The sequence below is a fragment of the Deinococcus aquaedulcis genome (assembly GCF_019693445.1).
GTDB classification, from domain to species: Bacteria; Deinococcota; Deinococci; order Deinococcales; family Deinococcaceae; genus Deinococcus; species Deinococcus aquaedulcis.
In genome coordinates this window covers 1-55,382 of record NZ_JAHRBL010000008.1, presented here as the reverse complement: position 1 = coordinate 55,382, position 55,382 = coordinate 1, and the positions used below count along the sequence as shown (strand labels likewise).

54 protein-coding genes and 1 rRNA gene (1 of these 55 running past the window's edge) are annotated in these 55,382 nt (G+C 67.4%); 35 read left to right on the top strand and 20 right to left on the bottom strand.

From position 1 onward, the window contains the following. Window positions 1-377, bottom strand: the start of a protein-coding gene (locus tag KMW22_RS11080) for a tetratricopeptide repeat protein (protein WP_221090110.1). It extends 793 nt beyond the left edge of the window; the window shows 377 of its 1,170 coding nt (coding positions 1-377); it begins with the start codon at window positions 375-377; the stop codon falls past the left edge of the window. Window positions 378-519: 142 nt separating this feature from the next. Between KMW22_RS11080 and def the strand changes: the two genes are divergently transcribed. The 3 genes from def to KMW22_RS11065 are packed head-to-tail and all read left to right on the top strand — an operon-like array spanning window position 520 to window position 2,739. Further along, window positions 520-1,164 (top strand): peptide deformylase, encoded by a 645-nt coding sequence (def, locus tag KMW22_RS11075; RefSeq protein ID WP_328774665.1) that lies wholly within the window; start codon window positions 520-522, stop codon window positions 1,162-1,164. Continuing rightward, a complete protein-coding gene (fmt, locus tag KMW22_RS11070; RefSeq protein WP_221090109.1) occupies window positions 1,161-2,108 on the top strand; it encodes a methionyl-tRNA formyltransferase in 948 nt (315 codons plus the stop codon). The genes def and fmt overlap by 4 nt, the downstream gene beginning before the upstream one ends. 16 nt (window positions 2,109-2,124) lie before the next feature. After that, window positions 2,125-2,739, top strand: coding sequence for a hypothetical protein (locus KMW22_RS11065; protein WP_221090108.1), 615 nt, complete (start codon window positions 2,125-2,127; stop codon window positions 2,737-2,739). Between the two features lie 330 nt (window positions 2,740-3,069). Here KMW22_RS11065 and KMW22_RS11060 read toward each other — a convergent pair whose 3' ends face one another. Together KMW22_RS11060 and KMW22_RS11055 are read right to left on the bottom strand one after the other, a co-directional pair. Further along, on the bottom strand, window positions 3,070-3,729 hold the full coding sequence (locus KMW22_RS11060) for an endonuclease III domain-containing protein (RefSeq protein ID WP_221090193.1): 660 nt from the start codon (window positions 3,727-3,729) through the stop codon (window positions 3,070-3,072). Window positions 3,730-3,799: 70 nt separating this feature from the next. Beyond that, entirely contained in the window at window positions 3,800-3,988 is a 189-nt protein-coding gene (locus KMW22_RS11055) for a hypothetical protein (RefSeq protein WP_221090107.1), read from the bottom strand. 173 nt (window positions 3,989-4,161) lie between these two features. Between KMW22_RS11055 and KMW22_RS11050 the strand changes: the two genes are divergently transcribed. Further along, window positions 4,162-4,983 (top strand): phospholipase A2, encoded by an 822-nt coding sequence (locus tag KMW22_RS11050; RefSeq protein ID WP_221090106.1) that lies wholly within the window; start codon window positions 4,162-4,164, stop codon window positions 4,981-4,983. Between the two features lie 497 nt (window positions 4,984-5,480). Here the strand turns inward: KMW22_RS11050 and KMW22_RS11045 are convergent, their stop codons facing one another. After that, window positions 5,481-7,652, bottom strand: a complete 2,172-nt coding sequence (locus KMW22_RS11045; protein ID WP_221090105.1) for a hypothetical protein — start codon at window positions 7,650-7,652, stop codon at window positions 5,481-5,483. Between the two features lie 207 nt (window positions 7,653-7,859). Here KMW22_RS11045 and KMW22_RS11040 point away from each other — a divergent pair, with 207 nt between their 5' ends. The 3 genes from KMW22_RS11040 (at window position 7,860) to KMW22_RS11030 (ending at window position 11,426) form a co-directional block, all read left to right on the top strand. Then, entirely contained in the window at window positions 7,860-10,403 is a 2,544-nt protein-coding gene (locus KMW22_RS11040; RefSeq protein ID WP_221090104.1) for a hypothetical protein, read from the top strand. A gap of 82 nt (window positions 10,404-10,485) precedes the next feature. Beyond that, on the top strand, window positions 10,486-11,109 hold the full coding sequence (locus tag KMW22_RS11035) for a hypothetical protein (protein ID WP_221090103.1): 624 nt from the start codon (window positions 10,486-10,488) through the stop codon (window positions 11,107-11,109). Further along, a complete protein-coding gene (locus tag KMW22_RS11030; protein ID WP_221090102.1) occupies window positions 11,106-11,426 on the top strand; it encodes a hypothetical protein in 321 nt (106 codons plus the stop codon). Before KMW22_RS11035 ends, KMW22_RS11030 begins: the two co-directional genes overlap by 4 nt. A 112-nt stretch (window positions 11,427-11,538) precedes the next feature. Here the strand turns inward: KMW22_RS11030 and KMW22_RS11025 are convergent, their stop codons facing one another. After that, window positions 11,539-11,859 (bottom strand): hypothetical protein, encoded by a 321-nt coding sequence (locus tag KMW22_RS11025; protein WP_221090101.1) that lies wholly within the window; start codon window positions 11,857-11,859, stop codon window positions 11,539-11,541. A 96-nt stretch (window positions 11,860-11,955) separates the two neighbouring features. Continuing rightward, the gene (gene fumC, locus KMW22_RS11020) at window positions 11,956-13,350 is read right to left on the bottom strand and encodes a class II fumarate hydratase (protein ID WP_221090100.1); all 1,395 of its coding nucleotides are present in this window, start codon (window positions 13,348-13,350) and stop codon (window positions 11,956-11,958) included. A gap of 359 nt (window positions 13,351-13,709) precedes the next feature. On the opposite strand from fumC, the gene KMW22_RS11015 reads away from it, so the two are divergent. The 7 genes from KMW22_RS11015 (at window position 13,710) to KMW22_RS10985 (ending at window position 19,396) form a co-directional block, all read left to right on the top strand. Then, window positions 13,710-13,892: a hypothetical protein gene (locus KMW22_RS11015; RefSeq protein ID WP_221090099.1), complete on the top strand. Its 183-nt coding sequence runs from the start codon at window positions 13,710-13,712 to the stop codon at window positions 13,890-13,892. A 178-nt stretch (window positions 13,893-14,070) separates the two neighbouring features. Then, window positions 14,071-14,865 carry a thymidylate synthase gene (locus KMW22_RS11010; RefSeq protein ID WP_221090098.1) on the top strand — a complete coding sequence of 265 codons (795 nt, stop codon included), beginning with the start codon at window positions 14,071-14,073 and terminating at the stop codon, window positions 14,863-14,865. A 49-nt stretch (window positions 14,866-14,914) separates the two neighbouring features. Beyond that, window positions 14,915-15,742, top strand: coding sequence for an NUMOD3 domain-containing DNA-binding protein (locus KMW22_RS11005; RefSeq protein ID WP_221090097.1), 828 nt, complete (start codon window positions 14,915-14,917; stop codon window positions 15,740-15,742). Between the two features lie 149 nt (window positions 15,743-15,891). Further along, on the top strand, window positions 15,892-16,335 hold the full coding sequence (locus KMW22_RS11000; protein ID WP_221090096.1) for a deaminase: 444 nt from the start codon (window positions 15,892-15,894) through the stop codon (window positions 16,333-16,335). Beyond that, the gene (locus KMW22_RS10995) at window positions 16,325-16,846 is read left to right on the top strand and encodes a dihydrofolate reductase (protein ID WP_221090095.1); all 522 of its coding nucleotides are present in this window, start codon (window positions 16,325-16,327) and stop codon (window positions 16,844-16,846) included. Before KMW22_RS11000 ends, KMW22_RS10995 begins: the two co-directional genes overlap by 11 nt. A 28-nt stretch (window positions 16,847-16,874) precedes the next feature. Further along, window positions 16,875-17,876 (top strand): YpdA family putative bacillithiol disulfide reductase, encoded by a 1,002-nt coding sequence (locus KMW22_RS10990; protein WP_221090094.1) that lies wholly within the window; start codon window positions 16,875-16,877, stop codon window positions 17,874-17,876. A gap of 146 nt (window positions 17,877-18,022) precedes the next feature. Continuing rightward, entirely contained in the window at window positions 18,023-19,396 is a 1,374-nt protein-coding gene (locus tag KMW22_RS10985) for a VanW family protein (protein WP_221090093.1), read from the top strand. Between the two features lie 56 nt (window positions 19,397-19,452). Here KMW22_RS10985 and KMW22_RS10980 read toward each other — a convergent pair whose 3' ends face one another. The 5 genes from KMW22_RS10980 to mnmG form a co-directional block, all read right to left on the bottom strand. Beyond that, window positions 19,453-20,298: a ParB/RepB/Spo0J family partition protein gene (locus KMW22_RS10980; protein WP_221090092.1), complete on the bottom strand. Its 846-nt coding sequence runs from the start codon at window positions 20,296-20,298 to the stop codon at window positions 19,453-19,455. Beyond that, on the bottom strand, window positions 20,282-21,031 hold the full coding sequence (locus KMW22_RS10975; protein ID WP_221090091.1) for a ParA family protein: 750 nt from the start codon (window positions 21,029-21,031) through the stop codon (window positions 20,282-20,284). The genes KMW22_RS10980 and KMW22_RS10975 overlap by 17 nt, the downstream gene beginning before the upstream one ends. 37 nt (window positions 21,032-21,068) lie before the next feature. Beyond that, on the bottom strand, window positions 21,069-21,803 hold the full coding sequence (gene rsmG, locus KMW22_RS10970; protein WP_221090090.1) for a 16S rRNA (guanine(527)-N(7))-methyltransferase RsmG: 735 nt from the start codon (window positions 21,801-21,803) through the stop codon (window positions 21,069-21,071). After that, window positions 21,800-22,120 (bottom strand): hypothetical protein, encoded by a 321-nt coding sequence (locus KMW22_RS10965; protein WP_221090089.1) that lies wholly within the window; start codon window positions 22,118-22,120, stop codon window positions 21,800-21,802. Before KMW22_RS10965 ends, rsmG begins: the two co-directional genes overlap by 4 nt. A gap of 111 nt (window positions 22,121-22,231) precedes the next feature. Beyond that, window positions 22,232-24,037, bottom strand: coding sequence for a tRNA uridine-5-carboxymethylaminomethyl(34) synthesis enzyme MnmG (gene mnmG / locus KMW22_RS10960; protein WP_221090088.1), 1,806 nt, complete (start codon window positions 24,035-24,037; stop codon window positions 22,232-22,234). A 98-nt stretch (window positions 24,038-24,135) separates the two neighbouring features. Here mnmG and KMW22_RS10955 point away from each other — a divergent pair, with 98 nt between their 5' ends. The 14 genes from KMW22_RS10955 to pyk all read left to right on the top strand — a co-directional run bounded on the left by KMW22_RS10955 (window position 24,136) and on the right by pyk (window position 41,303). Then, on the top strand, window positions 24,136-25,737 hold the full coding sequence (locus KMW22_RS10955; protein WP_221090087.1) for an aminotransferase class V-fold PLP-dependent enzyme: 1,602 nt from the start codon (window positions 24,136-24,138) through the stop codon (window positions 25,735-25,737). A gap of 630 nt (window positions 25,738-26,367) precedes the next feature. Then, window positions 26,368-27,477 (top strand): thiamine pyrophosphate-dependent dehydrogenase E1 component subunit alpha, encoded by a 1,110-nt coding sequence (locus KMW22_RS10950; protein ID WP_221090086.1) that lies wholly within the window; start codon window positions 26,368-26,370, stop codon window positions 27,475-27,477. Next, entirely contained in the window at window positions 27,474-28,493 is a 1,020-nt protein-coding gene (locus KMW22_RS10945; protein ID WP_221090085.1) for an alpha-ketoacid dehydrogenase subunit beta, read from the top strand. The genes KMW22_RS10950 and KMW22_RS10945 overlap by 4 nt, the downstream gene beginning before the upstream one ends. Before the next feature lie 10 nt (window positions 28,494-28,503). Continuing rightward, window positions 28,504-28,737, top strand: a complete 234-nt coding sequence (locus KMW22_RS10940; RefSeq protein ID WP_221090084.1) for a hypothetical protein — start codon at window positions 28,504-28,506, stop codon at window positions 28,735-28,737. Between the two features lie 24 nt (window positions 28,738-28,761). Beyond that, window positions 28,762-30,294, top strand: a complete 1,533-nt coding sequence (locus KMW22_RS10935) for a dihydrolipoamide acetyltransferase family protein (protein ID WP_221090083.1) — start codon at window positions 28,762-28,764, stop codon at window positions 30,292-30,294. A gap of 354 nt (window positions 30,295-30,648) precedes the next feature. After that, window positions 30,649-31,044, top strand: a complete 396-nt coding sequence (locus KMW22_RS10930; RefSeq protein WP_221090082.1) for a hypothetical protein — start codon at window positions 30,649-30,651, stop codon at window positions 31,042-31,044. 107 nt (window positions 31,045-31,151) lie between these two features. Beyond that, entirely contained in the window at window positions 31,152-31,811 is a 660-nt protein-coding gene (locus KMW22_RS10925; protein WP_221090081.1) for a response regulator transcription factor, read from the top strand. Between the two features lie 68 nt (window positions 31,812-31,879). Continuing rightward, window positions 31,880-33,250, top strand: coding sequence for a sensor histidine kinase (locus tag KMW22_RS10920; protein ID WP_221090192.1), 1,371 nt, complete (start codon window positions 31,880-31,882; stop codon window positions 33,248-33,250). A 55-nt stretch (window positions 33,251-33,305) separates the two neighbouring features. Further along, window positions 33,306-34,433 carry a DNA-processing protein DprA gene (dprA, locus tag KMW22_RS10915; RefSeq protein ID WP_407928442.1) on the top strand — a complete coding sequence of 376 codons (1,128 nt, stop codon included), beginning with the start codon at window positions 33,306-33,308 and terminating at the stop codon, window positions 34,431-34,433. A gap of 58 nt (window positions 34,434-34,491) precedes the next feature. After that, window positions 34,492-35,463, top strand: a complete 972-nt coding sequence (locus tag KMW22_RS10910) for an NAD-dependent epimerase/dehydratase family protein (protein ID WP_221090079.1) — start codon at window positions 34,492-34,494, stop codon at window positions 35,461-35,463. A gap of 87 nt (window positions 35,464-35,550) precedes the next feature. Then, window positions 35,551-36,930, top strand: a complete 1,380-nt coding sequence (gene dnaA, locus KMW22_RS10905; protein WP_221090191.1) for a chromosomal replication initiator protein DnaA — start codon at window positions 35,551-35,553, stop codon at window positions 36,928-36,930. Between the two features lie 360 nt (window positions 36,931-37,290). After that, window positions 37,291-38,373, top strand: a complete 1,083-nt coding sequence (gene dnaN, locus KMW22_RS10900; protein ID WP_221090078.1) for a DNA polymerase III subunit beta — start codon at window positions 37,291-37,293, stop codon at window positions 38,371-38,373. A 141-nt stretch (window positions 38,374-38,514) separates the two neighbouring features. After that, the gene (eno, locus tag KMW22_RS10895) at window positions 38,515-39,783 is read left to right on the top strand and encodes a phosphopyruvate hydratase (RefSeq protein ID WP_221090077.1); all 1,269 of its coding nucleotides are present in this window, start codon (window positions 38,515-38,517) and stop codon (window positions 39,781-39,783) included. Between the two features lie 77 nt (window positions 39,784-39,860). Continuing rightward, window positions 39,861-41,303 (top strand): pyruvate kinase, encoded by a 1,443-nt coding sequence (gene pyk / locus KMW22_RS10890; protein WP_221090190.1) that lies wholly within the window; start codon window positions 39,861-39,863, stop codon window positions 41,301-41,303. 332 nt (window positions 41,304-41,635) lie between these two features. Here pyk and tyrS read toward each other — a convergent pair whose 3' ends face one another. Next, complete coding sequence (gene tyrS / locus KMW22_RS10885; protein WP_221090076.1) at window positions 41,636-42,871, bottom strand: tyrosine--tRNA ligase; 1,236 nt, start codon at window positions 42,869-42,871, stop codon at window positions 41,636-41,638. Between the two features lie 185 nt (window positions 42,872-43,056). Here tyrS and KMW22_RS10880 point away from each other — a divergent pair, with 185 nt between their 5' ends. Genes KMW22_RS10880 through KMW22_RS10870 form a run of 3 tightly spaced genes read left to right on the top strand, consistent with a single transcriptional unit; the run spans window position 43,057 to window position 44,853 of the window. Beyond that, window positions 43,057-43,629 (top strand): MOSC domain-containing protein, encoded by a 573-nt coding sequence (locus tag KMW22_RS10880; protein WP_407928440.1) that lies wholly within the window; start codon window positions 43,057-43,059, stop codon window positions 43,627-43,629. Next, window positions 43,626-44,180 carry a YqhA family protein gene (locus tag KMW22_RS10875; RefSeq protein WP_221090074.1) on the top strand — a complete coding sequence of 185 codons (555 nt, stop codon included), beginning with the start codon at window positions 43,626-43,628 and terminating at the stop codon, window positions 44,178-44,180. Before KMW22_RS10880 ends, KMW22_RS10875 begins: the two co-directional genes overlap by 4 nt. Beyond that, window positions 44,167-44,853: a tRNA (adenine(22)-N(1))-methyltransferase TrmK gene (locus KMW22_RS10870; protein WP_221090073.1), complete on the top strand. Its 687-nt coding sequence runs from the start codon at window positions 44,167-44,169 to the stop codon at window positions 44,851-44,853. The genes KMW22_RS10875 and KMW22_RS10870 overlap by 14 nt, the downstream gene beginning before the upstream one ends. Before the next feature lie 545 nt (window positions 44,854-45,398). Here KMW22_RS10870 and rny read toward each other — a convergent pair. Continuing rightward, complete coding sequence (gene rny, locus KMW22_RS10865; RefSeq protein ID WP_221090072.1) at window positions 45,399-47,096, bottom strand: ribonuclease Y; 1,698 nt, start codon at window positions 47,094-47,096, stop codon at window positions 45,399-45,401. A 163-nt stretch (window positions 47,097-47,259) separates the two neighbouring features. Further along, window positions 47,260-47,955, bottom strand: coding sequence for a hypothetical protein (locus KMW22_RS10860; protein WP_221090071.1), 696 nt, complete (start codon window positions 47,953-47,955; stop codon window positions 47,260-47,262). A gap of 45 nt (window positions 47,956-48,000) precedes the next feature. On the opposite strand from KMW22_RS10860, the gene KMW22_RS10855 reads away from it, so the two are divergent. Further along, entirely contained in the window at window positions 48,001-48,828 is an 828-nt protein-coding gene (locus tag KMW22_RS10855) for a hypothetical protein (RefSeq protein ID WP_221090070.1), read from the top strand. A 43-nt stretch (window positions 48,829-48,871) separates the two neighbouring features. Here the strand turns inward: KMW22_RS10855 and rplI are convergent, their stop codons facing one another. The 4 genes from rplI to rpsF form a co-directional block, all read right to left on the bottom strand. Next, the gene (rplI, locus tag KMW22_RS10850; RefSeq protein WP_221090069.1) at window positions 48,872-49,312 is read right to left on the bottom strand and encodes a 50S ribosomal protein L9; all 441 of its coding nucleotides are present in this window, start codon (window positions 49,310-49,312) and stop codon (window positions 48,872-48,874) included. Between the two features lie 11 nt (window positions 49,313-49,323). Then, window positions 49,324-49,599: a 30S ribosomal protein S18 gene (gene rpsR, locus KMW22_RS10845; protein ID WP_107138328.1), complete on the bottom strand. Its 276-nt coding sequence runs from the start codon at window positions 49,597-49,599 to the stop codon at window positions 49,324-49,326. 152 nt (window positions 49,600-49,751) lie between these two features. Beyond that, on the bottom strand, window positions 49,752-50,651 hold the full coding sequence (locus tag KMW22_RS10840; RefSeq protein WP_221090068.1) for a single-stranded DNA-binding protein: 900 nt from the start codon (window positions 50,649-50,651) through the stop codon (window positions 49,752-49,754). Between the two features lie 121 nt (window positions 50,652-50,772). Continuing rightward, window positions 50,773-51,081: a 30S ribosomal protein S6 gene (gene rpsF / locus KMW22_RS10835; RefSeq protein WP_221090067.1), complete on the bottom strand. Its 309-nt coding sequence runs from the start codon at window positions 51,079-51,081 to the stop codon at window positions 50,773-50,775. A gap of 141 nt (window positions 51,082-51,222) precedes the next feature. On the opposite strand from rpsF, the gene KMW22_RS10830 reads away from it, so the two are divergent. Both KMW22_RS10830 and KMW22_RS10825 read left to right on the top strand, forming a co-directional pair. Next, window positions 51,223-51,738 (top strand): DinB family protein, encoded by a 516-nt coding sequence (locus tag KMW22_RS10830; RefSeq protein WP_221090066.1) that lies wholly within the window; start codon window positions 51,223-51,225, stop codon window positions 51,736-51,738. Further along, entirely contained in the window at window positions 51,735-52,679 is a 945-nt protein-coding gene (locus KMW22_RS10825; protein WP_328774664.1) for a GNAT family N-acetyltransferase, read from the top strand. Before KMW22_RS10830 ends, KMW22_RS10825 begins: the two co-directional genes overlap by 4 nt. Before the next feature lie 6 nt (window positions 52,680-52,685). Here KMW22_RS10825 and KMW22_RS10820 read toward each other — a convergent pair whose 3' ends face one another. Beyond that, window positions 52,686-53,669 carry a serine/threonine-protein kinase gene (locus KMW22_RS10820; RefSeq protein WP_221090065.1) on the bottom strand — a complete coding sequence of 328 codons (984 nt, stop codon included), beginning with the start codon at window positions 53,667-53,669 and terminating at the stop codon, window positions 52,686-52,688. Window positions 53,670-53,778: 109 nt separating this feature from the next. Next, a protein-coding gene (prfB, locus tag KMW22_RS10815; protein ID WP_221090064.1) for a peptide chain release factor 2 occupies window positions 53,779-54,874 on the bottom strand; the annotation gives its coding sequence in 2 pieces (ribosomal slippage) (window positions 53,779-54,828 and window positions 54,830-54,874; 1,095 coding nt in all). A 448-nt stretch (window positions 54,875-55,322) separates the two neighbouring features. Here prfB and KMW22_RS10810 point away from each other — a divergent pair. Continuing rightward, window positions 55,323-55,382: ribosomal RNA gene (locus tag KMW22_RS10810) — 16S ribosomal RNA — on the top strand; the annotation flags it as partial.

Here is a 55,382-nt window from a genome sequence, read left to right as displayed (position 1 = left end):
GCGGCGTTGGGGGCCGCCTGAAAATACGCCTGCCACGCCAGCTCGGCCTGCCGCCAGAAGCCCACCTCGGTGTAGATCTGGGCGCGCAACCGCAGGTAGTCGGGATTGGTGGGGGCGGCCTGCACGGCCCGCTCGGCGGCGGCGGCGGCCTGCTTCCACAACGGCTGGTCAATATTGGCGCTGCCCTTCGGGTAAGCCGCGCGGGCCCGCGTGACCAGATCGCGGGCCTCGGCAGCGGCCTGCGCGGCGCCCTGGGTTTGGGTCAGTGGGGTCTGCACCACCGGGGGCTGCGGCGCGGGGCTGGGGGCGGGAGAGGTCTGGGCCAGGGCCGGCACGGGAGCCGCGCTCAGGGCCAGTAGCAGGGTCAGGGCTCGCATGGGGGGATTTCAGCAGGCGGGCCTGACGCGGGGGGGCCGGCTTTCGTAAGGGCCACTTCACCGTTTTGGCACCCCCTGGAACGCGGCGCCGGCTGCACGCGGCTTCTTTTGCCCGGCGTGGCGTCTGGTAAAACAGGGCATTGTGACTGACGCTCCTTCCCCCCGCGTGTACCCGCTGCGCCTGTACGGCGACCCGGTGCTGCGCCGCAAGGCCAAGCCGCTGCTCCACACTGACCTGCTGACGGTGCCCGGCTTCTCGCCCCAGACGGTGCGGCAGGTGGCCGACACCATGCTGGAAACCATGTTCGAGGCCCGGGGCGTGGGGCTGGCCGCGCCGCAGATTGGCCTGCCGGTGCGCCTGTTCGTGGCGGTGGAATACGAGGACGACGAAGAGGAGGGCACCGACACACCCCTGAAATCGCGGGTGCTGCGCGACTACGTGATGCTCAACCCGGTGCTGCGCGTGATCGACAAGAAAAAGGACCGCTCGTACCAGGAAGGCTGCCTGAGCATCCCCGGCATTTACGAAGAGGGCGTGGCCCGCGCCCGCGCCGTGCAGGTGAGCTACACCGATCTGGACGGCCAGCCCCGCGTCATTGAAGCCGACGATTATCTGGCCCGGGTCTTCCAGCACGAAACCGACCACCTGGACGGCGTGCTGTTCCTGGACCGCCTGCCCGCCGAGGTCACCGAGGACTACCGCAAGGAACTGCTGGCCCTGCAGCAGAAGTCCAAGGCGTACTTAAGCAGTCTGGCGCAGGCCCGCCGCCCCGGGGCTGACCGTTGAGCACGCCGCGCGTGGCCTTTTTCGGCTCGCCCGCCTTTGCCCTCCCGGTGCTGGACGCCATCCGTGCCCAGTTCGAGGTGGTGCTGGTGGCGGCGCAGCCCGACAAGCCGGTGGGCCGGGGCCTGAAACTCACCCCGCCCCCGGTGGCCGCCCACGCCGCCGCCCTGGGACTGCCGCTGGCCCAGCCACGCAAACTGCGGGGCAACGCGGCCTTTGCAGCGCAGCTGCGGGACTCGGGGGCCGATGTGGCCGTGACCTGCGCCTACGGCAAACTTCTGCCGGGTTCGCTGCTGGCCGTGCCGCGCTTTGGCTTTTTGAACACCCACACCAGCCTGCTGCCCGCCTACCGGGGCGCGGCGCCGATTCAGTGGGCCCTGATTCGCGGCGAAACGGTCACCGGCACCACCATCATGCAAACCGATGAAGGCATGGACACCGGCCCCATCCTGCTGCAGGAGGCGCTGCCCATTGCCCCGGACTGGACCAGCGTGGAACTGGCCGAGGCCCTGAGCACCCAGGCCGCGCGCCTGATTGTGCAGGCGCTAGGGCAGCTGGGCAGCCTCTCCCCTACCCCGCAGGATCACGCCCAGGCCACACACGCGCCCATGCTGGTCAAGGAAGACGGCTTCGTGCGCTGGACCGACGGCGCGCAGGCCGTGGTGGACCGCTTCCGGGGCGTGGCCGCGTGGCCGCAGACCACCGCCTTTCTGGGCGGCGCGCGCCTGAAACTGGGCGGCCTGGGTGTGGCCGGCGGCCAGGGCCGGCCCGGCGAGGTGCTGGCAGTGACGAATGAAGGCCTGACTGTGGCCTGCGGTGAAGGCGCCGTGACGGTCGCCACCGTGCAGCCTGAAGCGCGCAAGGCGCAGCCCGCCGCGCTGTGGGCCCAGGCGGCCGGGGCCGGGCCCGGCACCCGCTTTGACCTCTGGCAACCCCCCGCCCCCTGACCCCGTACCCTGGGGTGTGAGCTTCCAGTTTCCCCTGACCCTGACCTTCAAGTTCAGCCTGCTGACCGAACTGCGCGTCACCGACGCCTCGGGAGCGCTGGTGGCAGTGGTCAAGGAAAAGACCTTCAGCGTGCGCGACGAGGTGCGCGTGTTTGCCGACGAGGCCCGCACCCAGCAGACCCACGGCATCCGCGCCGAGGGCTTTCTGGCCGGCGCCCTGGACTGGAAAGCCCGGCGCCTGATCCGCCGCGTGGACGGCACGCCGGTGGGCGCCCTGCAGGCCCAGGGCATGCGCACCCTGTGGGGCGCCGTGTACGAACTGCTGGGCCCGGAAGGCGACCTGCGCTTTACCATCCGCGACGATCACCCTTGGCTGAACGTCATTGAAGGCCTGATCGGCGCCATTCCCTTCATCGGCGACCTGATCGCCATGGGCTTCGACTACCTGGTCAACCCCACCTACACCATGACCGACAGCAGCGGACAGCCCCGCTACCGCGTGCACAAGAAGCGCAGCCTCTTCTCCCGCCGCTTCACCGTGGACACCCTGCGCCCCGGCGACACCCAGGACAGCGAACTGGTGCTGCTGGGCCTGGTGCAACTGGTGCTGCGCGAGCGGGAAAGGGGGTAAGGAGGGTGTGGGAAGTGGGTTGTAGGGAGTGGGAAAAGAAGAAGGCGAGGGCGTAAAAGCCACTCGCCTTTTCTTTTGTTGTTTGAACAGTAGAACCTTCTGGTTCGCACCAAATTCCTATGCCCCCGTACCGCCTAAGTCCAGACGAAGCCGTCGTGCCCGAAGGGCGCGGGCGTCCGCAGATGGGCGGAGGCAGGCCACGGCGTACGACACGGGGCGAAGGCAAGCCCCTTCGCCCCGTTAGTCAACGTTGCCCAGTGCGAACGTTGCTCCCCCCTACCCCGGAGGGGCAGGGGGGCTGGGGGGGGTGGGGCCAGCGCCGGACCCCTCTTACCCCTTCCAACTCGGCACCTTCCCCCCAAACACCGCAAACGCATCACACCGCGCCCGCAGCACACACACCCCGCACTTCGGGTGATGCCACGAGCACACCCGCTGCCCATGCGTCAGCAGGTTGATGTGCAACTCGTACAGAAAGGGCGGGTCCGGCGGCAACAGCTTTAAGAGCGCCTTGTGCGCCGCCTGCTCGCCCATCTTGGGAATGGCACCCACCCGGGTGGTCACGCGGTGGACGTGCGTGTCCACCGGAAAAACTGGGCGAGCGTAATTAAACAGCAGGACCAGACTGGCTGTCTTGACGCCTACCCCCGGCAGGTCAGTCAGCCATTTCAGGGCGTCTTTGACCGGCAAGTCCTTCAGAAAATCCAGGTTGTACCCGCCCGGCGAGTCCCGGATGGCCACCAGGGTCTGCTGAATGCGCGGCGCCTTGCTTTCAGGGTAGTTGCTGCGGCGAATAGCGTGCGCCACCTGCTCGGTGGGCGCGGCGATAATCGCGTCCCAGTCGCCCAGGGTGCGCAGCTCCTGGTAGGCGGCGTCCTCGTCGCGCCAGTTCGTGCGCTGCGAGAGAATGGTGCTGATCAGTTCGTGCAGGGGGTCCCGGCGGGGTGAGAGCGGCTTTTCGCCGTAGGCTTCCCGCACCTGCTCTTTCATCCAGACCAGCAGTTCGGCCCGCTCGGTGTCCGGGCGGGCCGCGTTCAGGCGGGCTTCGGTGCTCACGGCCTCAGGAGCGGCCGGCAGCTTCGGGGGCCTCGCTGTCTTCAATATCGTCGCGGCCACCCTCGGCGGGGCCCGTCTTGGCGGCGGGGTCCACGTTGGGGGCCTGACCCTGGCTCTCGCCGTGGCCCTGGGGCGAACCGCCCTCAGCCGGCGTCTGGTTGGCGGGGTCGTAGCTGGTCTTGGGGTCGGTCATGGGGCTTAGCTTGCGCGCCGGGCGCCGTGCCCACACAAGAAGGGGGTAAAGGGAGGTTTATGGCCTGTGCCCATCCCCCGTTCCCCGAGCGTTCCTGGGGGGGCAGACACACTGCGACCTGTCTGCAGGCCGCCTCGCCGCAGCGAAGTTCAAGCGGCCTGCACTGGAGTCCCATGTCTGACCTGTCTGCTGTCTCTCACCTGACCGCCCAAACTACACCTCTGCGCCGCGCCCTGGGCGCCCTGAGCCTGGCCCTGGCCCTGGCGGCCTGCGGGGGCACGACGCCCCCAGAGACGGCTGTGCCAGCGTCCACCCCTGCCCAGCCGACCACCACGGCGGTGAGCGCCGTGCAGCCGCAGTTCATCGTGCCCGAAGACCCCAGCTGCGACCCCTACGCCATCGAGTGCCCGCAAGACCCAGGCGGCGGGGGCACCTCGTACTACCGTTACTGGACGCTGGCACAGGTGGCCACCATTGACGCCCGGGCCGCCTACGCCGTGAACCTGACCCGGGGCAGCGCCGCCGCGCTGGACCAGGAGCGCGCCCAGCATTACCCGGCGCAGAAGGCCCTGGTGGACCAGACCCCCACCGACTGGACTGCGGTGCAGACCCAGGCCACGCCGTACGCCGGGCTGAACTGGAGCCAGGACGGCTGCTCCACGACCACACTCACCAACATCCTGACGCTGGGCATGACCGCGCTGTACAGCCAGACCTTCGGGCCGGCGTGTCGCCTGCATGACTTTGCTTACCGCAACATTGCCCGCCTCGCCAACGAGGCGCAGGTGGCGAGCGGCCAGGTTGACCGGGTGGACCATGTGGCACTGCGCCGCGAGGTAGACGATCTGTTCCTGAACAATATGCTGGACATTTGCGTGGGTAAAGCCTGGATCGTGCGCGGTTCATGCAACAACTGGGCCAAAACGTTTGCCTCGGCCGTGCGGTCCTACGGTGGGTCCAGCTGGGCCGTGTGGAACTTTACCTGGGAAGAATAAGCAGATCCGCTTTGCGGCGGCCACGGGGAACGGTTTCCCTGTGGCCGCCGCTGTTTTGCCGTTGAACAACGGGGCACTGCCATGACACAGGCGGGCGCGCAGGACCCTAGGGATGGGCAAGAGGGCCCTGCCACTACGGCCCAGGCGGCAAGAAGCGCAGGAGACCGGCTTTTCCCTCACCCTGCCCGCCCTTGTGAACCGGCTGACCACCCCTTGCCCTGTCTACCTCAAGTCCTGCTGGGACGGGCACCTGGGCGGCACGGGGCCGTACCCCAACCCCTCTCTAGCCTAAGAACCGTCTGTCTAACTGAAGCTGCTTCTGCCTCTCGGTACCCGCTGACGCCCTAGGTGATCCACGGCGCGGATAATGGCCGCTCTCCGCCGGCACGCCAGCACACTCAACCACTGAGGGCGCTGCTGTGCTCTGGCCTGCTGCAACACACCGCGCCCCCGGCTCGCTGGGAACCGGGGGCAGGGCTGAGCTATTTGCCTCTGGCTTACCAGCGAATGCTGCCTGTGGACTTGTTCACGGTGAAGCGGTAGACCTCGGCAGAGTGGCAGCTGGTGCAGCCAGTGCCGGCGGGATCGTAGACCGTGCGTCCACCGGCGGTGACGGCCAGATCAATGTTGCGGCGGTAGCTGCCAAAGATGCCCGAGGAGCGGCGCGAGATGCTGCTGACGCGGATGATCGTCTCGCCCGTAGGGTTCAGGTCATTCACGATGTTCAGGGTGCCGTCGCCGCTCAGGTTGCCGATGCGGGTGACCGCGCCGGTCTGGGGATCAATCTTGTCCACCTCCACATCGCCGGTCACGCTGGTGAAGTTCAGGTTCAGGTCGGTGTAGGGCGTGCCGGGGTTGCTAGGACCGGGCTGGCCGCCGGTCCAGCAGGGCAGCGGGCGTTTCCAGTCCAGCACCTGTGCCTGCCACGTGCTGGAGGTAATGAGGGGGAAGGCCACGCCGGCATCGGCGCGCACGCCCACTGCCGGGCAGATCTCGAAGCTGGCACTCTGGCCGGCCACCACGGCAGCGCGGGCATCGGCCTCGGCGAAGGGCTTGGCGTGCACAAAGACCTGCGGCCCGCTGGTGGACGCGCTGTAAAGCGCCAGAATGCCCTTGGTCCCCACATAGGCGTGGGCATGGCCGGTGCCGTTCACCGTGGCCGGCTGGCTGTTTACGTTCGCGCTGTGCTGGCTGATGCCGCTCCAGCCGCTGCCCCGGTTGTATTCCACGCCGTAGCGGCCATTGAAGGTCTGCGAGACCTCGTAGCGCAGGGTCGCGCTGATCTGGCCGTTCGTACCCACGGTGGGCACCAGAATGGGCGTGATCACCACCGGCACCGGCCCGATCATGAAGGTGATCGGCGAGAACACCACCTGCCACTGGGTCAGGTCCTTGGCCTCGTTCCAGCTGTACGACCCCTTGGCCTCCACGATGGCGCGGGCCGACTGCGAGAGTTTCACCCCGGCGTCAAAGTGCCGCAGGCTGAACCAGCGGATGCTGACATTGATAAAGGCGTCGGCCTGGGCATTCAGCTGACCATCAAAGGTGGCGTAGTTGGTGCCCGGCACGCGGCTGCGCAGGCCCCCCGCCGCGCCGTCGTCGCAGCTCAGGTCGCGCTGGGCATGGTCGTACAGGCAGAAGGGCGACTTGTTGAAGCTGAAGAGGCGGAAGTCGCGCTGGGCGCCCAGGTTCCCCTGGCTCTGGGCCCGCTGTGCCCGGATCATCTCGCCGGACTTCTCGTAGTCAATGCTGCCCTCGTCCAGCGCCACGGCCGCGTCCAGATCGCCGTCCTGAATCACCTCTTCCAGCGTGACCTCGCCTGTGTACACGGTGGTCGTCTCGCCCTGCACCTCAATGGCCTTCACGCGGCCCAGCAGGCCGGCCGGGGCGGCTTCGGTGGGGCGGCTGGCCAGCACCATGCCTTCTTTCAGGGTGGCCAGCAGGGGGCTGTCGCTGCGGAACACCAGTTCCCGGCCGTCTTCGGAGGCTTTCAGCAGCCCGCTGCGGTCCTGGGCACCCAGCACCCGGGTGGTTTCGGGCACCACGGCGTCGGGGCGCACGCCGTCAGAGTTCCAGGGGTTGGCGTTCTGGTCATCAATGGCCACCCAGAAGCGGTTTTCGGCGTTCAGGGTGCCATTGGCATAGAAGCGCCAGCCGCCCTTCTGGCCGTCGGCCTGCCCGTCGTGGAATTCGGCCATGCGCCAGTTCTGCCCGAATTCGGTGGCGCACAGCAGGTCCGCCATGGCCCGTGAGGTCAGGGCGCTGCCGGCCACCGGCGGGGTCAGGCGCACCTCGCCGCCCGCCCAGCCGCTGTAGAAGTCCAGCTTCAGGCCCTCGGGGGCGGGGCGGCCATCGGGGTTCAGGCACAGCAGGGGCAGTTCGGCGGTGGCGGCCGTATCGCCCTGGTAGGGGTTGGTGGCCTCGTCGGCCCCCACCCGTACCACGTCGCCCTCGGCGTCCAGCACCCGCCACGTCATGCCGCGCCACGCCTCACTGACATTCAGGGTGCTGAGGTTGCGGGCGCGGCCAGCGGCCGGGGCCAGATCGGCGGGCTTCTGCAGGGCGGGGCCCGCCGTCTGGGGGGCCTTGGCGGGAACAGGCGCGCTTTGGGTCCCGCAGGCGGCGAGCAGCAGGGTCAGGGACAGCACGGGCAGGGACAGGTGTTTCATGGCAGAACCTCGGGGAATGAAGGGAAACGGAGAGCGGCGGGCGAACGGTGAAGGGGAAACCCAGGAGCCACCAGGGCGCCGGTTTCATGGCTTCAGCGTGGCCGGGGGGGGTGGAACGCCCAGGGAATCCGGGGCCGTGCGCCCCAGGGAACGCTGGGCCGGCCCTGACCCCGCCTGAACAGGGCGCGCGGTAGACTGCCCCCACCCATGACCCCCCTGCCCAGACGTTCGGCGGTGCCGCGCGCCGCGCGGTTCGAGCGGCCCCGTACCGGGCTGCTGCTGCAGCTGTCCGACACGGTGGACGTGCCGCTGATCGTGCTGGCGGCGCCGGCGGGCTACGGCAAAACCACGCTGCTGGCGCAGTACGCCCGCGCCACCCCGCGCCGCGTGGCATGGTGCCGCGCCGGGGCGCAGGACGGCCCCGCCACCCTCAGCGCCCGCCTCGCCGCCGGCCTGCCGGAACTTTCGGCCCTGCACAGCCCCGACCCGCGCACGCCCCCCAGTGCACTGGCCGAGGGGCTGGCCGCCGGCCTGGACGCCCTGAACGACGGCGTGGACCTGATCGTGGACAATGTCGAGGACGATGCCCAGCGCCGCTGGCTGGCCGATCTGGCCGACCTGCTGGAAGAGGGCCACCGCCTGCTGCTCAGCACCTACAGCACGGGCGGCCTGCGCCTGGCCCGGCGGCTGGCCGAGGGCCGGGCCCTGGTGCTGGACGCCACCGATCTGGCCTTCAGCTCCGACGAAAGCGCGGCTTACCTGAGCGAGCGCGGCAGCGCCGTGGCCGCCCCGGACCTGTCGCACCTGGGCGGCTGGCCGGCGGGACTGGCGCTCTCGGCGCACGGGGCCTCGCGGCACGCCAGTGCCGATGATCTGGTGCACGACGCCCTGGGCACCCTGCCCCCCCCAGTGCGCGAGCACCTGTGCGCCCTGGCCCCGCTGGAGGTCTGGACAGAAGCCGAGGCCGCCGCGCTGGCCCCCGAACTGGCGGCGGGCTGGCTGCAGGCGGTGCAGCGCGCGGGGCTGCCGGTCACGCCGCTGGGCGGCGGCGCCTACCGGCCCCACCGCCTGCTGACCGGCGCCCTAGACGCCGAACTAGGCCGCGACCCGCTGCGGGCCCGCGCCGCCCGCCGCGCCGCTGCCGCCCAGGCCGAGGCGCGGGGGGACACGGAGCGCGCCGCCGCCCTGTACCTGGACGCTGGGGCCCCCACAGAGGCTCTGCGGCTAGCCCAGGAATTGGTGCCGCTGTACCGCGACCGGGGCGAACACCGCCTGACCCGCGCGCTGCTGGAGCGTTTTACCCCGGCCGATCTGCACCCCAGCCTGCGCGAGCGTCTGGCCTGGGCACAGATCGAAACGGGCGCGGCGGCCAGCGGCGAGGCGACCCTGGAGGCCCTGCGCGCCGCTGGGGGCCTCAGCGCCTCGGGGCTGGCGTCGCTGGCGATGGTGCGCGGGCGCCAGGGCGACACGGCGGCCCAGTACGAACTGGCCCGGCAGGGGCTGGCGCTGGGCGGCGCAGTTGTGCCCGCGCTGTTCTGGCCCTTCGTGCAGGCCGCGCTGCGCCTGGGCCACAGCGCCGAGGCCGAGCAGGCCGCCGAGACCTTCTGGCGCTGGGCGCGGGCCGGCGCCGACCCGGTGCGGCTGGCCGAGGCGTGGCAGCTGCGCGCCCTGGTGTGGCGCCGCACCCGCCCCCCCCAGGAGGCCGCGCAGGCCCTGGCCCAGGCGCGCGCCGCCTACGAGGCGTTGGGCTGGCAGGGCCGGGCAGCGGCGGTGCATCTGGACGAACTGGACCTTGCGGTGCAGGGCGGGCAGGCCAGCGAGGTGCTGGCCGTGACCCTGGGTGCGCTGGAAGGGCGGCTGCCGGCCGGGGGCGCCGTGGCCCAGGTGCGCCGCCTGCGGCTGCTGGGCACCGTGCAGCGCCGCCTGGGCCAGGGTGACGCTGCCGAGGCCACCCTGCGCCGCGCGCTGCAGGCCGCGCAGGAAGCCGGCATTGACCCGCAGGCCAGCGGCCTGACCCAGGCCCTGAGCGAGGCGCAGCAGGACCGGACGCTGCCCGCCGCGCCCCTGGGGGCCGCCCCCCCAGCCGAGGCGGCCCCCTACCGCCTGACCGTGACCACGCTGGGCGACTGCCGGGCCGCCGTGAACGGGCAGCCGGTCAAGCTGGGGCTGGCCAAGGCGCGCGAACTGCTGGTGTGGCTGGCGCTGCACGGCTCGGGCTCGCGCGACGAACTGGTGACGGCCCTGTGGGACGGCTCGGCCGAGGAGCGGCACATCGAATACTTCCGGGTAACGGTGCGCCGCCTGCGCGCCGCGCTGCGCGAGCACCTGCCCGCTGGCCTGGACCCGCTGCCCTACGCCGATGGCCGCTACCGCCTGGACGCGGCCCTGACGGTGGCGCTGGACCTGCACGCGCCGGCTGGCCCGGGGGCCCTGAAGCCCTTCCTGCCGGGCGTGGACAGCGAATGGGCCGAACTGTACCGGCAGGCGCACGCCCAGCGCGCGGCGGCGGCGCTGCTGGCCCAGGCGGCGGCCTCTGCCCCGCCCCAGGCCGCCGAGACCTGCCGCGCCCTGCTGAGCGCCGACCCCCTGCTGTGCCCCGCGCACGAGGGCCTGATTCTGGCCCTGCGGGCCCAGGGCGACGAGGCGGCGGCCCGGCAGGCCCTGCACGCCTATGCCCGGGTGCTGCGCGAGGAATACGGCGAGGCCTTACCGCCCGCCTTTCAGGCCCTGCTGCCCCAGGCGGCGCGCTGAGCCTGTTCCCAGGCCACCCCGGCCCCAGCGTTCCCTGATCGTTCCCTGGGCTCACGGCACCCTGACACCCAGAGGACCCCCCATGACCCAGACCCTGCGCGCCCTGCTGCCCCTGACCCTCGCTGGCCTGCTCGCCTCCTGCGGCGGCGTGGCCCCTGCGCCCCAGCCCACTGGCCTGCACGCCCTGAACGAAGACATCTGCCCGTCGTGCGGGCGGCCCAGCGTCACCGTGCGGCCCGGCTGGGTGTGGCAGGCCCCGCCCGCCGGCCTCCTGGCGTCCAGCGGCGAGGGGTCAAGCCCCGAGGCCGCGCCCGAGTGGGCCGCGTCACGGGCCGTGGCCGCCGAGGCGCGCAGCAGTGGCCGCACCCTGTGGGAAGTGGACCTGCAACAGGCCACGCTGGCCGAGGAATTGCCTGTGCTCTGTTTTGACGACACCCGCAAGGACCGCCCCACGCTGGTGCCGCCTCTTACCCTGTCCCTGAACCCCTTTTCACCCGGCACGGCCCGCAACGTCTGGACGGGGGGGCGCCTTGCGTTTTCCAAGCCGGTCTCTGCCCAGGCCGTGCAGACCGAGGCCCAGGGCCAGGAACAGTGCGCCGCCGAATTTGGCCCTGGGTGGCGCATGTTGCGCAGCGACCACGCGGCCGACGCACTGCCCCTGGGCACCCAGGCCCTGACCCTGTGGGCGCTGCAGACCCAGCCATGAACCGCGCCCGCGCCCAGTGGCAGGCGCTGGCCCCCAGCGTGGGGGGCCTGCTGGACGAACTGCACGGCACTTTTGCCACCCACGACCTCACCAGCACCTGGAACGCCGGCCAGCGGGCCCAGGCCCTGCATCTGGTGGACCAGCTGCGGCGCGCCTGGGCCCGGGAGTATGTGGCGCTGGACGATCTGGCGGCCCTGGAGGCCCTGACAGCGGGCCTGAACCTGCCCGCCACCGTGACCTGCCGCGCCCGGCTGGAAGGGGTGCAGGGCCACTTCCGGCGGGTGGTGGAAGCCACCTACGAGGCGTTGGCGGAGTAAGACGGGCGGCCGTCCACTTCTGGACCTCCGTTGCTGAGCCGCCCGGCTCGTGCCGCCTCTCGAAAAGATCGCGTCATGCGTGACGGCGTGTTTCAGAGGTTGTATGAAACGATTACTCGCGGGGCCGGGTTTCCCAGCGAATCACTTCCAGCCAGTTCACGGCCACCCACACGGGCAGAAAACTCAGGGCGAAGGACAGCACCCAGCCCACACCCATCAACAGGGGGAGCATCCCCCCGGACAGTGGCCGGCCGCTCGCCATCAGAAACCACAGCCCCGCCGGCAGCAGGCTCCACAGCATGGACCCCAGCACGCCCAGGGCTGCCCGGAAGCCCAGGTCGCGCCGCCCCATCCAGACTCCATAGGCAAAGATGGCGCCCGCCGCCAGCAGCGCCACCTCAAAGCCAGCGCCCGTGTTGATGTTGGTGTTCACAGGCCAACCCTATATGGCCGTGTTGCCTTCCACTGCCCAGCATGACCAGGGGCCGCGCCCAAACATCAGGCGTGGCCCCCAGAGAAGCGTTTCGGCTTAGCTGTGCGTCATGTCCAGCGGCACGACCCACTGGGCAAATTCGTCTTCGGTCACGTAGCCCAGGGCCAGCGCGGCATCTTTCAGGCTGCTGCCTTCCTTGTGCGCCTTCTTGGCAATGGCGGCGGCCTTGTCGTAGCCAATGTGCTTGTTCAGGGCCGTGACCTGCATCAGGTTGATGCTGAGGTTGTGCTCGATCTTCTCGAGGTTCGGTTCGATGCCCACGGCGCAGTTGTCGTTGAAGGCGAGGCTGGCGTCGGCAATCAGGCGAATGCTCTCCAGCACCGCATGCACCATCACGGGCTTGAACACGTTCAGCTGGAAGTTGCCCTGCGACCCAGCGAACGCCACGGTGGCATCGTTGCCGAACACGCGGGTGGCCACCATCGTCAGCGCCTCGCTTTGCGTGGGGTTCACCTTGCCGGGCATAATCGAGCTGCCGGGCTCGTTTTCAGGAATGGTGATCTCGCCAATGCCGTTGCGGGGCCCGCTGGCCAGCCAGCGCACGTCGTTGGCCATTTTCATCAGGGCGCCGGCCAGGGTGCGCAGGGCCGCGCTGGTCTGCACCAGCGCGTCGTGGGCTGAGAGGGCCGCAAACTTGTTCTCGGCGCTGCGGAAGGCGTAGCCGGTTTCCTCGCTGTACTTGCGGGCCGCCAGATCGCCGAACTCGGGGTGGGCGTTCAGGCCGGTACCCACCGCCGTGCCGCCAATGGCGAGGTCCAGCAGACCTTCACCGGCGTGCTTCACCTCGGCCAGGGCGTAGTCAATCTGGGCGACCCAGCCGCCAATTTCCTGGCCCAGGGTGATCGGTGTGGCGTCCTGCAGGTGGGTGCGGCCCACCTTCACCAGTCCGGCGTGCTGTTCGGCCTTCTGGGCCAGGGTGTCGCGCAGTTTGCCCACGGCGCCATACAGCCGCTCGTTCAGTTCCAGCACCACGGCGATGTGCATGGCGGTGGGAAAGGTGTCATTGCTGCTCTGCCCACGGTTCACGTGGTCGTTGGGGTGCACGGGCTTCTTGGAGCCCATCTCGCCGCCCGCGATCTCGATGGCGCGGTTGGAGATCACCTCGTTGGCGTTCATGTTGCTCTGGGTGCCGCTGCCGGTCTGGAACACCACCAGGGGAAAGTGGTCGTCCAGCTTGCCAGCAATGACCTCATCGGCCGCCTGCACGATCAGGTCGGCCACGTCGCGCGGCAGTTCACCCAGATCGGCGTTGGCCTGCGCGGCGCCCTTTTTCAAAATGCCCAGGGCCCGGATCACCGGGCGGCCCCAGACAAACGTGTCGCGGCCAATCGGGAAATTGTGAATGGAGCGTTCGGTCTGCGCGCCCCAGTAGCGGCTGGCGTCCACATCTAGCGTGCCCATGGTGTCCGACTCTTTGCGGTAGGTCGTCATACAGGGCTGAGTGTACGGGGCGGGGGCTGTTACAGGTGGGGGAACGAGGGGCGGAAGGTGGACGGCCCCGGCTGTCCAGCGCCGCTTCACGCCCTAATTCTCGGGTGCATGTACAGTGAGCTCAGGTGAGCAGGAACGCCTGGCTGCAAGGCTTCCTCTGACGTTCATTCCGGAGATCTGGACCCTCCATTGCAGGCTCAACGAGCAAAAGAGAAGGACGACCCAGCCGCCACAGCATGAAGTCGCCCCTTCGCGCAAACAGCCTCTTTCCGGTGCCCTCTCGGGCGCTGGCCTCAGCCGTTCCCAGTGAGCTTACCTCACCTCCTCACTGGGGATAGCCATTCAAGGAAGAATTTACGATGGATTCCATCCAGCTCGCTGTTTTCGCCCTCATCGCTTTTGCCTTCACTCTGGTCGCCTTGGGCATTCAACTGCCCATGCATGCCCTGTTCCGCTTGCTGGAGAACAACAGTCGGGAGGCCGCCTCTCTCATGGCCTTCGGTCTGCTACTGGGCTTCCTAGCTGGGTTGGGAGGCAAGTAGCTCCTCCAAGGGATGATGGCGAACTTCATTGCCTGATGTCGTAACTGGACCGCCATACGGTGGTCCAGTTCTATGTGATGGACAAATATGAAGTGTCCGCCCTGCCACGACCTACGCTCGTCTGGCTGTCCAGCGCCGCTTCACGCCCTGCGCCGGGCGGCCCTCTAAAGTGAGGCCAATGCGCCAGTATCTCGACCTGCTGCAACACGTGCTGGACTCTGGCACCCCCAAAACCGACCGCACCGGCACCGGTACCCTCTCCGTGTTCGGCCACCAGATGCGCTTTGACCTTCGAGAAGGCTTTCCACTGGTCACCACAAAGAAGGTGCACCTGAAGAGCGTGATCTACGAACTGCTGTGGTTCCTGCGCGGCGACAGCAACGTGCACTGGCTTCAGCAGCGCGGCGTGAGCATCTGGGACGAGTGGGCGGACGAAGAGGGCGAACTGGGGCCGGTGTACGGGGTGCAATGGAGAAGCTGGCCCACACCGGACGGCGGCCACATTGACCAGATTGCCCGGGTCGTGGAGCAGATCAAAACCAATCCCGACAGCCGCCGCCTGATCGTTTCAGCCTGGAACGTGGCGCAGGTTGACCAGATGGCGCTGCCCCCCTGCCACGCCCTGTTTCAGTTCTATGTGGCGGACGGGCGACTGAGCTGCCAGCTGTATCAGAGATCTGTTGATTGCGGGCTTGGTCTGCCCTTTAACATCGCCTCCTACGCGCTGCTGACCCTGATGGTCGCGCAGGTTTGCGGGCTGGAACCCGGCGAGTTTATCCATACCTCCGGCGACGCGCACATCTATCTCAACCATGTTGAACAGATTCGGCTTCAGCTGACGAGAGAGCCCCACCCACTCCCGAAGATGTGGCTCAATCCAGACGTTCAAGACCTGTTTGCATTTCGCTATGAGGATTTCCGTTTAGAAAACTACGTCGCGCATCCGCATATCAAGATGGCAGTTTCTATTTAGATTCTTCAGTCTGCGTCAGGGGAATATAGGTCCTGTATCTTGGAGTCCCATGAGTGGTGGAATCTACGAGATTCGAAACACAGTGAACGGCAAGTACTACGTTGGGCGGGCAGAGTGCTTTCGGACGCGTTTCAATCGGCACCGCTACGAACTCCGACATGGACGCCACCACTGTCTCTATCTCCAGCGCGCCTGGACCAAATATGGCGAGGAGGCATTCGACTTTGTCGAGGTGGCCGAATGTGATCTTGAAGCAGCAATTCAACTTGAAACCGAGCGGCTGCAAAGTGGTGACGAGCGGCTGTACAACGTGAGCCGCTTCTCAAGTGGCGGCGATCTGCTCTCGCAGCATCCTGAGCGTGAGCAGATCATTGCCCGCCGAAACGGAGGGGCACGGCGCCGCATGGCCAGCCTCACCCTCCAGGAACGGGTGCGCCTGTATAGCTGGGCCGGAGAACAGAACGGGATGTATGGCCGCCGACATACAGAAGCGGCGCGGCAGCAGATGTCCGAAACCACACGGCGCACGGTCAAGCGCGGCGCGGAGCATCCCAGCTTCGGGCTCAAGCGTTCTGCCACAACGCGAGCGAAGCTCTCCAAGATCGCCTCAGCACGGCTTGGGCAGAAGAACCCTTTCTACGGCAAAAGTCACAGTCAGGCCACCAAGGACAAGCTGGCAGCAGGCCGACGTGGCCGCCAACCAACGAACGTTCGGGCCGTTGTGGCAGACGGCCTCCAGTACCCCTTGGTCAGGGACGCGGCTCGGCACCTGGGTATTTCGTCTGCTCTGGTGATTTACCGCATTAAATCCCCGAAGTACGCCTACTCCTACGCTGCAACCGCCCCGCAGGGCCAGGCAGAGCAGTCAGCGTCTTGACGGCGCCCCATCTTGCGGCCCACGGTAGGCCGAGACCGTAAAGCGTATGGGAAAGTTGAACCACACAGAGCGAGGAAAAAGTTGACCAGTATCGACCACCGAGCAGCTCCACAGAATTTTTCGCCCGCCATCAAGGCCCCGGTGGCGGTGTGAAACGCCCCAGTTTCGACGATCTGGGCCTCGCCACCGCCCGGCTGTGGGCCACCCGCAGCGCGGACACCAAGGTCCAGGTGGGCGCCTGCATTCTGGACCGGCACCACCGGCTGGTGGGCGTGGGCTACAACGGGCGCGCGGCAGGCGAACCCAACGAGCGCGAGAGCCTGGTCCAAGGGGGCAGTGGGTTCATTCACGCCGAGGTCAATGCCCTGCTGGCCGCCAACTGGAACGGCGAGGGCCATACCCTCTACGTCACCCACGAACCCTGTGCCGCCTGTGCCCGCTTAATCGTGAATGCCCGCCGAATCAGCCGGGTACTGTACGAAACGAACTACCGTGAGACGCTGCGTGTAGATGCCGGGCTGCCCAGCGGCGAGGCCATTCTGCGCGCGGCGGGCATCCAGGTGGAGTGCCGGGGGAGCACCGATGGCGCCTGAACTCTTTGCCATTGTGGCCATGACGCCAGCGCGGGTGATCGGCCGGGATGGCACCCTGCCCTGGCGCCTGCCCGCCGATCTGGCGCATTTCCGGCGGCACAGTCTGGGCGTGCCGAATGTCATGGGCCGCAAGGTCTGGGATTCGCTGGGGGGCCGCGCGCTGCCCGGACGGGCCAACATCGTCCTCACGCGCAACCGCGCGCTGGCGGCGCCCGGGGCCATGGTGGTGCACACCCCCGAAGACGCCCTGGCGGCGGCCGGGGACGCACCCCGCGTGGCCATCATTGGTGGAGAAGAGATTTACCGCCTGTACCTGCCGCAGCTGACCCGGATTGAGCTGACCCTGGTGCACGCCGATCTGGACGGCGATACCTTTTTCCCGGAGCTGCCGGGCGGCTGGCAGGTGCAGCAGGAGACCGTGCGGCCCGCCGACGAGCGCAACCCCTACGACCTCACGTTCCAGACCCTGCGGCGCCCGCTGGCGCCCACCGTGCCTCGCCCGCAATCCTGAAGCGGCCCGGGCTGGCACAATGCCGGGCATGAGTCTGGTGGATGTTGCCATTGTTGGGGCGGGGCCGGTGGGGCTGGCCGCCGCCATCGCCTGCAAGCGCGCGGGCCTGAGTTACGTGGTGCTGGAAAAGGGCTGCGTGGTAAACGCCATTTTCGAGTACCCCACCTACATGACCTTTTTTACCACCGCTCCCGAGCTGGAAATTGGCAATCACCCCATGGTGACTGGCCACGACAAGCCCGACCGCCGCGACGCCCTGATGTACTACCGGCTGGTGGCGCAGCGCGAGGCCCTGAACGTGGAACAGTACACCGAGGTCACGCGGGTGCACGCTGCGCCGGCGGGGTTCACGCTGGAAGTGGAAAAGCGCGACGGCACGCCCGGCGTGGTGGAAGCGCGGCGGGTGGTGGTGGCCACCGGGTACTACGACAACCCGCATGTCATGGGCATTCCCGGCGAGGACTCCGAAAATGTCAGCCACTACTACACCGAGGCCCACCCGTTCATGGGCCTGAACGTGACGGTGATTGGCGCGGGCAACAGCGCCGCCGACGCCGCTCTGGACCTGTGGCGCAGCGGCGTGAATGTCACCATGATCGTGCGCGCCCCGGAACTGAAATCCACCATCAAGTACTGGGTGCGCCCGGACCTGGAAAACCGCATCAAGGAAGGCAGCATCGCCGCGCACTTCAACTCGCAGGTCGTGGAGATTCACCCGGAACATGTGGTCGTGCAGCGGGAAGACGGCACCACCTGGAACCTGCCCACCCACTTCACCTTCGCCCTGACCGGCTACCGCCCGGACCTGTCGTTCCTGGCCGACCTGGGGCTGGCCCAGCACCCCGACGAATGCCTGGTGCTGGACGAGCACTACCAGAGCAGCGTGCCGGGACTATTCGTGGTGGGCAGTGCAGGCTTTGCGGGCAAAACAAATCAGGTGTTTATCGAGAACGGCCGGCATCATGCCGTAGCCGCTGTGGCCGAGATCGAGCGGCAACTGGCAGCCGCGCAACCGCTGGCGCTGGGCTAAGCCGCGCGGCCGGCCCAAACCTTATTTGCCGCTCCGGGCCCCTGGGTCTGGGGCGCTTATGCGTGCGCCCTGCTGCCCCCACCTCTCCCCTGTGCGTGAAGGTTCGCCTTCATCGGCCCTGGCGGGGGGCGTGAAATACTCGCGCCATGTTCAGCCCCTTTCGGCACACCTGCGTGCTGAGCGCCCTGCTGCTGGCGGCCGGGCCCAGCGCCACAGCCCAGACGGCCTCTCCCCCACCCCCCGCGCAAACGGTCCCTGCGATTCCGGCGGTGCCGCCTGCCCCGGTGCCCCCCAGCGAGCCGGCCCCGGCGCCCCCGGCCACGCCCACCGAGCCGCCCACCCCAGTGCCCCCCAGTACCGAGCCGGTGCCAGCGCCACCAGAAACGCCAGTGCCAGCCCCGGCCACGCCGCCTGTCACGCCACCCGCCGCCAAAATCACCGCGCCGCTGCTGATCACCGTGAATGCCGCGTGGCCCGCGCTGGTGGACGGCAAGAAGACCACGGTGCCTTTCACACGCACCCTTACCATTCCCGGTAAGCGTGTGGCGGCGCTGCGCCAGCGCGGCGTGATCACCGAGAGCCTGGAAGCGGACCTGCAGACCTTTTTGAAGGCCCTGCCCACCACACCCAGGGACGCCCGCTTCGAGGAGCTGTGGAACGGCTGGGCGGTGGTGCAGCGCAACGGCCTGAGCGTGAACCTGGACAAGACGCGCGCCAACCTGCTCACCGCCCTGAAAGACCCCAAGGGCGTGAAGGTGAACGTGGCGCTGGGCGCCCAGACCGCGCCGAAACGCACCCTGAGCTATTTCCTGTCGCGCGGCATCACCGCCCACCTGGGCACTGGCGAGACGAACTATTACGGCTCCAGCGACGCCCGGGTCACGAACATCCACGTGGGCGCCCGGCGCTTTCAGGATGTGCTGTTTGAAGGCAAGACGGTGTCCTTTAACCAGATGGTGGGCCCCATCAATCTGAAAGCGGGCTTTGTCACGGGGCTGGTGATCTCCGGCGAACGCACAGCCAATGGCATCGGCGGCGGGATTTGTCAGGTCAGCACCACCGTTTTCCGCACGCTGTACAGCGCGGGCCTGCCCATCGTGGAACGCCGCAACCACTCCTATCAGGTGCGCTACTACGACCCCCAGGGGCTGGACGCCACCATCTACCAGCCAAGCCAGGACCTGAAATTTGCCAATGACTCGGGCGGCGCACTGTGGTTCCAGAGCGAGTGGAACGACGAAGAAGCCCGCTTAAGCATCAGTGTCTTCGGCAAGGCACGCGACTTCACGGTTCAGATTGACGCCCCGCGCACCCTCAGCACCACGCCGCCGCCCCCGGACCGCATCATCCGCGACGCCAGCCTGGGTGCCGGGCAGCGCAAGCAGGTGGACTGGGCCGCGCCGGGCGCCGTGATTGAGGTCACGCGCAAATTCCTGCGCGACGGCAAGGTGTTCAAGCAGGACACCCTGAAAAGCACCTACCGTCCCTGGCCGAATATTTTCCTGGTCGGCACGCGGTAATGCAGAAGGGCGAGGGGGCGAGCCAGTACCGGCATCGCCCCCTCGTCCTTTTTCCCTTATTCCTCGGCGTAGCCCAGCAGGTTCAGAATCCGGTCGAGTTCCTCGCGTGAGCCGTAGTTCAGCTCCACGCGGCCTTTGTCTTCGCCCGTGATGCGCACGCGGGTACCGGTGCGGCGGCTGAGGTCCAGTTCCAGCTGCCGGAAGGCGCGCGGCGGGTTCACCTTGATGGGTTCGCTGCCAGCGCGCTTCTCGCGTGTGAGGGCCTCGGCCTCGCGCACGCTGAGGCTGCGCTCGGTGATCTGCGCCAGCGCCCAGGCGCGGTCGCCTTCGGGCTGGGCCAGGATGGCGCGGGCGTGTCCGGCACTGATCTGTCCGGCGTCCAGCGCGCGCAGGGCGGCGTCCGGCAAGGTTAGCAGGCGCAGGGCATTGGCCACCGCCGAGCGGCTTTTGCCCACCGCCTGGGCCACGCCTTCCTGGTTCAGACCCTGCTCCTGCAGGGCCTGGTAGGCACGCGCCTCTTCCAGCGGGCCCAGGTCCTCGCGCTGCAGGTTTTCCACAATGGCGATTTCCAGCGCCTCGCGGTCTCCCAGGTCACGGATGATCACCGGCACTTCGCTCAGGCCAGCCAGCTGACTGGCGCGCCAGCGGCGTTCACCGGCCACAATCTCGAAGTGCTCGGCGCGGGGGCGCACCAGCAGCGGCTGCAGCACCCCCTTTTCGCGGATGCTCTGGGCCAGTTCGGCCAGGGCCTCAGGGGCGAACACCTGCCGGGGCTGGTAGGCCGCCTGCACAATCCGGTCCAGGGCCAGCGTCTGCACCTGCGGGCCCTCGGCTTTCCCGGCCTCGGCGGGCTTGCCCAGCAGCGCATCCAGGCCACGGCCCAGGCTAGATTTTTTCGACACGCTGCATCACCTCCTCACTGAGACGCTTGTAGGCCGCCGCCCCGGACGACAGCGGCGCAAAGGCGTTGATGGGCTTGGCAAAACTGGGCGCTTCTGACAGGCGCACGTTGCGCGGCACCACGGACCAGAACACCAGTTCGCCAAAGTGGGCCCGCACCATACTTTCCACCTCCTGCGAGAGGTTGGTCCGGCCGTCGAACATGGTGAGCACCACGCCCAGCACCTTCAGGCGGGGGTTCAGGCCGCCCTGCACCCGCTCCACTGTCTCCATCAGGCCAGCCAGCCCTTCCAGCGCGTAGTACTCGGCCTGCAGGGGGATCAGCAGGGCGTCGGCGGCGGCCAGCACGTTCACGGTCAGCGGCCCCAGGCTGGGCGGTGCGTCAATCAGGACCACGTCGTAGCCCTGGATCGAGGCCAGCAGCCGCGCCAGGGCGTCGGGGTCCTCGGCCAGTTCCACGCCAGCACCGGCCAGATCCGGGGTGGCGGGCAGCAGGTAGAGGCCCTTCTGCGCCGTTTCACGGGTAAAGTCCCCGGCGCGCGCCGGTTCGCCCAGCGCCTCGTACAGGCCCTGGGTGGCTCCGCGCTCGCCCAGACCGCTGGTGGCGTTGCCCTGGGGGTCCATGTCCAGCAGCAGCACGCGCTTGCCGCCCGCCGCCAGGTAAGCCCCAAGGTTCACGGCGGTGGTGGTCTTGCCCACCCCCCCCTTCTGATTCACGATGCCCAGGACCTTCATGCCGGGCCCCGCACGCTTTTGACCATCTGCATCCTGTTCACCGTGCCGCCCAGAATAGCGGCTGCGCAGCCGGCACGCCCTCACGGCGTGGGTACTTCTTCGGTGTGCGGCTCACCTTCTCCACCACGATCAGGGTCCGGGCGTCGCCCAGCACCGGCAGGGTAAAAGCGTCCACCCCGGTGACCCGCCCGCCCAGTTCGCCCGCCGCACGGCGCCCGGCCTGCAGCTCTTCTTCGGTGATGGGGCCTTTCTGCGCCACCAGCAGGCCCCCGGGTTTCAGAAGAGGCAGCGCCAGTTCCGCCAGCACCGGCAGGGCGGCCACCGCGCGGCACACCACCCGGTCATAAACTTCGCGGTGCGCGGGGTCGCGGCCCAGGGTCTCGGCGCGGCCCACCTGTGGGTGCACGTTGTTCAGGCCCAGGGCCTGGGCGGCAGCACGCACGAAATCAATCTTCTTGCGAATGGAGTCCAGTGGGATAAACGTGGTGTCTGACCGCAGAATCGCCAGCGGCAGCGCGGGAAAGCCTGCACCGGTGCCCAGGTCCAGCACCTGTCCGGCGCCGTCCAGGTACCCACCACGCAGGCAGCTCAGCGAATCCACGAAATGCTTGAGCACGATGTCGGGTTCCGTCTTCAGGGCGGTCAGGTTGACCTTGCTGTTCGCGTCCTGCAGCAGCGCCATCAGCTGCGCGAAGGCCGGAACCTGGGCCTCAACGTCCAGCTCCAGTTCGGCGGCCCCCTGGCGCAGCAACGCCTCGCCTTCCGGGGTCATAAGCCGTACCTCGTTTTCATGTCCTGATACCTCTCGTATACGTGTTCATCCAGCATCTCCAGCGGCAGACTATCCAGCAGTGGCAGCAGCGTTTCGCGCAGCACCTGTCCGCGTGCCATCCACTGAAAATACTGCCGGCCCCCGTGGGCATACGGCCCATACAGCTTGGAGCCGGGGCACAGCCGCAGCAGCGTTTCAAAGAGCCGTTGGTGCCGGGTGTGCATGCGCAGGGTGATGTGCGGCTGCTTGCCGTCGCCACCAAAGTGTCCCTCGCCGATCAGCACGCCCACCAGCAGGCCCTGTTCAAATGTGTTCAATCGAGCCGCCTCCTTGTTTCACCGTCAAGTTTCCCGTGAAGCAGTGAACCCGTCAAGAAAGCGCCGGAGCCTCAGCCCCGGCTTTCCCCTTCTCCCCCTCTTGTTTCACGGTCAAGTTTCCCGTGAAACAGCCTGCCCCTTCAGGTGCACCAGCAGGGCGCTGATGTCCGCGTGGCGCACCCCCGAGATGCGGCTGGCCTGCTCCACCGTGCGCGGCTGGGCCCGGCCCAGTTTCTCGCGGGCCTCGTTCGACAGCGCGGCCACTGCCGAGAAATCCACGCCGTCCAGGCTCAGGTCACGCGAACGGTCCTCGGCACGCAGTTGCTGCTGGGCCCGGCGGATGTAGCCGGCATACTTCACCCGGATCTCCACCGCTTCCCGCTCAGCGCCCGAAAGCTCAGGCAAGGTGACGCCTAGGGCCTCCACATCTGCCAGCGAGAACTCGGGGCGGCGCAGCCACGCGTCGCCAGTCTGGCCCTGCACACGCTGACCCTCCAGGGCCGCCACACCCGTCTGTACCCGAGCGTATTTGGCCTGCACCTGGGCCAGGGCCGCGTCATCCACCAGCCCCAGGGTGTGGCCCAGTGGGGTCATGCGTTCGTCGGCATTGTCCTGGCGTACCAGCAGGCGGTGCTCGACCCGGCTGGTCATCATGCGGTAGGGCTCATTGCTGCCTTTGAACACCAGCTCGTCCAACAGCACACCGATATAGCCCGTTTCGCGGCCGATAAACTGCTCCGCTTCGCCCAAGGCGCGCCGGGCTGCCGCTGTCCCGGCCACCAGCCCCTGCGCCGCCGCTTCCTCGTAGCCACTGGTGCCGTTGATCTGCCCGGCCGTAAACACCCCCGGCAGCAGCTTGGACTCCAGGTTTAGCGTCAGTTCCTGCGAATCCACCACGTCGTATTCCACGGCGTAGGCGTAGCGCTGAATCACCGCGCGCTCAAAACCGGGCAGGGTGCGCACCAGGGCGTCTTGCAGGTGCGGCGGCAGCGAGGAGCTGAACCCTTGCAGGTACACCTCGCTGGTCTGGACACCGTCGGGTTCCACGAACAGCAGGTGGCGGTCATGGTGGGCAAAGCGCACCACCTTGTCCTCAATGCTGGGGCAGTAGCGCGGGCCCAGGCCCTCGATGTCCCCGGCGAACATGGGCGATTCGTGCAGGTTCTCCTGAATCAGACGGTGGGTTTCGGGCGTGGTATGGGTCTGCCAGGTGGGGGACTCAGCGGCGCGGGGGCCGGGGGTGCCGGTAAAGCCGCGTGGCTGAGGGTCGGCCGGAATTTCCAGCAGGGCGGCGAAGTCCACCGCGTCGGCCCGCACCCGGGGCGGGGTGCCGGTCTTGTAGCGCTTGAGCACATGCCCCGCGCGCGCCAGCGGCGCCGACAGGAAGCGCGAGGGTGGCTCGCCCTGGCGCCCCTCGGGCCGGGACTGGCGGCCGTACCACGTCACTCCGCGCATAAAGGTGCCGGCCGCGACCACCACCGAGCGCGCGCCCAGCCGGCGGCCATCAGTGGTCACAACCAGCCAGCCGCCGCGTCCGTCGCTTTCCAGGTCGGCGGCCTCACCGCGCACGATCTCGATATTGGGGTGACCGAAGATCACGTCCTGGGCGCGCTCGGCATAGGCGTCGCGCTCGTTCTGCACCCGCAGCGACTGTACGGCCGGGCCCTTGCTGGCATTCAGCACCCGGGTGTGAATGGCGGTGTCGTCGGCCAGCCGGCCCATCAGGCCGCCCATCGCCTGCACCTCAAAGACCAGCTGGCTTTTGCCGGGGCCACCCACCGCCGGGTTACAGGGCATGCGGCCCACCGTGGCCGGATTGCCAATCAGCAGCGCCACACGGGCAAACTTGGCGGCTGCCCACGCCGCTTCCAGGCCCGCGTGGCCCCCACCGATCACCAGTACATTCCAGCCGCTCATCAGGGCCGCAGTGTACCGGGCCCCGGCGCGGCGCAGGGTGATCCGCTTCGCTGATCAGGGGCATTGTGGGGGGGCCTGCCGGGCTCCTACCATGGGGCATGGACTTTGCCACGCTGCGCGCCGACCTGATCGGGGGAGACACCGTGATCCGCACGCCGTTTGGGACGCGGCGCGTGACCTACGCCGACTATGTGGCCTCGGGTCGGGCACTGCGCAGCGTGGAGGACTGGGTGGCGACGCTGGCGCTGCCGCTGTACGCCAACACCCACACCGAAGACAGCGCCACGGGCGCCCACTGCACCCACCTGACCCACCAGGCCACCGAGTACATCCGCGCGCAACTGGGCGGCGATGCCAGCTGCAAGGTGGTGTTCTGCGGCTCTGGCAGCACGGCAGCGGTGCGGCGGATGCAGGACATCCTGGGCATCGCCGTGGGCGCCCACCACCGCCAGACCCTGCTGGCGGCATTGCCAGAGCGCGACCGCCCGGTGGTGTTCGTGGGCCCCTACGAACACCACAGCAACGAGATCAGCTGGCGCGAAACCCTGGCTGAGGTGGTGGAATTGCCGCTGTGCGAACGCGGGAACCTGGACCTGGACGCCCTGGTGCGGGCCCTGAAAGACCCCCGCTACGCCGGGCGCCCCAAGATCGGTTCGTTCAGTGCCGCCAGCAATGTCACGGGTCTGCTCACCGACACCCGCACGGTGGCCCGCATTCTGCACGCGCACGGGGCCTATGCCTTTTTTGACTTTGCCGCCAGCGCGCCCTACGTGACCATCGACATGAAGCCCGGCCAGCCCGACGGCTATGACGCGGTGTTCCTCAGCCCGCACAAGTTCGTGGGCGGCCCCGGCACCCCGGGCCTGCTGTGTTTCCGGCAGGAACTGTACCGCCTGACGGTGCCCAGCACGGCGGGCGGCGGCACGGTCAGCTTCGTGAACCGCACCCGGCAGGTCTACATTGACGATATTGAGGCGCGAGAAGACGCCGGCACCCCGGCCATCCTGGGCAAGATTCGGACTGCGCTGGCTTTTCAGGTGAAAGCGGCCCTGGGCCCTGCGGCGATGACCGCGCGCGAACACGAGCTGTTCAGCCGTGCTCTGGACCGGCTGCGCCTCAATCCGCGCCTGCGACTGCTGGGCAATCTGGACGCCCCCCGCCTGGCCTTCCTGTCCTTCCTCACCCTGACCTCGGACGGGCGGCAGCTGCATCCCCGGCTGGTGGTGCGGCTGCTCAATGACCTTTTTGGCATTCAGGCGCGGGGCGGCTGCGCCTGTGCTGGCCCCTACGGCCACGCCCTGCTGAGCGTGGACGACCAGACCAGCGAACGGTATCTGCAGTGCGTGCTGGACCATGTGGATGGAGTCAAGCCCGGCTGGACCCGCCTGAATCTGGCGCCCTGGGCCACCGATGAAGAGGTGGACTTTCTGCTTTCGGCCCTGGAATTCGTGGCCGAATACGGCGAACGCTTCGTGCCGCTCTACGATTTTGACTGGACCACAGGCGCGTGGCACCACCCGGCCGACACGGCGCCACTGGACCTGTTTGGGGCAGAGCGCCCGGCACAGGGCAGTGGGCCGGTGCCGTATGCCGAGTATCTGGCGCAGGCCCACGCCCTGGCCGAAGGGTTGGCGCCGGTAGGGGAGGGGAGACCCATCCCGCCCCATGTCCCCGCTGATCTGGTCTTTTTCGTGCATTGAAGCTGGAGCGCGAACCCTAGGTGATGACAAGGAAGTTAGGCGGTTCGCACTGGATGAAAAAGGTCACTGGCACGCTCGCAGGTACTGCTGAACCTCCACGTACCAGTCCCTGAAAAGTTGCCGCTATGAAGGGGTTCGCGTTTTGTGGCCTGCAGCTTATGATCTGGATGCATTTGGAACGCACGCCTGTTGCAGCCTGCTTTTAGGCGGGCTGAGGATTGAAACTGACGTTCCCTGTAGGCAGCTTGACGAGCACGATGTTGCAGCCTGCTTTTAGGCGGGCTGAGGATTGAAACATGCAGGGCGCATGGCGCCAGGTGCTGCTGCAACGTTGCAGCCCACTTTCGGTCAGGCTGAGGATTGCAGCTTCCACAAAGAATTCCTCTAAGGCGCCGCAGCCGCTCCACACTCACAGTCCCACCCCCTACCCTCCTCGTCCCCTCTACACGGACAGAAACCGTGCCGGCCAACCCCAGTTTCTAGGCAGCCCCCTGCCAATTTCCCGGGGCTCTTCCTCCCCTCACGGTCAAAGGGTCTAAAATACCTAACGAGCGTTTGCTAGACAGATTTCCGTTTGGGTGGGGCCAGGGCAACCCCGGCGCCCGCCCCGACGCCAGGAGGCCCCAGGTCATGATTCAACCCTTCACGCCGGAACCCATCCGCTACGTTGCGGAAGACGGGACCCCCGTGCAGCCGCTGCCGGCGCGGTTTACGCCGGAGCTGCTGCGCGAACTGCATGGCCTGATGCTTCAGGCCCGCGAGTTCGACCGCAAGCTGATTACCCTGCTGCGCCAGGGCCGCACCACCTTTTACGCCCAGTCCAGCGGCATGGAAGCCACCCAGGTGGGGCTGGCACGCTCCATTCGCGTGGGGCACGACTGGGTGTGGCCGTACTACCGCGACCACACGCTGGGACTGGCCATGGGCGTGCCCATGTTTGAGCTGATCAGCCAGTGCCTGGGCACGAATTCCGACACGTGCCGGGGCCGCCAGATGCCGCACCACTTCGCCGCGCAGGCGCAGAACTTCGTGTCCATCTCCAGCTCTATTGCCTCGCAGGTGCCGCCTGCAGCCGGCAACGCGATGGCGCAGAAGTACCTGGGCGTGGACGAGATCACGGTTTGCACGTTTGGCGACGGCGCCACCAGCGAGGGCGACTGGCACGCGGGCCTGAACATGGCGGGCGCTGCGCAGGCCCCAGCCCTATTCGTGTGCGAAAACAACCAGTGGGCCATCAGCACGTCCATCCGCGAGCAGACGGCCAGCGAGACCATTCACATCAAGGCCAAGGCCTACGGCATGCCCGGTTACTACGTGGACGGCAACGACATCGTGGCGGTCATGGAGGTCATGACGGCGGTGGCCGAGGGGGTGCGCGCCGGGCAGGGCCCCGCTCTGGTCGAGTGCCTCACCTACCGCGTGGGCTCGCACTCGAACGCCGACGCGGACGCCGAAAAGCACTACCGCACCCGCGAGGAAGTGGAGGAGTGGCTGGGCCGCGATCCCATCAGCCGCGTGGAAAAACTGCTGGAGAAGTTGGGCCACCCCGTCAGCGCCGAGGAACGCGCCGAGATCATCGCCCGCACCCACCGCGAGGTGGACGAGCAGGTGCTGCGCGCCGAGGCCACCGGGCAACCCGACTGGCGCATCATCTTTGAAGACGTGTACGCCGACGTGCCCGACCACCTGCGCCAGCAGGAGGCCTTCCTGCGCGCCGAGCAGAGCGGGGGGCCGGCATGACCGCCACACAGGACCGTCAGGAGCAGGGCGCCGTGGGGAGAACGCGGACCATCAACCTCATTCAGGCCGTCACCGAAGCCATTGCCGAGGAGATGGAGCGCGACAACCGCGTGGTGCTGTTCGGGGAAGATGTGGGCGCACGCGGCGGGGTGTTCATGGCGACCGCCGGCTTGCAGGAGCGCTTCGGCAAGCACCGCGTGTTCGACACGCCGCTGAGCGAGGCCAGCATCGTGGGCGCCGCCGTGGGCATGGCCGTGCGCGGCCTGCGCCCCATTGCCGAGATTCAGTTTGCCGACTACATGGGCCCCGGCTTTGACCAGATCATTTCCCAGGCCGCCAAGATCCGCTACCGCAGCGCGGGGCAGTTCACGGCGCCGATGGTGATCCGCACGCCTTCGGGCGGCGGCGTGAAAGGCGGGCACCACCACAGCCAGAGCCCCGAAAGCTATTACACCCACACTCCGGGCCTGAAAGTGGTCATGCCCAGCACCCCCTACGACGCCAAGGGGCTGCTCAAGGCCGCGCTGCGCGGCGAGGACCCGGTGATCTACTTCGAGCCCAAACGCCTGTACCGCGCCGCCAAGGGTGAGGTGCCGGACCACGACTACGTGGTGAAACTGGGCGAGGCCGCCATTCGCCGTGAGGGCGACGACCTGTCCCTGATCGGCTACGGCGGCGTGATGCCAGACCTGGAAAAGGCCGCCGACGCCCTGGCCGCCGAAGGGGTCAGCGTGGAGGTCATTGACCTGCGCTCGCTGGTGCCCTGGGACCGCGACCGGGTACTGACCAGCGTGCAAAAGACGGGCCGCGCCGTGCTGGTCAGCGAGGCGCCCCGGATTTCCAACTTCATGGGCGAGGTCGCTTACGTGATTCAGGAACAGGCCTTCGACTCGCTCACCGCGCCCGTGGGGCAGGTGGCCGGCTTCGATACGCCCTATCCCTACGTGCAGGACAAGGTGTATCTGCCCGGCCCCAACCGCATTGTGGCCGCCTGTGTACAGGCGCTGAACTATTAAGCTGAGGGCTGTGAAGCCTGATCTTCTGCGCCCGCTGCTGGGCACCCTGGGCCTGCTGATTGGGTTCGGCCTGTACGCCCTGGCCGGGCGGCTGGCTGAACCCTGGCAGAGCGCGGCCATCGGCGGCATGTTTGTGCTGCTGGGGGTCAGCGCCTGGGTGTACGCCCGGGGCGAACGCTGGATTCAGGGCCTGGGCCTGCTGCTGCTGATCTACGGCCTGCTGCGCGCGCTGGTGCTGCGCTAATTTCCCGCAAAAACGAGGTTTCCTATGAAAGAAGTGCTGCTGCCCGAACTTGCCGAAAGCGTGGTGGAGGGCGAAATCCTGAAATGGCTGGTGCAGGAAGGCGACACCATTGTCCTGGAACAGCCCCTGTGCGAAGTGATGACCGACAAGGTGACGGTGGAGCTGCCCAGCCCCGTGGCCGGGGTGCTGCACAAGCGCCTGGCAGGCGAGGGCGATGTAGTGGCTGTGCACGCCGCCATTGCCCTGATTGACGAGGGGGGCAGCGCGGCCAGCACGCCCACACCCACCCAGGGCATTCAGAACAGTGCGGGCAGCCCCGCCGCCCCCGGCAGCGCCCTGCCGCCGCAGGCCCAGGAAGAGCGCGAACAGGTGGGCGGCAGCATCGTGGAAGCCGGGCACCTGGCAAACAAGGCCGACGACGATTCCAGCAGCCTGTTCAAGGCATTCGCCTCGGACGAGAAGATTCAGGTGCAGGGCCTGACCAACCGGGCCGGCGAGAATCTGGCCGGCAGCGGCGCGCCGGGCACCTACACGGGCGGCGTGGGCAGCATCCTTAACCGCGAGCCTGCCCCGACTGGCCGCGCCGACGGCCGGGTGCTGGCCGTCCCCGCCGCGCGGCAGCTGGCCCGCGAACTGGGCCTGGATCTGAGTCAGGTGCAGGGCAGCGGCCCCAACGGGCGCATTCGCGTGTCCGACGTGCTGGCACATGGGCAGCGCGCCCAGGCCGCCCCAGCAGCCCAGCCCGCCGCCGCGCCGCAGGCTGCCCCCCAGACCCCAGCCCAGAAGGGCGCCGCAGGCGGCGGCATGACTGTGCCCCCGGTGCAATACCGCACGCCCAAGGGCTACGAGCATCTGGAAGAGCGCGTGCCCCTGCGCGGCATGCGCCGGGCGATCAGTAACCAGATGGTGGCCAGCCACCTGTACACCGTGCGCACCCTCACCGTGGACGAGGTGAACCTCAGCAAGCTGGTGGAGTTCCGCAGCCGCGTCAAGGACGAGGCCGCCGCCGCTGGCGTGAAACTCTCGTACCTGCCGTTCATCTTCAAGGCGGTGGCCGTCGCCCTGCGCAAGTTCCCCAGCCTGAACACCTCGTTCGACGAGGCCACGCAGGAAATCGTGCAGAAGCGCTACTACAACATCGGCATGGCGGTCGCCACCGATGCCGGCCTCACGGTGCCGGTGCTGAAGGACGTGAACCACAAGAGCGTCTTTGACCTGGCGCGCGAAGTCACCGACTTGGCGGGCCGCGCCCAGGCGGGCAAGCTGCAGGCCGATGAACTGGCGGGCAGCACCTTCAGCGTCACGAACATCGGCTCAATTGGCGCGCTGTTCTCGTTCCCCATCATCAACGTGCCCGACGCCGCCATTCTGGGCGTGCACTCCATCCATAAGCGCCCCATCGTGAACGAGTACGACGAGATCGTGGTGGCGCACATGATGTACCTCTCGCTGTCCTTTGACCACCGCCTCGTGGACGGCGCCGAGGCCGCGCGCTTCTGCAAGGAAGTGATTCGCCTGCTGGAGAACCCTGACCGGCTGATGCTGGAAGCGATGTAAGAGCCCTTCTCTGAAAAGTCCGTCCGGTGTGGCGGGCTTTTTTTCGGTTGAGGAGAGGGAGACGAGTCTTGAAAAAGCCGCCCTGAAAAGCGCCGTACGGGAAAACCCCGTTTTAGCCCTCCGACCCCCGTCAGAGCGCTGTGAGTGACCGGGCCACACACTGGGGCAGGTCACCGTTCTGAGCGCGCGCCCGGCGGAGCCTGACCCTCAGCCCCGCACTGTGATGGGAACTTCAGCCGCGCGTCAGCCTCCCAGGGTACGCTGGGTAGTCATAAGCCCGGCCTCACCCGGCCGTGGTCTTGTTCCCGCCCTTTCCCCACGCCCCCAGACCAGATACGGAGTCCCCTGAACACCATGACCAGACTGCTCTTTGCCCTCCTGACCCTCCTGAGCCTGTCCGCGCCTGCCGGGGCGCTGCAGCTGATCGTGTGGGACCGCGAGATGAACATCAAACTGGGCAGCGGCGAGAGCAGCGGCGGGCGCATGACGGTGCGGCTGGTGGACGACTACGACGGCCCCGTGGTGGTGCTGTTCGCCCCCAGCGACGATGAGCGCGCCCGGGGCACCTTCGCGGGCCTGAAAAGCCGCTACACCGGCACCTTGAACGACGGCCAGCTGATTCTGGAAGGCGGCGCCACACTGGCGCGGCTGCTGACGCCCTTCAAGCTGTCGGTGGGCCTGCAGCGCGCCGGGCAGTCGCTCAGCCTGCCGGGCCTGCGCAACACTGGCCCCGGGAATTCCAACAAGTAAAGCCCAACGAAGCGCGCAGGTTTGCTCAAGCCCGGCGCATAGACGCGGCATTACGATCACAGCACCAGGGGCGTCGCTGCTTGGCACGTGGGCCCCGAAGGAGACGCATGCTGGCTCAGATCCTCATTGTTGAAGACGACCCGCACCTGGGGCCGCTGCTCAAGGAATACCTCTCGGGCGACTATCAGGTGCACCACGCCGCCACCCTGAAAGACGCCCAGGCGTGGCTGGGCACCCACACCGCGCAGCTGATCCTGCTGGACCTCAACCTGCCCGACGGGGACGGCCTGGATCTGGTGGCGGCCCTGCGGCAGTATTCCAGCACGCCTGTGCTGGTGCTCTCGGCGCGCAGTGGGGTGCAGGAGCGGGTGGCAGGCCTCAACGCGGGCGCCGACGATTACCTCACCAAGCCCTTTGCCATGCCCGAGCTGGACGCCCGGATTACAGCCCTGCTGCGGCGCACGGCTGCCGGGACCGGCGTGAATCTGGGCAACACCAGCCTCAGCACCAGTTCGCTGCTGCTGACGGTGGGCGACAAGCATGTGAACCTCACCGAGCACGAGGCGCGCATTCTCGAACTGATGATGCGTACCCCGGAGCGTGTGTTTTCTCGCGCGGACATCGAGTCGCACCTGTACGGCTGGGAAACCCCCAACAGCAATTCGGTGGAGGTGCGTATCTCGCAGCTACGCAAGAAGCTGGAACACGCCGGCAGTGACCTGCGCATCCGCACCATTCGCAACGTCGGCTATGTGCTGCAGGCCTAGCCTGTGACGCCGTGACCCAACCGGCCGGGCCGGACCCCGGCGCCCAGGCGCGGCGCCGCGCGGCCCGGCTGACGCCTGGCGCGGGGCTGCACTCCGCGCGGGTGGCGTGGCGCCATTCCCTGCGCTTCCGGCTGGCCCTCACCTATAGCCTGCTGGCCCTGGGCCTGATCACCCTCATCACCCTGGGGGTGGTCACGCTCCTGCTGGGCCGCATGGAGCGGCAGTTTCAGGACCGCCTGAACGAGCGCGCCGACACGCTGGCCCAGGCCTTTACCGACCCCGGCAGTCTGGGCCGAGCGGCGGGCAGTGCCAGCGCCTACACCATGCTGATTGGCTTCGATGGGCAAGTGACCAGCGCCAGTTCGGCGCTGCGCGAATACATTGAGGCGCCGTATCCCTTTGGCGACCTGTCGCGCGTGCCGGTACAGAACACCACGGTGCGCGTGGTCAAGCGCAAGGCGGGCAACTTCGGCACCCTGTGGGTGGGCCTGCCCGAAGACGACCTGCTCTCGGCCCGCCAGAGCGCCTTAAGTGCGCTGCTGCTGGCCCTGATCGTGTCGCCCGCCGTGCTGCTGCTGACGGGCTGGTTTGTGGGGCGGCGCGCGCTGGCGGGGCTGGAAAGTGCCGCCAGTCTGGCCGACCGCATTGACCCCACCCGCAGCCTGGAGACCCTGCCGCTGCCCGGGCGTGAGGACGAGGTTCACCGTCTGCTGGCGGCCATCAACCGCCTGCTGGTGCGCATTGAGGCTGGACAGGCCCGCGAAAAGCAGCTGCTGGGTCAGATTGTTCATGAGCTGGGCGCGCCGCTGACCGTCCTGAAAGCCAGCCTGCAGCGGGCCGAGGAACGCACGGGCGACGCCGAGGTGGCCCGCGCCGCGCTGGTGGCTGACGAACTGACCTTCACCACCCAGGACCTGATGCAACTGGCGCGCGGCCAGCTGGAACTGAAGCTGGCGTGGCACTACATTCCGGCGCGCACGCTGCAGGGTCGCCTGGACCGGCTGGTGCCCGGCACCACGTTCCTGGGCGACTGGCAGGGCGGCATCCTGTGCGACCCGGACCGGCTGACCCAGGCGCTGCGCAACCTGCTGGCCAACGCCCGGCGCGCAGCGGGGCCCGCCGGCACCGTGACCCTCACCCTGCAGGAGACTCCGGAGCGCGTTACCTTTACTGTCCACGACAGCGGCCCTGGCCTGCCCGACGACCTGGGCGAACGCATCTTTGAGCCCTTCGTGAGCGGCGCCGGCAGCAGCGGCCTGGGCCTCAGCGTGGCCCGCCAGATTGCCCGGCTGCACGGCGGCGAGCTGGGCGGCACCAACCACGCCCAGGGCGGCGCGCTGTTCACCCTGACCATCCCGGGCGCGGCGCTGGGCGACGAGGAAGATGAGCCGCTGGACGAGGACCCAGTCGAGGAAGACCCCGTTCCCGCCGCCCCCTGACCCATCCCGGGCAACTTCGCCTGCCGGGCCGCCCCGGGCCCCGTATGCTGACCCGGTGACTGGCCCCTCTGTGAATGGCCCCACCCTGTTCGATGCCGCGCCGCCCCCCCTGACCGATGAGCGGTTGGCCCTGCTGACCCTGCGCTTTACCACCCAGCTGGGCCCACGCCGGATTGAGGGGCTGCGCCGGCACTTCGGCAGCGCGGTCGCGGCCCTGCAGGCCCCGGGCCGCGCCCTGCGCGAGGTGCCGGGCCTGGACACCCGCAGCGTGGCGGCGCTGGGGGACGCCAGGGCCCAGGCGCAGGCCCACACCCGCGCCCAGACCGAACTGGCCCGCACCCAGGCCGAAGGGGTCACCCTGCTGTTCCGGGGCCTGCCGGGCTACCCGGCGGCGCTCAATGCCCTGGGTGATCCGCCCCCGGCGCTGTGGGTGCGCGGCACCTTGCCCGAGTTGCCCGAAGTCCCGCGCGCCATCGGCATGGTGGGCACCCGCGCGGCCAGCCCCCACGGCGCTGCGTTTACCCGCATGCTGGCCGCCGATCTGGCGCGGGCCGGCGTGGTGGTGGTCAGCGGATTGGCCCGGGGCATTGATACGGCGGCACATGGGGCGGCCGTGGAGGCCGGGGGCCTCAGCATTGCGGTGCTGGGCAGCGCAATAGATGTGATTTACCCCAGCGAGAACCGGGCCCTGGCCGAGCGCCTGATCCTGGTCAGCGAGTCGCCGCTGGGCACCCGCCCGGCGCAGCACCTCTTTCCCGAACGCAACCGCCTGATTGCCGCGCTGTCGGCCGGGACGGTGGTGGTAGAAGGCGAGCGCAGATCCGGTTCGCTGATCACCGCCACGCACGCGTTGGAGTGTGGCCGCACAGTGTTTGCCGTGCCGGGCCGCGCGGGTGATCCCCGCGCTGCTGGGCCCCACCAGCTGCTGCGCGACGGCGCCGTGCTGACCGAAAGCGCCGCCGATGTCCTGACCGAACTGGGCTGGGGCGCCGCCCCGCCAGCCCCCCTGCCAGACCTGCCCCCGGAACAGGCCCGGGTACTGGCTGCGCTGCACGAACCGCGCACGCTGGACGATCTACAGACCCTCACCGGTCTGCCCCTCCCCGAGGTGCAAACGGCGCTGGTGCTGCTCCAACTGCTGGGCCTGACCGAAGAGGTGGGTGGGCGCTGGGTGCGGCGCTAGGGAGCCCACTTACCCACTGCACTCGACCCCCGGGCCATTCAGGTGACAGGATAGCCACATGGACATTCTGGTTCTGGGCGGCACCAAGTTTGTGGGGCGGCATATCGTGCTGGCGTTGCTGGCGGCCGGGCACCGGGTCACGGTGCTCACCCGTGGGCAAAGCCCCGACGAGTTGCCCGCCGAGGTGGAGCGCCTGCACGGTGACCGGAACGCCAGCGAGGCGGGGTTGGCCGCTCTGGCCGGGCGCACCTGGGCCGCCTGTGTGGATGTCAGCGGCTATACACCTGGACAGGTGCGCGCCAGCGCCGAGGGGCTGCGGGCTCAGGTGGAGCGCTACGTGTTCATCAGCACCGCCAGCGTCTACGCTGAGCCGGACCGCCACCCGGTGCGCGAGGACGACCCGCTGCTGCCCCCTGCCGCCGAAGACGTGACCGAAATCACAGGTGAAACCTACGGCCCCCTCAAGGTCACCTGCGAGCAGATCGTGCAGGCCACCTACGGCGAGCGGGCCACCATCCTGCGTCCCCAGATCGTGGCTGGGCCCTACGACCACACTGCCCGCTACCCGTACTGGCCCGACCGCGCGAGCAGGGGAGGGGAGACCCTGCTGCCCGGCGACGGCACCGACCACGTGCAGGTGATTGACGGACGGGATCTGGCCCGCTTTACCGTGCAAGTCATCGAGCAGGGCATTGGCGGCGTGTTCAACCTCGCCGGGCCCCGCCTGACCTGGGCGGAGTTCGCCCGCGTGCTGGGCATCACCCAGCCGGTGTGGCTGGGCCAGGACGCGCTGGACCGGGCCGAGCTGGGCTTCCGCGAACTGCCCCTGTATATCCCCGAGACCGCTCCCCAGGCCGGCCTGATGGACCTCAGCGCCCAGCGGGCCTTGGCCGCCGGGCTGACCCTGACCCCGCCCGAAGTCACCGCCCAGGACACCCGGGCCTGGAGTGCGGGGGCACATCTGGAGTACGCCCTGAGCCCCGAGCGAGAAGCTGAAGTCCTACGCGAACACCGAGAAAGAGAGAACTGAGCCTCCCAGCCTTTCTCCAGAGAGAAGCGAAAGCGCGGGTGCTATGCTGGCCGGCGCATCAAGAGTGCCGCAAGGGAGGTGCGCCTTATCTCGCAGGAAATCTGGGCGGACGTGCTGGGGTACGTCCGCAAGAACATTTCAGAGGTCGAATACCACACCTGGTTTGCGCCGGTGAAGAACCTGGGCGTGCAGGAAGGCTCGCTGGTGCTGGGCGTGCGCAATTCGTTCGCCCAGGAGTGGTTTCGTAAGCACTACCTGGAACTGCTCGAAGACGCCCTGCGCTCGCTGGGCGCGCAGAATCCGCAGGTGACCTTTCAGGTGCTGCCGGCCGCACAAGACGCCCTGCTGCTGCCCACCGATCCGCCGCCGGGCCCGCCACCACCGGCACCTGCAGGCCGCGCGCCCACCCCGCCTCTGCCGGAAAACCGCAAGGTGCTCAATCCCAAATACACCTTCGAGAACTTCGTGGTGGGGCCCAACAACAACCTTGCACACGCCGCTGCCCTGGCGGTGGCCGAGTCGCCGGGCAAGGCATACAACCCCCTCTTTATCTACGGGGATGTGGGCCTAGGCAAAACCCACCTGATGCACGCGGTGGGCCACTACATGACCGAGCGCTTTCCCGGCAAGCGCATTGAGTATGTCTCCACTGAGTCGTTCACGAATGACCTGATCAACGCCATCCGCGACGACAAGATGACGCAGTTTCGCAACCGCTACCGCTCGGTGGACCTGCTGCTGGTGGACGATATTCAGTTCCTGGCCGGCAAGGAGCGCACGCAGGAGGAGTTCTTCCACACCTTCAATGCGCTCTACGAGAACCACAAGCAGATCATCCTGAGTTCCGACCGCCCCCCCAAGGACATCCAGACCCTGGAAGGGCGCCTGCGCAGCCGCTTCGAGTGGGGCCTGATCACCGATATCCAGTCCCCGGAATTCGAGACGCGGGTGGCGATTCTGAAGATGAACGCCGAGCACAACCGCATCAACATCCCGCAGGAGGTGCTGGAGCTCATTGCCCGGCAAGTCACCAGCAACATCCGTGAACTCGAAGGCGCGCTGATGCGGGTGGTGGCCTTTTCAAGCCTGAACAATGTGCCCTTCTCGCGGGCGGTGGCGGCCAAGGCGCTGAGCAACGTCTTTGCACCCCAGGAAGTCAAGGTGGAGATGATGGACGTGCTGCGGCAGGTGGCCACGCACTACAACATGCCCGCCGAGGTGATTCGCGGCGCCGGGCGCGTGCGCGAGGTGGTCACGGCCCGGCAGGTGGCCCAGTACCTGATCCGCGAACTGACGGATCACTCGTTGCCCGAAATCGGCCAGTTTTTCGGCCGGGACCACTCCACCGTCATGCACGCCATCAGCAAGGTCACCGAGGCCCTGGGCAAGGACGCCGAGCTGACCGCCTCGGTCGATACCCTGCGCCGCCGGATGCAAGGCCTGGATGACGACGAGGCTGAAGCATAATGATAGATAGCCGTTTTGCTGAATTCAGAATATGTTCCAAAATGCGTTCCAAAACGGTGTGCACAGTTTCACAAGCTGTGGAAAAACCTGTGGATAAGCTGTGGATAACCCCGATTTTTCTGTGGATAACTTTGTGGAAAAGTCGGACCCCTGGGAGGGGTGTGGATAACCCCCAAAGTTATCCACAGGTTTTCCACAGGAAAGGGCCAGTTATCCACATTTTTGTCCACAGGGCAAACCTGCGCTGGGCGCCCGCGTAGGGTACTTTTCCACAGTTTCCACAGGCCCTATTACTACTACTACTATCTTTTTTAAGTTTAAAAACAGGAAAAAGATAGGGACCAGACAGTGAGGCAAGGCATGAACGTACACGTCACCAAGAAAATCCTGAGCGAAGGCCTGGGCCTGCTGGAGCGGGTGATCCCCAGCCGCAGCAGCAACCCCCTGCTCACGTCCCTGAAGGTGGAGGCCAGCGAAGCCGGTCTGACCCTCAGCGGCACCAACCTCGAAATTGACCTCTCGTGCTTTGTGCCTGCGGAGGTCAAAGCGCCGCAGAACTTCGTGGTGCCCGCCCACCTGTTCGCGCAGATCGTGCGCAACCTGGGCGGCGAACTGGTGGAACTGGAACTCAGCGGACAGGAACTGTCGGTGCGCTCGGGCGGCTCGGACTTCAAGCTCCAGACCGGCGACATTGACGCTTACCCGCCCCTGAGCTTCCCGGCCCAGGCCGACGTGAGCCTGGACTCCGGCGAACTAGCCCGCGCCTTTGCCAGCGTGCGCTACGCCGCCAGCAACGAGGCCTTTCAGGCGGTCTTCCGGGGAATCAAGCTGGAGCACCGCCCCGAGGGCGCGCGCGTGGTGGCCTCTGACGGCTACCGGGTGGCCATCCGCGACTTCCCGGCCAGTGGCGACGGCCGCAACCTGATCATTCCGGCGCGCAGCGTGGATGAACTGATCCGGGTCCTCAAGGACGGCGAGGCCCGTTTCACCTACGGTGAGGGCCTGCTGAGCGTGACCACCGACCGCGTGCGCATGAACCTGAAGCTGCTGGACGGCGACTTCCCGGATTACGAGCGCGTGATTCCCAAGGAGATCAAGCTGCAGGTCACCCTGCCCGCCACCGCCTTGAAGGAAGCCGTGAACCGCGTGGCCGTGCTGGCCGACAAGAATGCCAACAACCGCGTGGAATTCCTGGTTTCTGAAGGCAAACTGCGCCTGGCCGCCGAAGGCGATTACGGCCGCGCCCAGGACACCCTGGATGTGGTGCAGGGCGGTACCGAACCCGCCATGAGCCTCGCTTTCAACGCCCGGCATGTGCTGGACGCCCTAGGCCCTATCGAAGGCGAAGCCGAGTTGCTGTTCTCCGGCTCCACCAGCCCCGCGATCTTCCGCGCGGCCGGGGGCGGGGGCTATATGGCCGTGATGGTCACGCTGCGCGTTTAAGGGCCCTTTCCGGGGCGGCGTGGGCCAGAGCCTTGCGGACGTTAGACCGGGTGCACCCGCCCTGCCCCGCCCCCGCTTATAGTGTCTGAAGTACACCTTTCGCCCGGCGGAAGGGCCGTGAATTTGGGGAGGAAAACAGGAATGAAGATTCAGAAAGTGCTCGCCCGTGAAGTCCTGGACTCGCGCGGCAACCCCACCGTGGAAGCTGAAGTTCACCTCGACAGCGGTCTCTCTGGCCGCGCCATTGTGCCCAGCGGCGCCAGCACCGGCACCCACGAGGCGCTGGAACTGCGCGACGGCGGCGCCCGCTACCTGGGCAAGGGCGTGCAGCAGGCCGTGGGCAACGTGAATGAAGCCCTGGGCCCGGCCATCGTAGGCCTGGACGCCAGCGAGCAGGCCGCCATTGACGCCGCCCTGATGGCCGTGGACGGCACCCCCAACAAGGGCAAGCTGGGCGGCAACGCCATCCTGGCCGTCAGCCTCGCCACGGCCCGCGCGGCGGCGGCCGAGCTGAATATTCCCCTGTACCGCTACCTGGGCGGCAGCAACGCCAAGACCCTGCCCGTGCCGATGATGAACCTGATCAACGGTGGGGCGCACGCCGACAACTCTGTGGACTTTCAGGAGTTCATGGTGATGCCTGTAGGCGCGCCCAGCTTCCGCGAGGCGCTGCGCTACGGCGCCGAAACCTTCCACACCCTGAAAAAGGTGCTGGCCAGCAAGGGCTACAACACCAACGTGGGCGACGAGGGCGGCTTTGCCCCCGACCTGAAGAGCAACGAGGAAGCGCTGGACGTGCTGCTGGAGGCCATTGAGAAGGCCGGCTACGAGCCCGGCAAGGACATCGCCATCGCCCTGGACCCCGCTGTGACCGAGCTGTACAAGGACGGCCAGTACCACCTCGAAAGCGAGGGCCGCGTGCTCTCGACGGCCGAGATGGTGGACTTCTGGGCCGACTGGGCCAGCCGTTACCCCATCGTCAGCATCGAGGACGGCCTGGCCGAAGACGACTGGGACGGCTGGGCCGCCCTGACCGCCAAGATTGGCGACCGGGTGCAGTTGGTGGGCGACGACCTGTTCGTGACCAACCCCGAGCGGTTGCAGCGCGGCATTGATACGAAGGTGGGCAACGCGATTCTGGTGAAGGTGAACCAGATTGGCAGCCTGACCGAGAGCATGGACGCCATTGAGCTGGCCAAGCGTCACCACTACGGCACCGTGATCTCGCACCGCAGCGGCGAGTCCGAGGACAACTTCATCGCCGATCTGGCGGTGGCGACCAACGCGGGCCAGATCAAGACGGGGTCGGCCAGCCGCTCAGACCGCATTGCCAAGTACAACCAGCTGCTGCGCATCGAAGACAGCCTGGGTGAGCGCGCGGTGTATCCGGGCCGCAAGGCGCTGCGCTAAGTCCTGTGGCCGGGCGGTGGGGGACAGTCTCCGCCGCCCGGTCCCCCTTGCCTCATGGAAAGGATTCCATCATGCAGATGAAAGACATTGACCGCGCCACCAAGATCGTGGCGACCGTGGGTCCCGCCAGCCGCTCGCCCGAGGTGCTGGGCCGCATGATTGACGCGGGCATGAACGTGGTGCGCATGAATTTCAGCCACGGTGACCGCGAGGACCACCGCCAGACGGTGCAGATGGTGCGCGAACTGGCGGAGAAAAAGGGCGTGGCGATTGGCATCCTGCAGGACCTGCAGGGCCCCAAGATCCGCGTGGGCCGCTTCAAGGAAGGCTCGGTGACCCTGAGCCCCGGCGACACCTTCACCATCACCATGGACGACATTGAGGGCGACGCCGAGCGGGTGTCGAGCACCTATAAGGGCCTCGTCCATGACGTGCAGCCGGGCATGGCGCTGCTGCTGGACGACGGCAACATGGCGTTGCAGGTGGACAGTGTGCGCGGCAGCGACGTGGTCACCAAGGTGGTCATCGGCGGCGTGCTGAAGAACAACAAGGGCATCAACGTGCCCGAAGCCGACCTGAGCGTGCCCGCACTCTCTGAAAAAGACGTGCAGGACATGGAGTTCGGCGCCGAGCTGGGCGTGGATTGGGTGGCCCTGAGCTTCGTGCGCTCGCGCGACGACCTGCTGCTGGCCCGGCACTACCTGTCGCGCTTTGGCAGCCGCGCCAAGCTGATGGCCAAGATTGAAAAGCCCCAGGCCGTGGACCGCTTTGACGACATCCTGAAGGAAGTGGACGGCATCATGGTGGCGCGCGGCGACCTGGGCGTGGAGATGCGCCCTGAGCAGGTGCCCACCATTCAGAAGCGCCTGATCCGCCTGTGCCGTGAAGTGGGCAAGCCGGTGATCACCGCCACCCAGATGCTGGAAAGCATGATCAACCTGCCCCGCCCCACCCGCGCCGAGGCCTCGGACGTGGCGAACGCCATCTATGACGGCACCGACGCCGTGATGCTCTCGGCCGAGTCGGCGGCGGGCCTGTACCCGGTGGAATCGGTGGCCATGATGGCCCGCATTGCCCACGAGGCCGAAGACAGCGAGCACTACAAGATGCTGCAGCGCCAGCTGGTCATTGACACCGAACTGGCCCAGGACGCGATTGCCTACGCGGCCTGCAACATTGGCGAGAAGCTGGATTCACCCGCCATTGTGACCTTTACCAGCACGGGCGGCGCGGCCTCGCGCATTGCCAAGAACCGCCCCCCGCTGGCGATCCTGGCCCTGACCCCCAACGAGCAGACCCGCAACCAGCTGGCGCTGGTGTGGGGCGTGGTGCCGGTGCTCAGCGAGGACCCCCGCAACACCGACGACATGGTGCGCATTGCCAACGACGAACTGCGCCGCAGCCGCCTGGCCGATGTGGGTGACCGCTACGTGATCACGGCGGGCGTGCCCTTCGGCGTGCGCGGCACCACCAACATGCTCCGTGTAGAGCGCCTGCGAGAAGACCAGCTGCGCTTCTGAGGGCTGTACAAATCGAACGGAGGGACCTTTTCGGTCCCTCCGTTCTGTTGGCGCCACTGCCGGGCCTGAATACCAACGCTCAGCAGTTCTACCGGGTTCTCTGTGTCAGCTGGGCGTCAATTTTTTATCCACAGGCACGGGGTTTTTCCACACTGTACCTGTGGATAAGTATTGGGTTGTCCACAGCCTTTTGTGCGTGCAGGGCGTTGTCCACAGCTTTAGTGGGTTGTCCACAGCGCCCTGTGCATAACTTTGTGTTGGCTGGCTCTTGGGGCTTGATCTCTGCAAGCCCACAGGAGGGTCATGAAGGGCCCGTGAAGGTTCTGGGTGGCCTAGGACCCCAGGCGCAGACGCGCGAACTTATCCTTGCCCTTCTGAAGCACCGCGCCGCCCTCGGCCGACAGCTGGTCCCGGGTCAGGGTGCCCTGGGGGTCGGTGAAGGGCTCGCCGTTGAGCTTCAGGCCCCGGTTCTGCATGAGTTTGCGCGCGGCGCCGTTGCTGGGTTCCAGCCCGGCCAGCACCACCAGCTTCGCCACGCTGATGCGGCCTTCCTCGTTCAATTCGCCCACTGGCACAGCCACTTCAGGGAGATTCTCGGGAATGCCACCCTTGGCCACCGCCTTGAAGCGCGCCTCGGCGGCGTCCAGATCAGCCGCAGGGTGAAGGGCGCGCACCACTTCGCGGGCCAGTTCGCGGTGGGCGGCCACCGGGTGCCCGGCCAGCAGCTCATCAATGCGCTCGCGGCTCAGGTCGGTCAGCAGGGTGAAGTAATTGTCCAGCAGGGGATCGGGCACCTTCATCAGCCCCGCGAACATGGCGTGCGGCTCGTCGGTGAGGCCAATGTAGTTGTCCAGGCTCTTGGACATCTTCTCTGCGCCGTCCAGGCCCACCAGCAGCGGCAGCGTCATGACCACCTGGGGCTCCTGGGCGTAGTCGCGCTGCAACGCCCGGCCCACGAGGTTGTTGAACAGCTGATCCGTGCCGCCCAGTTCCACATCGGCTTCCAGCGCCACCGAATCGTAGCCCTGGGTCAGCGGGTAGAGCAGTTCGTGCATGGCGATGGGCACGCCACCTTCAAAGCGCTTTTTGAAGTCGTCGCGCTCCATGATGCGCGCCACCGTGTAGCGGCTGGCCAGCCGGATCACGTCGGCGTAGCCCATGGGTTCCAGCCACTCGCCGTTGTAGCGGATTTCCAGCACCTCGGGGTCATCGCGCAGGATCAAGCGGCACTGTTCCAAGTAGCTGCCCGCGTTCTGGCGGGTCTGCTCCAGGGTCAGGGGGGGGCGGGTTTTGCTCTTGCCGCTGGGGTCGCCGATCATGGCGGTAAAGTCGCCAATCAGCATGATCACCTTGTGGCCCAGGTCCTGAAACTGCCGCATCTTGCGCAGAATGACCGCGTGGCCCAGGTGCAGGTCCGGGCGGGTGGGATCGGCGCCCAGCTTCACGCGCAGGGGCGCGCCCTTGTCCAGCTTGCGGCGCAGGTCGTCTTCGGACACCAGGTCCACCACGCCGCGCCTCAGGATCTGCAGTTGCTCGTCTACCGGTACATTCCGCCGAATTTCGTTCATAGGCACTCCCAAGGAAAGAGCGGCGAACTCGTCACAAGTTCGCCGCTTCGGGGTTGGATTTCAGGCTACCTGACCCCCACCTCGCGGCGGGGCGGATACGCACGTCGGGTCGGGCGCCTCATGCCCCGCAGCATAGCAAAGCCGCCCCCGGCCGGGCCCAGGCCTGTGCAGGTAGCATGCGGGGCGTGAAGACCATCCACGAACTGCGCGCCACCTTTGTGCGCCCCGGGCGGGTGGAGTGGATTGGCCTGCGCCCTGCCCGCCGGGCGCCAGTGGTGCGCTGCGCCGAGGTGGAGGCCCATCCGCTGGTGGGCCTGATCGGTGACCACGGCAAGCAGGCCCCGCCCCGCCTGACCGCCCTGACCGGCGAGGTGGGAGAAGTGGCCCAGCCGGGCGCGGCGACCCCGGTGCCCGGTGGCCCCGGGCGGCGGCAGGTCACACTGATCCAGGCCGAGCACCTGCCGGTGATCGCGGCGCTGTGTGGCCGCGCCGAAGTTACCCCAGACCTGCTGCGGCGCAACGTGGTGGTCAGCGGCCTGCCGCTGCTGGCCCTCAAAGACGCCCGTTTTCAGATTGGCGAGGTGGTGCTGGAAGGCACCGGCGAGTGCCATCCGTGCTCGCGCATGGAGGAAACGCTGGGCGAGGGTGGGTACAACGCCGTGCGCGGGCACGGTGGCCTGACCGCCCGGGTGATTCGCGGCGGCCGGATCCGCGAAGGAGACGAGGTGCGGCCCCTGCCCCCCGGCGGGCCAGCATGAAAGCCCGGCCCCCGGCCCGGCTGGGTTCTGCGCGCCGCCTCACGCTGGCGGGCGCCTTTGGCTTTGCGCGGCTGATCGTGGAACTGGGGGTGCTGAGTTCCTTTGCCTTCAGTCTGGCGCTGTTCGTGGCGGCCATTGCCCAGGCCTACGTGACGATTCGCGCGGCCTTTGCCGAACTGGGCCAGCCCGACACCACCAAGCGCCTGATCGTGGCCGCCGTGGAGCAGGCCGACACCCTCTTGATCGGTATGGCGCTGCTGATCATCTCGTTCGGCTTGCAGGCGCTGTTCGTGGGCCGGCTGCAGAACGTGCCGCCCTGGCTGCACATTGATTCCTTTGACGACCTGAAGCAGAAGCTGATTGGCATCGTGATTCTGGCGCTGGGCGTGAATTTCTTCAGTGTGGCTCTGAAATGGACGGGGCCTGACATCCTGGGCTACGGCCTGGCGATCTCGGCCGTCATTCTGGCGGTGGGCGCCTATTCCGTCATCCTGACCCGGCAGGGCCGCAGCCCCGCCCTGCCCCCCGAGGAGCCGGATGACGCGGCTTGAGGGGCCTGCGCTGGACGCCCGCCTGGAAGCCGTGCTGGCGCTGGTGCGCGCCGATACCCATGCCGATATCGGCAGCGACCATGCCAAGCTGCCGATCCGGCTGCTGCGCGCAGGCCGAATTGGGCGCGGCGTGATCGTGGAACTGAACCCCGGGCCCCTGGCCCACGCCCGGCAGAACGTGGCGCGCGCCGGGCTGGCGGGCAAGCTGGAAGTGCGCGCGGGCGACGGCTTTGCCCCCCTGGCCCCGGGCGAGGTGAACAGCGCCAGTGTCACCGGCATGGGCGCCTTCACCATCCTGGGGATGCTGCGGCGCGAGCCGGCGCGCCTGCCGCCCACCCTGGTGCTACAGCCCAACGACAGCGCCGAGTCCCTGCGCCGCTGGGCCCGGGGCGCCGGCTATCATCTGCGCGCCGATCTGCTCATCCCTGGCTACTGGGCCTACCCGGTGCTGCGCCTGGACCGGGCGCCCGGCCCTGATCCCACCTACGCGGATCTGCCTGACGAAGCGGCCCTGCGCTACGGCCCGGGCCTGCTGCGCGGCCGTGACCCCCTGTTGCGCGCCCAGGTGCAGGCCGACCTCCGCCGCCTGACCCCGCTGGCCGCCCCAGGCCGCGTGGCCCAGACCGAGCTGGAGGTGGCCGAAGCCGCTTGGGCGTGGTTGAATGGGCCCTAAAACAAAAAACCCGCCTTCTTCGGCGGTGATAAAAATAAGATAGCGCGGTATGCAGGGCCAGTCAAGCCCAGCCAATGGGTTTAGAAAATCGCGTCCGGGACGTGTGATTTGAGCACTCTGTCCGTAGGGTGGTGCATAGCTCCACGGTCTGAACGCCACCAGAGGGGGGCCACCGCCGTCGCTGGTCGCTGGCCTTCACCTGAGAGAACCCACCCTAACCGAGAGGCAATAAAAAAGCCGCCTTCTTCGGCGGTGATGGAAATAAGATAGCGCGGTATGCATGGCCGGTCAAGCTCAGCCGATAGGTTGAGAAAATTACGTCTGGAACGTGTGATTCGGACGATGGCTGCAGGGCGTGTTGTATACCCCGGCAGGTGGTCAGAGTGGGCCAGCCCCTGCTGGTTCCTGGCCTGTGCCCAAGAGAGCCCGCAACCCAGCCCAGGTCAACCTCTACGTATGGCTCGGCACAAGTCCATGCTCCACGCCGAAAAAGAAGGGGGAGCAGGCGCCTCTTCCCGCGCACCGCTCCCCGCCTCCCGCTTCCCCTACCTCGCCACTTCCACTGCACGGCTTTCGCGCACCACGGTCACCTGCACCTGCCCCGGGTATTCCATGTCCTGCTCCACCCGGCCGGCGATTTCACGGGCCAGCAGGGTGGCCTGGGCGTCGGTAACCTTCTCGGGCTGCACGATCACGCGCACCTCGCGCCCGGCCTGAATGGCGTAGGCCTGCTGCACACCGGGAAAGGACACCGCGATCTGCTCCAGCTGTTCCAGGCGGCGCACGTAGGATTCGAGTTCCTCGCGCCGTGCGCCGGGGCGGGCCGCGCTGATGGCGTCGGCGGCGGCCACCAGCACCGAGTACAGCGTTTCGCCGTTTTCGGGGTCGTGGTGGTGGGCAATGGCGTCAATCACTTCGGGCGGCTCGCCAAAGCGCTTGGCGAGGTTGATGCCGATTTCCACGTGTGTGCCGTCAATCTCGCGGTCAATGCTCTTGCCCACGTCGTGCATCAGGCCGGCGCGGCGGGCCAGGGCGGCGTCCAGACCCAGTTCGTCAGCCATGATGCCGGTCAGGTGCGCCACCTGAATAGAGTGTTTCAGGACGTTCTGGCCGTAGCTGGTGCGGAAGTACATGCGGCCCAGCAGCTGCACCAGCCCCGGCTTGATGCCCACCACACCCGCCTCAATGGCGGCTTCCTCGCCCTGGGTGTGCATGTAGGTCTTCATCTCGTCCTGCGCCTTGTGGACCATCTCCTCAATGCGCGTGGGGTGAATGCGGCCGTCGGCCACCAGGGCGTCGAGCACATGGCGGGCCACCTCGCGGCGCACCGGGTTGAAGCTGGAGAGAATCACGGCTTCGGGCGTGTCGTCAATGATCAGGTCCACGCCGGTGAGGGCCTCAAAGGCGCGGATGTTGCGCCCCTCGCGGCCAATCAGGCGGCCCTTCATGGCGTCGTTGGGAATGGGCACCACCGAAACGCTGAGCGCAGCGCTCGTTTCCGAAGCGCTGCGCTGGATGGCCTGGGCAATGACGTGGCGCGCGGTGCGCCGCGCCTCCGCCGCAGCGCGCTCCTGCATGGCCTTGACCCGGATGGCCTTTTCTTCTTCCAGTTCGGCGTCCAGCCGGTCCAGAATCTCGGCGCGGGCCGCTTCGGGGGACAGGTTCGCCACCTCGTACAGCCGCCGGTCGGCCAGCCGCCCGCGCTCGGCCAGTTCGGCTTCCTGGGTGCCCAGGGCGCGGCTGCGGTCCTCGAGGCGCTCTTCCAGGGCGTCCAGTTTCTCGCCCCGGGCGTCGAGTTGCTCAGCGCGGCGGTTGAGGCGCTCAATCTCGCGCTTGAGTTCCTCGCGTTCGCGCCGGGTTTCCTGCCGGTCGGTGGCTAGGGCCTCGCGTTCGCGGGCCACCTCCTGCTTGGTCTGGGCGCGCTCGGCGTCCAGCTGGGTGCGCAGCCCGAGCACCTGTTCGCGCTGGGCGTCCAGCTGGGCACTCTGGTGCGAGAGCTGCTGCTCGCGCTGCGCGGCTTCCTGCGTTCGTCGCGTGGCTTCCTGCCGGGCCTGGTCGGCCTCTGCCCGCAGCGCCTGCGCGGCCTCTTCGGCCTGCGCGCGGATGCGCTGCGCTTCCTGCAGGGCTTCTTGCTGAAGTCGGTCATCTACCTCGGCCCGCCTGCGCGCGCCGCGTGTCTGTCCGCCCAGAAAGCCCCCGACCAACCCGAGCAGCAGCGCCACGATGACCCAGATGATCGTCATGATGCGCTCCTTTCGGTGTGTTGCATGGGGCGCGTGGGCCTCTGGCCGGCCGCGCCCCGCATAGGGTGATGAAATAGCGAACGCCGCCTGCCGTGGCTGAACTTTGGAAGGGACGTTCGCCACGCAGTGTAGCTCCAAAGGTCCGCCAGGGGAGAGAGGGCGTTTACAGGGCCCGGGCGTCTTGCGCCGCCACCTCCACCAGACCCAGGCGCAGCAAAAAGGCATGACCTGTGCCGCGCTGCTGGTGCCGCTCACTCTGGGCAGACAACCCCTGCAGCAGGCTGATCAGGGCCAGCTGGGCTTCGCGGGCCTCTTCCGGGGTCAGCCACAGCGCCGACCGGGTCTCCACCAGCAGCCCCAGTGGGCCCTGGTACTGCTGCGCCGCGCCCACCAGGGCAGCCCCCTCGTAACAGTGGTCGGCCTGCACCTGCCCGTCGGCGTCCAGATACAGGCGCAGGCCCCATTCGCGGCCGCCTCCCTGCTCGCGGTGCAGGCGTTCAAAGGTGGCCTGGGTGGCGTCCTGTAGCAGCGCGTCGTACCGGCGGTGGCGGTCCAGACCCAGTTCCCCCAGACTGGCCGCTGGGGTAGTACTGAACGGCACGAAGAATGCAGTCGCCGGGGCCACGTACTGCTGGATGGCCCGCCCAGAGCGGGGTACCCGGGCGCCACGCCGCAGCAAACCGGCGGCCAGCAGCCGCTGCACTTCTCGGTGGGTGGCCTGCACACTCAGCCCCAATTGCCGTGCCACCGGCGTTACAGGGCGCTCCATGCCCAGAAAGCCCCCCAGGACCTGACGGGAGCGCCCGCGCAGCAACAGGCGCACGGCGGCCGGCTCGGTGACGGTCAGGACGCTACTCACACCCAGAGCTTACGCGGCGAGTAGCCCATACGGCACCCTGAGCCCATGCCGGAACTGCTGGACCTCACGCCACGTTTTCAGACCTTCTATGCCCTCGCGCAGCACCAGACCCCCGGGGACCGGTGGGCCCTGTGGAGGGAGCATTACGGGTTTGCAGCGGTGCCACCAACGCCTGAAGGGCAGGCAGCAGCGCGGCGGCTGCTGGACGGCGCCTGGGACCGGTACGCGACCCTGCCTGCTGCCCTGGACGGTGAGGTGCAGCGGCTGAGCCAGCAGGCCAGCGCCGCCAGTAGGCGGCTGGAGGCCCTCTTTGGGACGGGTACGCCGCCCTACCGCCTCGTCACCTTCGTGGGCGATTTTCAGGGCAATGCGTTCGTGGCCGGAGACTCGCTGTGCATGCCAGTGGAGATGCCAGCCAGCTGGGCCGCACCCATCCTGACCCATGAACTGACCCACCTCTTTCATCACTCGCTGAGTGGCGGTGCCGGGGAGTGGCGGCGGCCCCTGGCGGCCCTCATCGTGGAAGAAGGGCTGGCCTGCCGCACGGTCGCGGCCCTGCACCCCGAAGTGGCCCTTGACCTTCAGGTGGGCGAACCCAGCTGGCTGCAGGCCTGCGAGCGCCATCAAGCCGAGCTGCTGGCCGATGCCCGGTCACTGCTGGCCAGTGACGACGACGAGACGCTGCTGAGGTTCTTGCAACCGCACCCCACACTGGGCCTGGAACGCACCGCCTACGCGCTGGGCTGGTGGCTGGTGGGGGCTTGGCTGGCGCGGGGCAACACCTTGGCCGAACTGGCCCGGGTACCAGCGGCAGAACTGCCCGCCTTGGTCGGCCACTGGCTTGATCAGTGGCTTGAACAGGGCCCACAGTAAAAAACCCCCGCCTCTTCAGCGGGGGTCAAAGACAGAGAAGTCTTTACTTCGTGGCGTGCACCACGAGCTTCATGGGGATGGTGACTTCGGGGTGGGCGCGGTAGGCGATGTCGTACTCGCCGATTTCCTTGACGGTCTTCGGCATGTCGATGCGGCGCTTGTCCACGTCAAAGCCCAGCTTGTCCAGGGCGCCAGCCACGTCGGCATGGGTCACGGCGCCGTAGATCTTGCCTTCGCCAGCGCGCACGCTGAGTTCCACCGCGACGCCGTTCAGGCGGCTGGCGAGGTCCTCGGCGCTGGCCTTCTCGGCGGCCTGCACTTTCTGGCGGGCGCGCACGCGGGCTTCCAGGCTCTTCATGTTCGAGCTGGTGGCGGGCGCGGCGATGCCCTGGGGAATCAGCCAGTTACGGGCGTAGCCGTCTTTGACATTCACGATGTCGCCGGTTTTACCCAGCTTGCCGGGTTCCAGAAGAATGACTTGCATGACGCGTCTCCTTACTTCCGGACCAGTTTCTCGGTGTAGGGCAGCAGGGCCAGCTGGCGGGCGATCTTGATCGTCTGCGCAATGCGGCGCTGGTGCTTGGCCGAGAGGCCGGTGCGGCGGCGGGGGAGGATCTTGCCGGTGTCCGAAACGAACCGGCGCAGCATCTTCACGTCTTTGTAATCGGTGATTTCCAGCTCTCCAATCGAGAACGGGTCCACCTTGGGCTTGCGGGGGCGCTTGGGCCCCTTGCCGCGCGGCTTGCGCTCGGCGTTGTTTGCCTGGGTCATGTGGGGATTCCTCTAAAGCCGCCGGGAAGGAGGGGTGCCGCTGCGCGGCGGTCTAAGGGTCGAGAGGTCGAAGAGTCTAGAAAAGACAGAGATGGTTTTTTCTTAGACCCTTTGACTCTTGGACCCTTAGACCTCACGCCGTCAGGCGCGCCTCAAAACGGCAGGTCTTCCTCGTCCGGCGGGAAGTCGTCGAGACCTTGATCAATATCCAAGCCGCCCGAACGGTTCCCCGTGTTCGCTGCGGGGCGCTGGCTGTACCCAGTGCTCTGCGGGCGCGCCGCACTGCTCGCGGTCTGCGTGCGAGGTCCGGCGGGGGTGGCTGCGGCATACCCGGAATTGGGGCTGGCCGCGCCTCGGGACAGGGCTTCGACTCGCGTCGCCTCTACTTTGGTGGAGTTGCGCTTGTTGCCATCGCGGTCGGTCCACGCTTCGTTTACCAGTCGGCCGCGCACCAGCACAGGGTCGCCCTTGCGCAGGTCTTTCATGCTCTCGGCCAGTTCACGCCACAGCGTCACGTCAATCCAGTGGGTCTTTTCCTGCTTCTGCCCCTGACGGTCATTCCAGGTCTCGTTCACGGCCAGGCCGAGTCCGAGCACCGCGTCGCCGGCGGGGGTATAGCGCAGTTCGGGGTCACGGGTGACATTCCCGATCAGGACCACTTCGTTCATGCCGCTGCCCATGCGAACGCCGCCTCCGGCGTCCTGGACCAGTTCGGGCTGGGTGCCCAACTGCTCCATGCGCAGCGCTTTGACGCGCACCATGCTGCGTTTGCCGCCCTCGGGCGCTTCCCACTGGCTGTATTCCAGGCTGCCTTCCACCATCACGGCGTCGCCGCCTTTCAGGTTGCGCTCGGCCTGCCACTCGGCAGGCTTGCCCAGAATGGACACGCGGTGGTACCAGGGGAGTTTGCGCTCGCGGCCGTCGTTGCCCACAATGTGGTCTTCACCGGCCACGGTGGCTTCAAATACGGCGGTGCCGCTGGGGGTGTAGCGCAGTTCGGGATCACGGGCGAGTGCGCCGATCAGGTAAACGTGGTTCATGCCTCGGGCCATAACAGGGTCTCCTTGGTTGCTGGCGAAAGTACTGGGGTCGAAAAACAAGCTGGCGTCTTGGCCCTTGCGGGTTGACCATACGATAACAAACCTGACCTTTTACGTCAACGGCGTAAAAAGATCAGGCCTTCTTGGTCTTCCATTCCGGGCGGTCCTTGACCACCAGGACGCGGCGCACATGGTCACGCAGACGCAGGGTGCTGGCGATGTCCTTTTCGGGGTTGCCGGCGGCCTTGATGGTGTACATCAGGTAGTAGCCCTCGCGGTCCTTGTTCACGGCGTAGGCGAGGCGGCGATTGCCGAGCTCGTCCAGGGTGCTGATTTCCGCGCCCGCGCCCTTCAGGGTGCTCTCGATGTATTCCTTCTCGATGCCCACCTGTTCGGCGCTGAGGTTGGGGTTCAGGATCAGGTTCAGGTCGTACTGGTTCATAGTTCACCTCCTTTGTCGCCGCTCTGGGCAGGCTCGGGCCTCGCCGGGCAGCGCAATTGGCAAGCATACCAGACGGGCCGCGCCCTGACCAGAGCCGCGCGGCGGATAGGCCCAGGCCCCGGGCAGCGCGTACCCTGGGGCATGACCGATGCTGCTGCGCCTTCTCTCCCCTCGCCCCAACACCCTCTGGACGGCATTCTCGACATCCTGCGCGAAACCGTTGAAGGCGGGCAGCCGGGCAAGCCCACTGCCTTTCTGGACAGCACGGCCGCCGATGGCAGCGGCAACCACGGCCTGCTCGCCACCCTGGAGGCCCTCAGCGCCGAGCAGGCCAGCCGCGAGGTGCTGGGCACCACGGTGGCAGCCCACACCGCCCACACGGCCTTTCACATGGAAGTGATCGTGCGCTGGGAACGCGACGGCGACCGGGGGCCCTTTGACTGGCAGGGCAGCTTTCAGCCGCGCGCCGTGGACGAGGCGGGCTGGGCCGAGCAGCGCCGGCGGGTGCGCGCCGCCTACGACGCCCTGGTGGCGTTCACCCATACCCAGCAGGACCAGCCCGTGACCGGAGACGCCACCGGGGGCCTGGCCGGCGGCGTGGCGCATGTGGCCTACCACCTGGGGGCCATTCGTCAGCTGGTCAAAGCCCTGCTGTGAACCCGGACTGGACCCTGCGGCCAGTCACGCCAAAGGACTTTCCGGCCCTGGCCGCGCTGTGGTCCCTCAGCCGCCCCGGGGTCACGGCCGAGGGCATTCAGGCGACGGATGCCCGGCGCGATCCCGCACACACGCTGCGCCGCCGCCTGCTGGTGAACGCGGCTGGTGAGGCGGTGGGCGCCTCGCAGCTTCAGACCTTTGCGTTTGCGCCGCCTGGTTTTCTGCAAGCCCAGGTGGTCGTGGACCCCCGTTTCCGGCAGCAGGGCGCTGGGAAGCAGCTGTGGGCCGACGCCGTACAAGCGGGGCGCGAAGCCCAGGCCAGCGGCCTGACGCTGGACGTGGCGGACGATGATCCCGGTTCACTGGCCTGGGGGACGCGGCGCGGCGCGGTGGTGAAGGTGCACCGCTTCGCCTCCGAGCTGGACCTCACCGCCTTTGACGCGGCGCCGTTTGAATCCAGCTTGGAGCGGGCCGCCGCGCAGGGGGTGACCTTCACCGACCTTGAGGGGGCGGGCGACGAGGATATCGAGCGGTTTCTGAACTTCGTGGCCGACCGCCTGACCGAAACACCCGACCTGCGCAGCCATCCCCGCTGGCCCCTGGCCGAGGTGCGCCGGCTGCTCCGATTGGAGGCGTCCCCGCGCCCCGACTGGTGGGTGCTGGCGGTGGGCCCGCAGGGCGAGTGGCTGGGCACCTCCATCCTGGAAAGCTTTCAGCGCCAGAACTTCGGCTACAACAGCCTGACGGCCGTGGTCCCCGAAGCGCGGGGGCGCGGGCTGGCCCTGCCGTTGAAACTGCATGTGATTGCCCGCGCCCAGGCCGCCGGCCTTCCCCTGCTGCGCACCAACAACCATTCGGGCAATGCACCCATGCTGGCGGTGAATCAGCGCCTGGGGTACCAGTCCCGCACCGGACGCTTCGAGGTGCACGTCACGCTGTAATCCGCGTTATTTGCGGCGCTTGAACAGGCTCCAGCGGCTTTCCTTGTTCGGGGCCTCTGGGGCAGACGCCGCTTCCGAGACCTGGGGGCGCGCCTCCGGTTGCGGACCGTGGCGGCCCATCTGCCGGGCGGGCACCGGGGCCGCCTCCTTCTCCTGATCAGGGTCCTCGTAGACCTCGTCGGCAGGGGTTTCGCCCAGGGCGCTCAATAGGGCGCGGCGAATGGCGTCGGCGGTGGGGCGGTCATGGGGGCGCTTGGCCAGGGCCAGTTCGGCCAGCCGGGCCACCCGGCGCGACACACTGGGGTTCAGGCTCAGCAGCGGCGGCGGAAAGCGGGTCAGGTGGGCCACCATCAGCTCTTCGTAGGTGTTGCCGTGGTAGGGACGCTCACCGCTCAGCAACTCGTACATCATGACGCCCAGGCTGTATACGTCGCTGGCGGCGCTGCTACTCTCGCCGTGGTAGACCTCGGGGGACATGTAAAAGGGGCTGCCGCTGGTCTGGCCGCCCTGCGCGGTGAAATAGGCGCTGCCCAGGTCCGCCAGCGCCGCGCGGCCTTCCTCGTTCACGTACACGTTCTGGGGCTTCACGTCCTGGTGCACGGCGCCCTGGTGGTGCAGGTAGGTTAGGGCTGAGGCCACGTCGGCCAGCACCCGCAGGGCCTCGGGCAATGGCAGAACGCCGCCGGGCAACTGGGGCAGCAGGTCACTCAGGGCGCCGCGCGGGTAATAGGGAATGGCCAGAAAGGCCTTGGCCCCAAACGGCGTGCCCGCGTACCCCGACACGATGTGGGGGTGGCGAAACTTTAGCGTCAGCCTCACCTCGTTGCCAAAGCGCTCGGCGGCCTCCTGCACGCGCAGCGTTTCGGGCAGTGGCACCTTGAGGGCCACTTCCTTCTTGCGCGCGTCGGTGGCCAGCCACACCAGCGAGGTATTCCCGCGCCCGATCACACGGTGCAGGGTGTAGCCAGGAATGGTGCGGTCTTCAGACATGGGGTTGGGGCACTCCGTTGGCCTGTAGGCTCGTCTGCTGCACCTTAGCGCAAAGGGCGCCCGTCTGACGAGCGCCCTGCGTGACCGGGGCCTGCTGCTTTGGGCCGCGTTATTCGTCGTCGCCCGCTTCCTCGGCCACCCGTTTGCCGGCCAGCCATTCCAGGCCTGCCCACTGCAGGTCGGCCAGATCGCCGTCCAGCACGTCATCGGGGTTGTGCTTCATGACGCCGGTGCGGTGGTCCTTGATGTACTGTTTATCCAGCACGTAAGACCGGATCTGCGAGCCCCATTCAATCTTCTTCTGCTCGCCGCGCGCCTTGGCTTCCTCTTCCTCGCGCTTGCGCATCTCGATGTCATAGAGGCGCTGCTTAAGGATCTGCAGGGCGATCTCGTGGTTCTTGATCTGAGAACGCGTCTGCTGTGAGGCCACGGCAATCCCGGTGGGCAAGTGGGTCAGGCGTACGGCCGAGTCGGTGGTGTTCACGCCCTGTCCGCCTGCCCCCTGTGAGCGGAACACGTCCCGCCGCAGGTCGGAGTCGGGAATGTGAATGTTGATCTCTTCCTCCGGCACCTCGGGCACCACATCCACTGAGGCGAACGAGGTATGGCGGCGGTTGTTGGAGTCAAAGGGAGAGACGCGCACGAGGCGGTGCACGCCGTGTTCCGGCGCCATCATCCCGAACGCCTTTTCACCCCGGATGATGAATTCGCTGCTGACCACCCCGGCCTGATCGCCGTCCACCTGGTCAATCATCTCAACCTTGAAGCCCCGGCGCTCGGCCCAGCGCATGTACATGCGCGAGAGCATGCCGGCCCAGTCCATGGACTCGGTGCCGCCCGCACCGCTTTTCACTCGCACAATGGCGGCGGTGTCGGAATGCTTCATGGTGAAGAGCGTTTCCTTGTACAGCTCGTCTACCCGCGCCTCAATGGACTGCTGTTCTTCCAGCAGCATCTCGCGCTCTTCGGGGCTGGCCATTTCCAGCATCTCCGAGAGGCCCTGGGCATCAGAATTCAGGGTGCTGTAGCTCTCGACGACGCGGCGCAGCGTGCCAGCTTCCTGCGTCACCTTGCGGGCGCGCGCGGAATCGTTCCAGAGTTCGGGGTCGCTGAGTTCTCTATCCAGTTCGTTCAGGCGCCGCGTTTTGCCGGGAATGTCAAAGGTACTCCCGGAGCGACGCCAGCTTTTCAAGCAGTTCCTGCATGGGGCGTGCCTCCCTTCCGCCCTGATCCCGTTGGCCGGGGGGCGGGTCGTGTGCAAGAGCCCAGTATAGAAGCGCGGCGCTGCCCGGAAGGAGAGGGGAGAGGGCGCGCTGTTTCCTACGGGGGCAGGCCACGGCGAAACGCCGTACTGCAGTGCGATTTTCCCCTCTTATCCAACCGCCAACGAGGCGATAAGAGAGGGGTGTTGACAAGTTTAGCTATTGCCTGTATCTTTTCTGAGCCTCAAGCGAGGCGGGGAGCATGACAAGGCGAAGAAGAGCGTACAGGGCGACCTGACAGGGTCGTGTGACCGGATCTCCCCCCGGAGGTCTCCAGAGTCACGAAGAGCACTCCGCATGCGGAGTGCGAACAAAGCTCCTTTGGAGCGAAAGCCAAGCGCAAGCGAGGCATCAGACTGTATCAAGGAGCTTTCGGGCTTTTGATAACCATTTTTTGGAGAGTTTGATCCTGGCTCAGGGTGAACGCTGGCGGCGTGCTTAAGACATGCAA

What these genes read in the sequence shown, in the direction of transcription:
- KMW22_RS11050 (WP_221090106.1), top strand. Translation starts at nt 4,162, where the DNA reads ATGTCTGACCTGTCTGCTGTCTCTCACCTGACCGCCCAAACTACACCT.
- KMW22_RS10820 (WP_221090065.1), bottom strand. Translation starts at nt 53,669, where the DNA reads ATGTCTGAAGACCGCACCATTCCTGGCTACACCCTGCACCGTGTGATC.
- KMW22_RS11035 (WP_221090103.1), top strand. Translation starts at nt 10,486, where the DNA reads ATGACCCAGACCCTGCGCGCCCTGCTGCCCCTGACCCTCGCTGGCCTG.
- tyrS (WP_221090076.1), bottom strand. Translation starts at nt 42,871, where the DNA reads ATGAACGAAATTCGGCGGAATGTACCGGTAGACGAGCAACTGCAGATC.
- KMW22_RS10945 (WP_221090085.1), top strand. Translation starts at nt 27,474, where the DNA reads ATGACCGCCACACAGGACCGTCAGGAGCAGGGCGCCGTGGGGAGAACG.
- KMW22_RS10855 (WP_221090070.1), top strand. Translation starts at nt 48,001, where the DNA reads ATGCCGGAACTGCTGGACCTCACGCCACGTTTTCAGACCTTCTATGCC.
- KMW22_RS10830 (WP_221090066.1), top strand. Translation starts at nt 51,223, where the DNA reads ATGACCGATGCTGCTGCGCCTTCTCTCCCCTCGCCCCAACACCCTCTG.
- rsmG (WP_221090090.1), bottom strand. Translation starts at nt 21,803, where the DNA reads ATGACCCCGGAAGGCGAGGCGTTGCTGCGCCAGGGGGCCGCCGAACTG.
- fumC (WP_221090100.1), bottom strand. Translation starts at nt 13,350, where the DNA reads ATGACGACCTACCGCAAAGAGTCGGACACCATGGGCACGCTAGATGTG.
- KMW22_RS11010 (WP_221090098.1), top strand. Translation starts at nt 14,071, where the DNA reads ATGCGCCAGTATCTCGACCTGCTGCAACACGTGCTGGACTCTGGCACC.
- dnaN (WP_221090078.1), top strand. Translation starts at nt 37,291, where the DNA reads ATGAACGTACACGTCACCAAGAAAATCCTGAGCGAAGGCCTGGGCCTG.
- KMW22_RS11040 (WP_221090104.1), top strand. Translation starts at nt 7,860, where the DNA reads ATGACCCCCCTGCCCAGACGTTCGGCGGTGCCGCGCGCCGCGCGGTTC.
- KMW22_RS10935 (WP_221090083.1), top strand. Translation starts at nt 28,762, where the DNA reads ATGAAAGAAGTGCTGCTGCCCGAACTTGCCGAAAGCGTGGTGGAGGGC.
- KMW22_RS10870 (WP_221090073.1), top strand. Translation starts at nt 44,167, where the DNA reads ATGACGCGGCTTGAGGGGCCTGCGCTGGACGCCCGCCTGGAAGCCGTG.
- KMW22_RS11015 (WP_221090099.1), top strand. Translation starts at nt 13,710, where the DNA reads ATGGATTCCATCCAGCTCGCTGTTTTCGCCCTCATCGCTTTTGCCTTC.
- KMW22_RS10955 (WP_221090087.1), top strand. Translation starts at nt 24,136, where the DNA reads ATGGACTTTGCCACGCTGCGCGCCGACCTGATCGGGGGAGACACCGTG.
- KMW22_RS10910 (WP_221090079.1), top strand. Translation starts at nt 34,492, where the DNA reads ATGGACATTCTGGTTCTGGGCGGCACCAAGTTTGTGGGGCGGCATATC.
- mnmG (WP_221090088.1), bottom strand. Translation starts at nt 24,037, where the DNA reads ATGAGCGGCTGGAATGTACTGGTGATCGGTGGGGGCCACGCGGGCCTG.
- KMW22_RS11055 (WP_221090107.1), bottom strand. Translation starts at nt 3,988, where the DNA reads ATGACCGACCCCAAGACCAGCTACGACCCCGCCAACCAGACGCCGGCT.
- KMW22_RS10875 (WP_221090074.1), top strand. Translation starts at nt 43,626, where the DNA reads ATGAAAGCCCGGCCCCCGGCCCGGCTGGGTTCTGCGCGCCGCCTCACG.
- KMW22_RS10950 (WP_221090086.1), top strand. Translation starts at nt 26,368, where the DNA reads ATGATTCAACCCTTCACGCCGGAACCCATCCGCTACGTTGCGGAAGAC.
- rpsF (WP_221090067.1), bottom strand. Translation starts at nt 51,081, where the DNA reads ATGAACCAGTACGACCTGAACCTGATCCTGAACCCCAACCTCAGCGCC.
- pyk (WP_221090190.1), top strand. Translation starts at nt 39,861, where the DNA reads ATGAAAGACATTGACCGCGCCACCAAGATCGTGGCGACCGTGGGTCCC.
- KMW22_RS11005 (WP_221090097.1), top strand. Translation starts at nt 14,915, where the DNA reads ATGAGTGGTGGAATCTACGAGATTCGAAACACAGTGAACGGCAAGTAC.
- rpsR (WP_107138328.1), bottom strand. Translation starts at nt 49,599, where the DNA reads ATGACCCAGGCAAACAACGCCGAGCGCAAGCCGCGCGGCAAGGGGCCC.
- KMW22_RS10985 (WP_221090093.1), top strand. Translation starts at nt 18,023, where the DNA reads ATGTTCAGCCCCTTTCGGCACACCTGCGTGCTGAGCGCCCTGCTGCTG.
- rny (WP_221090072.1), bottom strand. Translation starts at nt 47,096, where the DNA reads ATGACGATCATCTGGGTCATCGTGGCGCTGCTGCTCGGGTTGGTCGGG.
- KMW22_RS10930 (WP_221090082.1), top strand. Translation starts at nt 30,649, where the DNA reads ATGACCAGACTGCTCTTTGCCCTCCTGACCCTCCTGAGCCTGTCCGCG.
- KMW22_RS11045 (WP_221090105.1), bottom strand. Translation starts at nt 7,652, where the DNA reads ATGAAACACCTGTCCCTGCCCGTGCTGTCCCTGACCCTGCTGCTCGCC.
- KMW22_RS10975 (WP_221090091.1), bottom strand. Translation starts at nt 21,031, where the DNA reads ATGAAGGTCCTGGGCATCGTGAATCAGAAGGGGGGGGTGGGCAAGACC.
- eno (WP_221090077.1), top strand. Translation starts at nt 38,515, where the DNA reads ATGAAGATTCAGAAAGTGCTCGCCCGTGAAGTCCTGGACTCGCGCGGC.
- KMW22_RS11030 (WP_221090102.1), top strand. Translation starts at nt 11,106, where the DNA reads ATGAACCGCGCCCGCGCCCAGTGGCAGGCGCTGGCCCCCAGCGTGGGG.
- KMW22_RS10995 (WP_221090095.1), top strand. Translation starts at nt 16,325, where the DNA reads ATGGCGCCTGAACTCTTTGCCATTGTGGCCATGACGCCAGCGCGGGTG.
- rplI (WP_221090069.1), bottom strand. Translation starts at nt 49,312, where the DNA reads ATGCAAGTCATTCTTCTGGAACCCGGCAAGCTGGGTAAAACCGGCGAC.
- KMW22_RS10840 (WP_221090068.1), bottom strand. Translation starts at nt 50,651, where the DNA reads ATGGCCCGAGGCATGAACCACGTTTACCTGATCGGCGCACTCGCCCGT.
- KMW22_RS11060 (WP_221090193.1), bottom strand. Translation starts at nt 3,729, where the DNA reads ATGAAAGAGCAGGTGCGGGAAGCCTACGGCGAAAAGCCGCTCTCACCC.
- KMW22_RS10990 (WP_221090094.1), top strand. Translation starts at nt 16,875, where the DNA reads ATGAGTCTGGTGGATGTTGCCATTGTTGGGGCGGGGCCGGTGGGGCTG.
- KMW22_RS10925 (WP_221090081.1), top strand. Translation starts at nt 31,152, where the DNA reads ATGCTGGCTCAGATCCTCATTGTTGAAGACGACCCGCACCTGGGGCCG.